General features: G+C 66.2%; 54 protein-coding genes and 2 tRNA genes (2 of these 56 only partly in view). 27 read left to right on the top strand and 29 right to left on the bottom strand.

The window, feature by feature from the left end; translation table 11 throughout:
* The 10 genes from rplF to ASE69_RS12265 form a co-directional block, all read left to right on the top strand.
* On the top strand, positions 1-433 hold the 3' portion of the coding sequence (gene rplF, locus ASE69_RS12310) for a 50S ribosomal protein L6 (RefSeq protein ID WP_056486875.1). Its footprint begins 101 nt before the window's first position; 433 of the gene's 534 nt are visible here — the last part of the coding sequence; its start codon lies beyond the left edge, outside the window; the stop codon is at positions 431-433.
* Positions 433-789: a 50S ribosomal protein L18 gene (gene rplR / locus ASE69_RS12305; protein WP_031393749.1), complete on the top strand. Its 357-nt coding sequence runs from the start codon at positions 433-435 to the stop codon at positions 787-789. Before rplF ends, rplR begins: the two co-directional genes overlap by 1 nt.
* A gap of 3 nt (positions 790-792) precedes the next feature.
* On the top strand, positions 793-1,587 hold the full coding sequence (gene rpsE, locus ASE69_RS12300) for a 30S ribosomal protein S5 (RefSeq protein WP_082453085.1): 795 nt from the start codon (positions 793-795) through the stop codon (positions 1,585-1,587).
* Positions 1,588-1,593: 6 nt separating this feature from the next.
* A complete protein-coding gene (rpmD, locus tag ASE69_RS12295; protein WP_055872633.1) occupies positions 1,594-1,770 on the top strand; it encodes a 50S ribosomal protein L30 in 177 nt (58 codons plus the stop codon).
* A 120-nt stretch (positions 1,771-1,890) separates the two neighbouring features.
* Positions 1,891-2,433 carry a 50S ribosomal protein L15 gene (gene rplO, locus ASE69_RS12290; RefSeq protein WP_056486872.1) on the top strand — a complete coding sequence of 181 codons (543 nt, stop codon included), beginning with the start codon at positions 1,891-1,893 and terminating at the stop codon, positions 2,431-2,433.
* A gap of 396 nt (positions 2,434-2,829) precedes the next feature.
* Complete coding sequence (gene secY, locus ASE69_RS12285; protein ID WP_056486869.1) at positions 2,830-4,194, top strand: preprotein translocase subunit SecY; 1,365 nt, start codon at positions 2,830-2,832, stop codon at positions 4,192-4,194.
* 52 nt (positions 4,195-4,246) lie between these two features.
* Positions 4,247-4,897, top strand: a complete 651-nt coding sequence (locus ASE69_RS12280) for an adenylate kinase (protein WP_056487096.1) — start codon at positions 4,247-4,249, stop codon at positions 4,895-4,897.
* A gap of 403 nt (positions 4,898-5,300) precedes the next feature.
* A complete protein-coding gene (locus tag ASE69_RS12275) occupies positions 5,301-5,993 on the top strand; it encodes a response regulator transcription factor (RefSeq protein ID WP_056050249.1) in 693 nt (230 codons plus the stop codon).
* Complete coding sequence (locus ASE69_RS12270; RefSeq protein ID WP_056486867.1) at positions 5,990-7,336, top strand: sensor histidine kinase; 1,347 nt, start codon at positions 5,990-5,992, stop codon at positions 7,334-7,336. Before ASE69_RS12275 ends, ASE69_RS12270 begins: the two co-directional genes overlap by 4 nt.
* A 172-nt stretch (positions 7,337-7,508) precedes the next feature.
* Entirely contained in the window at positions 7,509-8,768 is a 1,260-nt protein-coding gene (locus ASE69_RS12265; protein WP_056486864.1) for an MFS transporter, read from the top strand.
* Between the two features lie 33 nt (positions 8,769-8,801).
* On the opposite strand, the gene rsmD is transcribed toward ASE69_RS12265, so the two are convergent.
* Both rsmD and ASE69_RS22115 read right to left on the bottom strand, forming a co-directional pair.
* A complete protein-coding gene (rsmD, locus tag ASE69_RS12260; RefSeq protein WP_056486861.1) occupies positions 8,802-9,344 on the bottom strand; it encodes a 16S rRNA (guanine(966)-N(2))-methyltransferase RsmD in 543 nt (180 codons plus the stop codon).
* Positions 9,344-10,924: a pseudouridine synthase gene (locus tag ASE69_RS22115; protein ID WP_235518603.1), complete on the bottom strand. Its 1,581-nt coding sequence runs from the start codon at positions 10,922-10,924 to the stop codon at positions 9,344-9,346. The genes rsmD and ASE69_RS22115 overlap by 1 nt, the downstream gene beginning before the upstream one ends.
* 120 nt (positions 10,925-11,044) lie before the next feature.
* Here ASE69_RS22115 and ASE69_RS12250 point away from each other — a divergent pair, with 120 nt between their 5' ends.
* Positions 11,045-11,476 carry a response regulator gene (locus tag ASE69_RS12250; protein ID WP_056060487.1) on the top strand — a complete coding sequence of 144 codons (432 nt, stop codon included), beginning with the start codon at positions 11,045-11,047 and terminating at the stop codon, positions 11,474-11,476.
* A gap of 52 nt (positions 11,477-11,528) precedes the next feature.
* On the top strand, positions 11,529-12,899 hold the full coding sequence (locus ASE69_RS12245) for an AmpG family muropeptide MFS transporter (RefSeq protein WP_056486856.1): 1,371 nt from the start codon (positions 11,529-11,531) through the stop codon (positions 12,897-12,899).
* Here the strand turns inward: ASE69_RS12245 and ASE69_RS12240 are convergent.
* The 10 genes from ASE69_RS12240 to ASE69_RS12195 all read right to left on the bottom strand — a co-directional run bounded on the left by ASE69_RS12240 (position 12,889) and on the right by ASE69_RS12195 (position 23,058).
* Positions 12,889-13,365, bottom strand: coding sequence for a DUF6628 family protein (locus ASE69_RS12240; RefSeq protein ID WP_056486853.1), 477 nt, complete (start codon positions 13,363-13,365; stop codon positions 12,889-12,891). The two genes, ASE69_RS12245 and ASE69_RS12240, sit on opposite strands and share 11 nt — an antisense overlap.
* Positions 13,366-13,433: 68 nt before the next feature.
* Complete coding sequence (locus ASE69_RS12235) at positions 13,434-14,753, bottom strand: bifunctional folylpolyglutamate synthase/dihydrofolate synthase (RefSeq protein WP_056486850.1); 1,320 nt, start codon at positions 14,751-14,753, stop codon at positions 13,434-13,436.
* A 118-nt stretch (positions 14,754-14,871) separates the two neighbouring features.
* Positions 14,872-15,723 carry an acetyl-CoA carboxylase, carboxyltransferase subunit beta gene (accD, locus tag ASE69_RS12230; RefSeq protein WP_056486848.1) on the bottom strand — a complete coding sequence of 284 codons (852 nt, stop codon included), beginning with the start codon at positions 15,721-15,723 and terminating at the stop codon, positions 14,872-14,874.
* Complete coding sequence (gene trpA / locus ASE69_RS12225; protein ID WP_056486845.1) at positions 15,720-16,532, bottom strand: tryptophan synthase subunit alpha; 813 nt, start codon at positions 16,530-16,532, stop codon at positions 15,720-15,722. The genes accD and trpA overlap by 4 nt, the downstream gene beginning before the upstream one ends.
* 124 nt (positions 16,533-16,656) lie before the next feature.
* Entirely contained in the window at positions 16,657-17,898 is a 1,242-nt protein-coding gene (gene trpB / locus ASE69_RS12220; protein ID WP_056486842.1) for a tryptophan synthase subunit beta, read from the bottom strand.
* A 162-nt stretch (positions 17,899-18,060) separates the two neighbouring features.
* Positions 18,061-18,696 (bottom strand): phosphoribosylanthranilate isomerase, encoded by a 636-nt coding sequence (locus tag ASE69_RS12215; RefSeq protein ID WP_056486838.1) that lies wholly within the window; start codon positions 18,694-18,696, stop codon positions 18,061-18,063.
* Between the two features lie 175 nt (positions 18,697-18,871).
* Complete coding sequence (gene pyrF / locus ASE69_RS12210; RefSeq protein ID WP_056486835.1) at positions 18,872-19,546, bottom strand: orotidine-5'-phosphate decarboxylase; 675 nt, start codon at positions 19,544-19,546, stop codon at positions 18,872-18,874.
* Complete coding sequence (locus ASE69_RS12205; protein WP_056486832.1) at positions 19,543-19,890, bottom strand: lipopolysaccharide assembly protein LapA domain-containing protein; 348 nt, start codon at positions 19,888-19,890, stop codon at positions 19,543-19,545. Before ASE69_RS12205 ends, pyrF begins: the two co-directional genes overlap by 4 nt.
* 104 nt (positions 19,891-19,994) lie before the next feature.
* The gene (locus ASE69_RS12200; protein ID WP_056486830.1) at positions 19,995-22,283 is read right to left on the bottom strand and encodes a patatin-like protein; all 2,289 of its coding nucleotides are present in this window, start codon (positions 22,281-22,283) and stop codon (positions 19,995-19,997) included.
* Positions 22,284-22,332: 49 nt separating this feature from the next.
* Positions 22,333-23,058 carry an endonuclease/exonuclease/phosphatase family protein gene (locus ASE69_RS12195; protein ID WP_056486827.1) on the bottom strand — a complete coding sequence of 242 codons (726 nt, stop codon included), beginning with the start codon at positions 23,056-23,058 and terminating at the stop codon, positions 22,333-22,335.
* Positions 23,059-23,228: 170 nt separating this feature from the next.
* Between ASE69_RS12195 and ASE69_RS12190 the strand changes: the two genes are divergently transcribed.
* The gene (locus ASE69_RS12190) at positions 23,229-24,683 is read left to right on the top strand and encodes a L,D-transpeptidase family protein (protein WP_235518602.1); all 1,455 of its coding nucleotides are present in this window, start codon (positions 23,229-23,231) and stop codon (positions 24,681-24,683) included.
* Between the two features lie 132 nt (positions 24,684-24,815).
* Here ASE69_RS12190 and ASE69_RS12185 read toward each other — a convergent pair whose 3' ends face one another.
* The 5 genes from ASE69_RS12185 to ASE69_RS12165 form a co-directional block, all read right to left on the bottom strand.
* Positions 24,816-25,241, bottom strand: a complete 426-nt coding sequence (locus ASE69_RS12185; RefSeq protein ID WP_056486824.1) for a DUF4112 domain-containing protein — start codon at positions 25,239-25,241, stop codon at positions 24,816-24,818.
* Between the two features lie 5 nt (positions 25,242-25,246).
* Positions 25,247-26,824, bottom strand: coding sequence for an ABC transporter substrate-binding protein (locus ASE69_RS12180; protein ID WP_082453084.1), 1,578 nt, complete (start codon positions 26,822-26,824; stop codon positions 25,247-25,249).
* Positions 26,825-26,902: 78 nt separating this feature from the next.
* Positions 26,903-27,295 carry a hypothetical protein gene (locus tag ASE69_RS12175; protein WP_056486817.1) on the bottom strand — a complete coding sequence of 131 codons (393 nt, stop codon included), beginning with the start codon at positions 27,293-27,295 and terminating at the stop codon, positions 26,903-26,905.
* Positions 27,288-27,578 carry an I78 family peptidase inhibitor gene (locus tag ASE69_RS22430; RefSeq protein WP_056486814.1) on the bottom strand — a complete coding sequence of 97 codons (291 nt, stop codon included), beginning with the start codon at positions 27,576-27,578 and terminating at the stop codon, positions 27,288-27,290. Before ASE69_RS22430 ends, ASE69_RS12175 begins: the two co-directional genes overlap by 8 nt.
* 169 nt (positions 27,579-27,747) lie before the next feature.
* Positions 27,748-29,184 (bottom strand): NAD-dependent succinate-semialdehyde dehydrogenase, encoded by a 1,437-nt coding sequence (locus tag ASE69_RS12165; protein WP_056487090.1) that lies wholly within the window; start codon positions 29,182-29,184, stop codon positions 27,748-27,750.
* Between the two features lie 349 nt (positions 29,185-29,533).
* Between ASE69_RS12165 and ASE69_RS12160 the strand changes: the two genes are divergently transcribed.
* Positions 29,534-31,633: a phosphocholine-specific phospholipase C gene (locus ASE69_RS12160; protein WP_056486812.1), complete on the top strand. Its 2,100-nt coding sequence runs from the start codon at positions 29,534-29,536 to the stop codon at positions 31,631-31,633.
* Positions 31,634-31,681: 48 nt separating this feature from the next.
* Here the strand turns inward: ASE69_RS12160 and ASE69_RS12155 are convergent, their stop codons facing one another.
* From ASE69_RS12155 to ASE69_RS12140, 4 genes are all read right to left on the bottom strand, one after another.
* Positions 31,682-31,933, bottom strand: a complete 252-nt coding sequence (locus ASE69_RS12155) for a hypothetical protein (RefSeq protein WP_056486809.1) — start codon at positions 31,931-31,933, stop codon at positions 31,682-31,684.
* 74 nt (positions 31,934-32,007) lie between these two features.
* Complete coding sequence (locus ASE69_RS12150) at positions 32,008-32,517, bottom strand: ferritin-like domain-containing protein (RefSeq protein WP_056486806.1); 510 nt, start codon at positions 32,515-32,517, stop codon at positions 32,008-32,010.
* An 83-nt stretch (positions 32,518-32,600) separates the two neighbouring features.
* A complete protein-coding gene (locus ASE69_RS22585) occupies positions 32,601-33,065 on the bottom strand; it encodes a hypothetical protein (RefSeq protein ID WP_200924164.1) in 465 nt (154 codons plus the stop codon).
* A 77-nt stretch (positions 33,066-33,142) separates the two neighbouring features.
* Positions 33,143-34,315: a zinc-dependent alcohol dehydrogenase gene (locus tag ASE69_RS12140; RefSeq protein ID WP_056486803.1), complete on the bottom strand. Its 1,173-nt coding sequence runs from the start codon at positions 34,313-34,315 to the stop codon at positions 33,143-33,145.
* A 548-nt stretch (positions 34,316-34,863) separates the two neighbouring features.
* Between ASE69_RS12140 and ASE69_RS12135 the strand changes: the two genes are divergently transcribed.
* Genes ASE69_RS12135 through ASE69_RS12125 form a run of 3 tightly spaced genes read left to right on the top strand, consistent with a single transcriptional unit; the run spans position 34,864 to position 37,597 of the window.
* Entirely contained in the window at positions 34,864-35,529 is a 666-nt protein-coding gene (locus ASE69_RS12135; RefSeq protein WP_162236881.1) for an HAD family hydrolase, read from the top strand.
* 5 nt (positions 35,530-35,534) lie between these two features.
* Complete coding sequence (locus tag ASE69_RS12130; protein WP_056486796.1) at positions 35,535-36,548, top strand: SDR family oxidoreductase; 1,014 nt, start codon at positions 35,535-35,537, stop codon at positions 36,546-36,548.
* Positions 36,545-37,597: a patatin-like phospholipase family protein gene (locus ASE69_RS12125; protein WP_056486793.1), complete on the top strand. Its 1,053-nt coding sequence runs from the start codon at positions 36,545-36,547 to the stop codon at positions 37,595-37,597. Before ASE69_RS12130 ends, ASE69_RS12125 begins: the two co-directional genes overlap by 4 nt.
* A 33-nt stretch (positions 37,598-37,630) precedes the next feature.
* Here ASE69_RS12125 and ASE69_RS12120 read toward each other — a convergent pair.
* The 3 genes from ASE69_RS12120 to rpsA form a co-directional block, all read right to left on the bottom strand.
* A tRNA-Leu gene (locus ASE69_RS12120) sits at positions 37,631-37,714 on the bottom strand.
* Positions 37,715-37,814: 100 nt separating this feature from the next.
* Positions 37,815-38,093 carry an integration host factor subunit beta gene (locus tag ASE69_RS12115; RefSeq protein WP_056060417.1) on the bottom strand — a complete coding sequence of 93 codons (279 nt, stop codon included), beginning with the start codon at positions 38,091-38,093 and terminating at the stop codon, positions 37,815-37,817.
* 175 nt (positions 38,094-38,268) lie between these two features.
* Positions 38,269-39,987: a 30S ribosomal protein S1 gene (gene rpsA / locus ASE69_RS12110; RefSeq protein WP_056060414.1), complete on the bottom strand. Its 1,719-nt coding sequence runs from the start codon at positions 39,985-39,987 to the stop codon at positions 38,269-38,271.
* Between the two features lie 277 nt (positions 39,988-40,264).
* On the opposite strand from rpsA, the gene ASE69_RS12105 reads away from it, so the two are divergent.
* Positions 40,265-40,522 (top strand): SemiSWEET family transporter, encoded by a 258-nt coding sequence (locus tag ASE69_RS12105; RefSeq protein ID WP_056486791.1) that lies wholly within the window; start codon positions 40,265-40,267, stop codon positions 40,520-40,522.
* Positions 40,523-40,833: 311 nt separating this feature from the next.
* Here ASE69_RS12105 and cmk read toward each other — a convergent pair whose 3' ends face one another.
* Positions 40,834-41,469, bottom strand: coding sequence for a (d)CMP kinase (cmk, locus tag ASE69_RS12100; protein ID WP_056486788.1), 636 nt, complete (start codon positions 41,467-41,469; stop codon positions 40,834-40,836).
* Between the two features lies 1 nt (position 41,470).
* Positions 41,471-42,805, bottom strand: coding sequence for a 3-phosphoshikimate 1-carboxyvinyltransferase (gene aroA, locus ASE69_RS12095; protein WP_056486787.1), 1,335 nt, complete (start codon positions 42,803-42,805; stop codon positions 41,471-41,473).
* Positions 42,806-42,904: 99 nt separating this feature from the next.
* Between aroA and ASE69_RS12090 the strand changes: the two genes are divergently transcribed.
* Positions 42,905-43,231: a TIGR02300 family protein gene (locus tag ASE69_RS12090; RefSeq protein ID WP_031395784.1), complete on the top strand. Its 327-nt coding sequence runs from the start codon at positions 42,905-42,907 to the stop codon at positions 43,229-43,231.
* A 96-nt stretch (positions 43,232-43,327) separates the two neighbouring features.
* A tRNA-Ala gene (locus ASE69_RS12085) sits at positions 43,328-43,403 on the top strand.
* Between the two features lie 43 nt (positions 43,404-43,446).
* Here the strand turns inward: ASE69_RS12085 and ASE69_RS12080 are convergent.
* Positions 43,447-44,340, bottom strand: coding sequence for a LysR family transcriptional regulator (locus tag ASE69_RS12080; protein ID WP_056486784.1), 894 nt, complete (start codon positions 44,338-44,340; stop codon positions 43,447-43,449).
* Between the two features lie 108 nt (positions 44,341-44,448).
* Here ASE69_RS12080 and ASE69_RS12075 point away from each other — a divergent pair, with 108 nt between their 5' ends.
* The 5 genes from ASE69_RS12075 to ASE69_RS12055 all read left to right on the top strand — a co-directional run bounded on the left by ASE69_RS12075 (position 44,449) and on the right by ASE69_RS12055 (position 50,311).
* Positions 44,449-45,615 carry an isovaleryl-CoA dehydrogenase gene (locus ASE69_RS12075; RefSeq protein WP_056486781.1) on the top strand — a complete coding sequence of 389 codons (1,167 nt, stop codon included), beginning with the start codon at positions 44,449-44,451 and terminating at the stop codon, positions 45,613-45,615.
* Positions 45,616-45,763: 148 nt separating this feature from the next.
* Positions 45,764-47,365 carry a carboxyl transferase domain-containing protein gene (locus ASE69_RS12070; protein ID WP_056486778.1) on the top strand — a complete coding sequence of 534 codons (1,602 nt, stop codon included), beginning with the start codon at positions 45,764-45,766 and terminating at the stop codon, positions 47,363-47,365.
* 4 nt (positions 47,366-47,369) lie between these two features.
* Positions 47,370-47,852 carry a nuclear transport factor 2 family protein gene (locus ASE69_RS12065; protein ID WP_056486775.1) on the top strand — a complete coding sequence of 161 codons (483 nt, stop codon included), beginning with the start codon at positions 47,370-47,372 and terminating at the stop codon, positions 47,850-47,852.
* Between the two features lie 159 nt (positions 47,853-48,011).
* Positions 48,012-49,850 (top strand): acetyl/propionyl/methylcrotonyl-CoA carboxylase subunit alpha, encoded by a 1,839-nt coding sequence (locus ASE69_RS12060; RefSeq protein ID WP_056486772.1) that lies wholly within the window; start codon positions 48,012-48,014, stop codon positions 49,848-49,850.
* A complete protein-coding gene (locus ASE69_RS12055; protein WP_056486770.1) occupies positions 49,850-50,311 on the top strand; it encodes a MaoC family dehydratase in 462 nt (153 codons plus the stop codon). Before ASE69_RS12060 ends, ASE69_RS12055 begins: the two co-directional genes overlap by 1 nt.
* Here the strand turns inward: ASE69_RS12055 and ASE69_RS12050 are convergent.
* Together ASE69_RS12050 and ASE69_RS12045 are read right to left on the bottom strand one after the other, a co-directional pair.
* Positions 50,305-52,095, bottom strand: coding sequence for an IlvD/Edd family dehydratase (locus ASE69_RS12050; protein WP_056486765.1), 1,791 nt, complete (start codon positions 52,093-52,095; stop codon positions 50,305-50,307). The two genes, ASE69_RS12055 and ASE69_RS12050, sit on opposite strands and share 7 nt — an antisense overlap.
* A gap of 24 nt (positions 52,096-52,119) precedes the next feature.
* Positions 52,120-53,265, bottom strand: a complete 1,146-nt coding sequence (locus tag ASE69_RS12045) for an aldose epimerase family protein (protein WP_056486763.1) — start codon at positions 53,263-53,265, stop codon at positions 52,120-52,122.
* Between the two features lie 136 nt (positions 53,266-53,401).
* Between ASE69_RS12045 and ASE69_RS12040 the strand changes: the two genes are divergently transcribed.
* Entirely contained in the window at positions 53,402-54,724 is a 1,323-nt protein-coding gene (locus ASE69_RS12040) for a sugar MFS transporter (protein ID WP_056486760.1), read from the top strand.
* Positions 54,725-54,887: 163 nt separating this feature from the next.
* Positions 54,888-55,602: the 5' portion of an AraD1 family protein gene (araD1, locus tag ASE69_RS12035; RefSeq protein ID WP_056486757.1), read on the top strand. The gene runs 281 nt beyond the window's last position; only the first 715 of its 996 coding nucleotides appear in the window; its start codon is at positions 54,888-54,890; its stop codon lies off the right edge, out of view.

The following is a 55,602-nucleotide window of genomic DNA, read 5'->3' as shown; positions in this document are numbered from 1 at the left end:
GATGCCGCTTCGCGACGAGATCAGCTACACGATCAAAGACGGCGGCATTTCGGTGCAGCCGGCCAACGACACCAAGCGCGCTCGCGCGTTCTGGGGCATGCAGCGGACCATGGTGCAGAACCTGGTCACCGGCGTGTCGGAAGGCTTCACCAAGAAGCTGCTGATCACCGGCGTCGGCTATCGTGCCGCGGCGCAGGGTCGCAACCTCAAGCTGCAGCTCGGCTACAGCCATGACGTCAACATCGACGTTCCGGAGGGGATCGAAGTCAAGACCCCCGACAACACGACGATCGAGATCTCGGGTTCGGACAAGCAGATGGTCGGTCAGCTGGCCGCGGAAATTCGTCAGTGGCGCAAGCCCGAGCCTTACAAGGGCAAGGGTATCAAGTACGACGGCGAGTTCATCTTCCGCAAGGAAGGGAAGAAGAAGTAATGACCAAGGGACTTTCTCTTTTCGCCAAGCGGCGTCGCCGCAACCGTACTGCGCTCCGCGCACGTGCAGGCACCCGTCCTCGGTTGTCGGTGCATCGCTCGGGCAAGCACATCTACGCTCAGGTGATCGACGATGCCGCCGGCACGACGGTCGCATCGGCCTCGACGCTGGAGAAGGACGTGCGCGGCACGTCCGGCGCCAACATCGACGCGGCGACTTCGGTCGGCAAGCGCGTCGCCGAGGCTGCCAAGGCAGCGGGCGTGACCCAGGTCGTGTTCGATCGCGGCGGCTTCCTCTACCACGGTCGCGTGAAGGCTCTTGCCGATGCCGCGCGCGAAGCCGGATTGGAGTTCTAAGACATGGCTGACGAAAACAACACGCCGGCAGTAATCGCTCCCGAGACGACCGCACAGGACGTCACGGGTCAGAATGTTCCGCAGAGCACTGGCTACCAGGGCAACAACGGTGGCGGTCGCGGTCGCGGCGGTCCCGGTGGCGGCGGCGGCGGTGGTCGTGGTGGTCCCGGCGGCAACCGCAGCGGTGGCCCAGGCGGCAACCGCGGTGGTCGCGACGGCGGTCGCGGTCGCGACAATCGTGGCGGTCGTCCGGGTGCGGACGATGGCGGCGAAGAGCTGATCGAGAAGCTGGTGCACATCAACCGCGTCTCGAAGACGGTCAAGGGCGGTAAGCGCTTCGGTTTCGCAGCGCTGGTCGTCGTCGGCGACGGCAAGGGTCGTGCAGGCTTTGGTCACGGCAAGGCACGCGAAGTGCCGGAAGCCATCTCGAAGGCGACGGCTGCTGCCAAGAAGAAGATGGTTCGCGTTCCGTTGAAGGACGGTCGCACGCTGCATCATGACGGCAACGGTCACTTCGGTGCCGGCAAGGTCACGCTGCGGTCGGCACCTCAGGGTACGGGCATCATCGCCGGTGGCCCGATGCGCGCAGTCTTCGAATCGCTGGGCGTTGCGGACGTTGTGACCAAGTCGGTCGGCACGTCGAACCCCTACAACATGATCCGCGCCACGTTCGAGGCCCTTGGCGAGCAGACCTCGCCCAAGGCCGTCGCACAGCGTCGCGGCAAGAAGATCGCCGACCTGCTCGGCCATGGTGGTTCGAAGACCGCCGAGGCCGATGCAGCTGCGATCACGGAGTAAGCGATCATGGCAACCATCAAGATCACGCAGACCGGTTCGCCGATCCGCCGCGAGAAGGATCAGCGCGCAACGCTGATCGGTCTCGGTCTCAACAAGATGCACAAGACCCGCGAGCTGGAAGACAGCCCAGAGGTCCGCGGCATGATCCGCAAGGTGCAGCACATGGTGTCGGTCGAAGGCTGAGCCTTCACGCTACCTAGTGACAAATACCGGGAAGGGGGCTAACGGCCCCCTTCCTTATTTCCGGATTCGAACCCGGCGATTTCAAACCAGCGCGTAACAAGCGAAAGCGAGTGCATTACCATGAAGCTCAACGAACTCCGCGATAACGAAGGTGCCCGTAAGTCCAAGATGCGCGTCGGACGCGGCATCGGCTCGGGCAAGGGCAAGACCGCAGGCCGCGGCCAGAAGGGCCAGAAGAGCCGCGAGGGCGTGTCCATCGCCGGCTTCGAAGGCGGCCAGATGCCACTGCACATGCGTCTGCCTAAGCGCGGCTTCAACAACATCTTCCGCAAGGACTTCGCAGAGGTCAACATCGGCGCGATCCAGCTCGCGGTCGATGCCGGCAAGATCGAAGCCAATGCAACGCTCGACCACGACGCGCTGAAGGCCGCTGGCCTGGCACGCGGCGGCAAGGACGGCGTCCGCCTCCTCGCCAAGGGCGAGCTCACCACGGTCCTCTCGTTCACCGTCGACGGCGCGTCCAAGGGCGCGATCGAAGCGGTCGAGAAGATCGGCGGCAAGGTCGAGGTGATCCACTTCGTGCCCGCAGCCGAGAAGGCTGCCGCCAAAAAGGGCGTGAAGTACAAGGAGCGTGCGGCGCACAAGGCGTCGTTCAAGGCCTGACCTTGATGGGGGAGGGGGTGCCGAGTGCGCTCCCTCCCTTTTTTGTTAAGTCCCTCTTAGTCGCTCCGCCGCGGCAACCTATACGATCTCTCCCCCATCCCGTTCGTGCCGAGTAGAGGTCGAGCGCAGTCGAGAACTCGTATCGAGGTACAAGACCCAAGCGGGTCAGTCCTTCGATACGCCGTCTCGACAAGCTCGACGGCTACTCGGGACGAACGGAATGGGTTAATTGGTCCGGGTGCGACCGATGTGGCAGGGTAAATCAATTGACGAGGTGGTCCCGCCACCTATCCATATCCGCCTTAGCCATTAGACAAGCGCGCCCGTGCGCCTATATGAGCGGCGGGGGCGGTCACAACGCATCCCGCCTTCTTTGTTTCCAGGACGATCACACGCATGGCATCCGCAGCCGACCAGATGGCGCAAAGCATCAGCCTTTCGAAATTCGCGAAGGCGACCGACCTCAAGAAGCGGTTGTGGTTCACGATCGGTGCGCTGATCATTTTCCGCCTGCTCAGCTATGTCCCCCTGCCGGGTGTCGACCCGACCGCGCTCGGCCTGCTCTCGCAGCAGACGCAGGGCGGCGTGCTCGATTTCTTCAACACCTTCTCGGGTGGCTCGCTCAGCCGCATGTCGCTGATCGCGCTCGGCGTGATGCCCTACATCACCGCCTCGATCGTGGTGCAGCTCGCGACCTCGCTGTCGCCGACGCTCGCCGCCATCAAGAAGGACGGCGAATCGGGTCGCAAGCGCCTGAACCAGTACACGCGCTACGGCACCGTCGGGCTGACCGCGGTGCAGGGCTATTTCATCGCCGTCGGCCTTGAGACGCTTGGTGCAGCACAAGGCATCCAGGCGGTCATCGAGCCCGGCATGATGTTCCGCGTCGCCGCGGTCATCTCGCTGATCGGCGGTACGATGTTCCTGATGTGGCTCGGCGAGCAGATCACCAGCCGCGGTATCGGCAACGGCGTCTCGCTGATCATCATGGCCGGCATCGTCGCGCATCTCCCCGTCACGCTCGTCAACCTGCTCGAAGGCGGCCGTTCGGGCTCGCTCGATCCGATCAAGCTGATCGGCATCGTCGTCGCGGTGGTCGTGCTGATCCTCTTCATCTGCTTCATGGAGCGCGCGCAGCGCCGCATCCTGATCCAGTATCCCAAGCGCCAGACGCAGCGCGGCATGCAGGCCGATCGCAGCCACCTGCCGCTGAAGATCAACACCGCCGGCGTCATCCCGCCGATCTTCGCGTCGTCGCTGCTGCTGATGCCGCTGACGATCTCGCAGTTCGCCGGTCAGCGTGTCGCAGGTGAATCGAAGTGGGGTGATTTCGTCATCACCCTCAACCAGTACCTTCAGCATGGTTCGCCCGTGTACATGCTGCTCTACGGCGCCGGCATCATCTTCTTCTCGTTCTTCTACACCGCGGTCGTCTTCAACCCCGAGGAAACCGCCGACAACCTGAAGCGCAATGGCGGGTTCATTCCCGGCATCCGCCCGGGCAAGAACACCGAAAACTATTTCGATTACGTGCTGACGCGCATCACCGTGATCGGTGCGGCGTATCTGACGATCATCTGCCTGTTGCCGGAATATCTGGTGACCGCGTTGCAGATCCCGTTCTACCTTGGTGGCACGAGCCTGCTGATCGTCGTCAACGTGACGATGGACACGGTGACCCAGATCCAGTCGCACCTGCTGGCGCACCAATATGGCGACCTGATCAAGAAGGCGAAGCTCAAGGGCAATCGACTTCGTTAAGCTGCGGGTCTAACGCCGTAAAAATCCTGCACGAACGAGGGGAGTGCGTTTCGTGAATATCATCCTTCTTGGACCGCCCGGCGCGGGCAAGGGCACGCAAGCCGCCACGCTAGTCAGCGAGCGCGGCATGGTGCAGCTTTCGACCGGCGACATGCTGCGTGCAGCGGTCGCCGCCGGAACGCCGGTCGGCCTCCAGGCGAAGTCCGTGATGGAGTCCGGCGGTCTGGTGTCTGACGAGATCGTGTCGGGCATCATCGGTGAGCGTCTCGATCAGCCGGACACGGCGAACGGCGTCATTTTCGACGGCTATCCGCGTACGGCCGCACAGGCCGAGGCGCTCGACGGTTTGCTCGCGGATCGTGGCCGGACGCTCGACTACGTCATCGAACTCGGCGTCGACGAGGCCGCGTTGATCGACCGCGTCGTCGGCCGCTACACCTGCGCCAAATGCGGCACGGGCTATCACGATCGCTACAAGAAGCCGGTCGTCGCCGGCGTCTGCGACGTCTGCGGCTCGACCGAGTTCAAGCGCCGTCCCGACGACAACGCGGAAACGGTTCACAACCGCATGGCCGAATACCGCGCGAAGACGGCACCGATCCTGCCGATCTACGACGCACGAGGCCTGGTCCACCGTGTCGACGGCATGGCCGACATCGCGCACGTCGGCTCGGCGATCGCTGCGATTCTAGACAAAAAGTAAGCGCGTTCCGCCCCCCTCTCCGTCATCCCGGCGAACGCCGGGACCCACGGATACGGCGGACCATGTGATGGCGCACGACCACTACCCACTCCGCAACCATGGGTCCCGGCGTTCGCCGGGATGACGGGGTAGGGTTTGGGTAGATTTCCCGGACGGTTTCGTATCGCGCCCCACAACAACATCAACATGACGAAATTGTCACCCCTCGGTCATCGCCCTGACCCCCGCCCGATCCTAGAACGACCACGTGGCCAGCAACGGCCGCATGAGTTTCCAGAGATCGGTGCCCGTCACTCCCGGGGGTACCGTGGGGGCCGGCGGGAAGGGTTCTTTCCGCCGGCCTTTCCGTTTATAAGGGCAGGAGATGGTGACCGAAATCGGTGGCAGGGAAGGTGATACCGCGTTGAGCCGCAAGATCCTGATCGTCGAGGACGACGCCTCGACATCCGCCTATCTTGCCAAGGGCCTGGCTGAGGCCGGCCATGCAATCGAAGCCTGTGCAGACGGCCGCGACGGCCTGTTCCTGGCCAGCGAAGGCATCTTCGACCTCATTATCGCGGACCGCATGTTGCCGGGCCTCGACGGCTTGTCGATGGTCAGCGCGATTCGTGCTGCCGGTATCGCCACGCCCGTCCTGATCCTGTCCGCACTCGCCGCCGTCGACGATCGCGTCGATGGGCTCAAGGCCGGTGCCGACGATTATCTGTGCAAGCCCTTCTCATTCGCCGAGCTCTCCGCGCGGATCGAGGCCATGCTCCGCCGCTCCGATCGCGCCGCGACCGAACCGCAAAAGACCAAGCTCTCCGTCGGCGACCTGGAGATCGACCTGCTCGCCCGCGCCGTTTCACGCGCCGGTCGCTCGATCCCGCTTGGCGCCCGCGAGTTCAACCTTCTCGAATTTCTCGCGCGCCATGCTGGTCAGGTCGTGACGCGCACGATGATGCTCGAGAAGATCTGGAACTACCATTTCGACCCAGGCTCGAACGTGGTCGACGTCCATATCGGCCGTCTCCGCCGCAAGCTCGAGGAAGGATTCCCGACGCCGATCCTCCACACGGTCCGCGGCGCAGGCTATCGGCTCGCCGTCGAAGGGTGATTCGCCTTTCGGTAACAGCGCGAATTGCGCTGCTCTCGATCGCACTCGCGCTGATTTCCAATCTTGCGCTGGTCGGCTTCGTCTGGAAAACGACCAGCGCGGACGCGATCGATGCGATCCGGCGCGAGACCACCGAACAATCGGAAGCCCTGCGTGCGGTCTGGCGTAACGGCGGCCTCCCCGCGATCCGTCAGGCGATCGACAGCGCTGTCGTCCCCGGCGACGTCTCGCTCGTCCTCGCAGTCGTCGATCCGAAGGGTAGGGCCGTCGTCGGCATTGCACCCGAACGCCTCGCAGTCCCGCTTCGCATCACGCAGTTTCGCATCGCACGACTCGGCGCCGATGAACTCTGGTCCGCACGCGAGACGGGGTACGCGCTCCATCCGCTCGGCAGCTACTGGCTCCTGACCGGCCGCAATCTCGACCTGATCGCCGCGGAGGAACGCGCGATCGAACGTGCGCTCGCGGTTGCTGTGTTCCTGTCGCTCGCGCTCGGCGTGGTCGGGGGGCTGGTCCTGACGCGCTACGTCAGCCGCCGTCTCGACGGCATCGCGAAGGCGATCGAGGCGGCTGGCGAGGGCGATCTGTCGCGCCGCGTCGATATGATCGCGGGGGGCGGCGATGCGTTCGACCGCCTTGCCGCCCGCCTCAACGTCATGCTGGGCAAGCTCGAAGGCGTGATGGCCGAACTGCGAATCGTCACCGACAGCCTTGCACACGACCTCCGCTCCCCGCTCGCACGCCTACGCACCAAGACCGAGCAGGCGGTCCTGATCGCCGACCCCGACGCTCGGGAAGCGGCGCTGGGTGGCCTGCTGGTCGAGACCGACCTCGTGATGCGGATGCTGACGATGGTAATCGAGATCAGCCGCTCGGGCTCGGTATCGCGCGATCGCTTCATCGAGGTCTCGCCGGCGAACCTGCTGGAGGAGATCGGCGAACTCTACGCGCCCGTCGCGGAGGACGCTGGCCTCGTCTTCACGATCGCGATCGACGACCGCCCGCCGCCGATGAAGCTCCACCGCGAACTCATCAGCCAGGCGATCACCAACCTGATCGACAACGCGCTCCGCCACGGCGCCGGCGGTGGCGAAGTCACCCTGCGGATCGTCCACCGCACCGACGGCGTCGCGATCCAGGTCGAGGACCGCGGCCCCGGCATCGCCGCCTCCGACCGCGCGCAGGCGCTGAAGCGCTTCGGCCGCCTCGACAGCGCACGATCGACGCCCGGTGCGGGGCTCGGCATGGCGCTGATCGAAGCGGTCGCGCGACTGCACGACGGCCATTTCGAGCTCGCCGACAACGCGCCGGGCCTCGTCGCACGCATCGTCCTCCCAGTCTGATCCGCAACCGCAAGGGGGAGGTGGCTGGCGGTTGCCAGACGGAGGGGGAGGAAAGGGTAACCTCGGTTGCGTGTCCTCCCCCTCCGTCGCTACGCGCCACCTCCCCCTAGCGGGGGAGGATTGTAAGCCGCAATCGGTTGACCGGAACCGCCTCCCCGGCGAGACCGTGCCCATGACGACGCTAGCCTCCCACCGCCGTATCCTCGCCGCCAGCCTGGTCGGCACTGCGGTCGAGTTCTACGATTTCTACATCTACGCGACCGCCGCGGCACTGGTGTTCGGTCCGCTGTTCTTCTCGGGCCAGTCTGCCTCGGCGCAGTTGCTGCTGAGCTATGCGACGTTCGGCCTGGCCTTCGTGGCCCGCCCGGTCGGCGCGATCGTGTTCGGGCATTTCGGCGATCGGATCGGGCGCAAGTCCACCCTCGTCGCATCGCTGTTGCTGATGGGCGGATCGACCGTCGGGATCGCCTTCCTGCCGACCTATGCGCAAGTCGGCTGGATCGCTCCGGCGCTGCTGTGCCTGATGCGGCTTGGTCAGGGGCTTGGGCTTGGCGGCGAATGGGGCGGGGCGGCGTTGCTCGCGGTCGAGAACGCGCCGCCGCACCGTAAGAACACCTGGGGCATGTTCCCGCCGCTCGGTGCTCCGGTGGGTTTCCTTGCCGCGAACGGGCTGTTCCTGATCATCGGGTTGGTGCTCGACGAGGCGCAGTTCATCGCCTGGGGCTGGCGCATCCCGTTCCTGCTCAGCGCGATCCTGGTCGGGCTTGGCCTGTGGGTGCGGCTCAAGCTGACCGAGACGCCAGCGTTCCTCGAAGCGGAGGCAACCGAGGCGCTCCCCAAGGTGCCGATCGCGACACTTCTCACACAGCACCTCCGCGCGACCTTGGCTGGCACGTTCGGAGTCATCGCATGCTTCGCGCTATTCTATCTCGCGACCGCGTTCGCGCTGGGTTACGGCACCAAGACGCTCGGCTATTCGCGCGAGGCGTTCCTCGGCGTCGAACTCGTCGCGATCTGGTTCCTCGCGGGCGGCGTGATCGTCGCGAGCGTGCTGGCGGACCGGCATTCAGCAGCACGGATGCTCGCAATCGGGTTTGCCGGCTGCATCGGCGTCGGCGCACTGATGGGGCCGATGCTGGGCTCGGGATCGCTGTTCACGGTGTGGCTGTGGTTGTCGGGCGCGCTGTTCGTGATGGGGTTCGCGTACGGGCCGCTGGGCGGTTGGCTGCCGAGCCTGTTTCCGGCGGGGGTGCGCTACACCGGCGTGTCGATGACGTTCAACCTAGGCGGCGTGCTGGGTGGTGCGCTGGCGCCGATCGTCGCTGAGGCGTTGGCCCCGCATGGGTTGTGGCTGGTCGGCGGGTATCTGATGGCGGCCGGGGTGCTGAGCCTTGGGGGGCTGCTGAGCCTCGGCCGCACGACCGACAAATAGAATGCTCTCCCGCTTTTGCGGGAGAGCATTCTTTTACGCCGACACTGGCCGCAAGAGCGTCAGCCGCGCCTTGCCGTGCACGCGTGTGGCGTCGACCTCGAAGCCCGCCAGTTCGACGATCTCGGCCTTCGCCGTCTCCAGGCTGATCCACGTCGCCAATCCGACCCAACCCAGCCGCGACAGCTTGTCGAGCGCGACCAATCCGGCGCCGGTGTTGTAGGGCGGATCCATCAGGATCACGTCGAGCGGCGCCGGCGCAGGCCCGAGCGCCATCACCGACGTCGCGCGGACATCACCGCGGATTTCCAGCTTGGCGAGGTTCGCCTTCAGCGCGTCGACCGCCAGCTTGTCCGATTCGACGAACATGCACGTCGCCGCACCCCGCGAGAGTGCCTCGATCCCCAGCGCGCCCGAGCCGGCGAACAGATCGGCGACCGCCAACCCTTCGAAGCTGCCGACGCGACTGGTCAGCATCGAGAACAACGTCTCGCGCATCCGGTCGGCGGTGGGACGGGTGGTGTCACCCTTGGGCGCGGCGATCTGACGGCCGCGGTACAGTCCTGCGATGATCCGCATCAGTGCTTCCCTCCACGTGGTGCACGGGGCGGATGACCGCGCCCTCCCGACGGACCCTTGCCAGGCGCTGCGGGACGACTGCCTCGTTCAGGCCGCGCCGGACCCTCCGATCGCACGGGCCGTGGCTCGGCACCCGGACGCCCGCTGGCACTCCGCGCCGCGCGCTTGTCGAGAGAACTGCGTCCCCGCGTATCGTCGGCCTGCGGACGGAAGCCCCGCGGTTGCTCCTGACGCTGCACCGTAGCGCCCGCACCGACTCGCGACGGCGCAGCGCGCTCCCGCGGTGGCTTGGCGGCGCGGAAATGCTTGATCTTGGGGTTCGTGCTCAGCTCCTCGCCGCGGTCCGCACGCTCCTGCCGCACATAGGGCTTGGACGTCTCGCCACTCGTCGGCCGCGCATGATGCGTTCCCGTCGGCCGCGCGGCGTTGCGCGTATCGGGCCGCGCCCAGGGATCGTTGACGTCGCCGCGCTGCATCGCCGCGGTCGGCCGGATCCGCTCCGGACGCGCCGGTCGCGAAGGCCGATCGGTCGGTACCGCGCCGCTCGAAAAGCCCGAGCTTGCAGGCGCCGCATACGGACTGCGAACCGGCGTACGCGCACCAACAGCAGGCCGCGCACCCGAAACCGGACGCGCACCCGGCGCCGGCCGTGCCGTCGGCGCAGGTCGCGGTGCATTGCTGCCACGCTGGCTAGACCGCGCACCGATTCCGGCCCCCGCACCGGCACTCGCGCTGATCCCGATGTTCGCGCGCGCACCCGGACCCTCGGGCTTGCCCTTCGCCAGCTCCTTCTGGAACGCGACGACGTCGTGCTGCAGCACCTCGCCGATCTGCCCCGGTGCGAGATCGCCCAGTACGAACGGGCCGTAGCGCGTGCGGATCAGCCGCGAGACCTGCAACCCGAGATGCTCCAGCACGCGGCGGACTTCGCGGTTCTTGCCCTCGGTCAGGATCATTTCGATCCAGACGTTCGCGCCAGTGCGACGCTCGATATTCGCGTTGATCGAGCCGTAGCGGACGCCTTCGATCTCGATACCCTCGATCAGTTCCTCGAGTTGCGGCTGCGTGATGTTGCCATAGGCACGCGCACGATAGGCACGCTCGACACCCGTCGCGGGCAGTTCGAGTTGGCGCTTGAGGCCGCCATCGGTGGTCATCAGCAACAGCCCCTCGGTGTTGAGATCGAGGCGGCCAACCGGCACAAGCCGCGGGAGTTCGCGCGGCAGGCGGTCGTAGATCGTCGTGCGGCCGGCAGGATCGCGCTCCGTGACCAGCAGCCCGGTCGGCTTGTGATACAGGAACAGCCGAGCCGAACTGGGTGCCTCGACCGGGTCACCATCGACCGTAACGCCGTTGAGATTGCGCAGGATGGTCGCGGGCGTGTCGAGAATGCTGCCGTTGAGCGCGACGCGGCCCTCGGCGATCATCCGCTCGATATCGCGGCGCGAGGCGATCCCGGCGCGCGCGAGCAGCTTGGCGATGCGGTCGCCCTTGATTGGTGCGGTCGGCGTTTCGGGGGAGGTTGCGGGCGCGTCGTTCGACGGGCTGGCAGTCGGGTTATCGTCTTTTGAAGTCGTCATGGCGCGGCTGATACTATGGATCGGCGTCCAGCGCGAAAATATTTGCGACCGTTCGTGCGGCGGTGCGTTAGAACTCGCGAGCGTAACGACCTTTCGTTCGCGTCCGGGGGCCTGTCGGCAATGTTGTTCGGGAAGAAGAAGCGGCAGATTGTCCGGCTTTTGGTGGTCGAAGACGAACCGCTGGTCGCGTTCGACACCGAATATTTCCTGACCGACGCGAAGTTCACGATCGTCGCGACGATCGACCGGGTCGCGGAAGCCTTGCCGATCCTTGCGAGCGATACGGTGATCGATCTGGTGCTGGTCGACGTGAACCTCGCGGACGGTTCCGGGATCGACGTAGCGCGCGCGGCGCAGGCGCGCGGCGTGCCAGTGATGTTCGTGACGGGGAGCTGCCCTGTGGAGGCGACGACGCTCGCCGCCGGCTGCATGGCCAAGCCGTACATGCCTCGCGACCTGATCGCTGCGATCGAGGCTATCGAGGCTATGCTCGGTGGTGGTAAGCCGACGCGCGTGCCGTCGGGGTTCACGTTGTTTCCGCGGACGGCGTGACGGTGGTCGGCTAACGTCTTCCCTCGCTCGGACAGCGCGCTATGGTTGGCGCATGTCCATCGATACCGTCGCACCCGATCCCGTCGAACGCCGTTCCGTTCTAGCAACGCTCGCGCCGTACCTTCGGCCTAGGCCGATCGCCGCGTTGCTACTCGGCATATCGAGCGGCTTTCCGCTGGCCTTGTTGCTCGGGACGATGGGCTATTGGCTGTCGAAGGTCGGTATCGACAAGAAGACGATCGGGTTCGCGATCGGCCTGACCACGCCGTACACGCTGAAGTTCCTGTGGGCGCCGTTCATCGACCGGTTCGAAATCCCAGTGCTGACCCGCCTGGTCGGACAGCGCCGCGCATGGCTGTTCGTGGTCCAGGCGCTGTTGTTCGGATCGGTCTGGATGCTCGGGTTCAGTGCGCCCCAGGAGCATCTCGGCGTCTTCGCGTTCTGGGCGATCGTCACCGCGTTCCTCGGCGCGACCCAGGACATCGTCATCGACGCGTACCGCATCGAGATCCTGCCTGAGGACGAACTCCCGCACGGCACCGCCAACAACCAGTTCGGCTACCGCCTCGGCAACCTGGCCGCAGGCGTCGGCACGATCGCGATCGCCTCGTCCGAAGGCCTGGGGCTGGGCTGGGCGCTGGGCTACGGCCTGACCGCATTCTGCGTCATTCCCGGCGCGCTCGCCGCTCTATGGGCTGGGCGAGGCCTTCACGATCGCGTGCTGGCCAAGCAGCCGCATGAGACCGGCGGGCGCTGGCTCGAAGATACCATCATCGGCCCGTTCCGCGAATTCTTCCAGCGGCGCGGTGCGGTGCTGATCCTGCTGTTCGTGTTGATTTACAAGCTCGGCGACGCGATGGGGCAGGGGATGCTCAACCCGATGATCGTCGAGCTCGGGTTCAGCGACACCGAGTTCATCGCTATCAACAAGCTCGTCGGCTTCTGGGGGCTGATCGTCGGCACCGCGCTCGGAGCACCGTTCATGGCGTGGCTCGGCCTCGGCCGCGCGCTGTTCGTGTCGGGCGTGCTGATGATGCTGAGCAACTTCACCTTCGTGATCCTCGCCTGGCATGGCCATTCGAACACGTGGCTGACGATCGCGGTGGCGACGGAGCAGGTGACCAGCGGGATTGGCCTGACCGTGTTCGTGACGTATCTCTCGGGTCTGTCGAACCTGGCCTACACAGCGACCCAGTTCGCGCTGCTGTCCTCGTTCGCCGCGGTCGGGCGGACGTGGCTGGCGGCCCCTGCCGGCTATGCGGCTACCGCGCTCGGGTGGCCGGGGTTCTGGATGCTGACGATGGTCGTCGCGATCCCCGGCCTAGTGCTGCTGTGGATCTTGTGGCGGCAAGGGTTCGTGGTCGAGAGCGTCCGGCGGGCGCGGGCGGACGAAACCCCGGACGCTTCCACCGCTACACCGTGATCGGGCGACCCTCGTCGGCGAAGGCTGCGGCGACCGCGGCGGCGCTGGCGAGGACGCCGTCTATGCGGCGGACGCCGAGCAGGTCTGCCATCAGATAGCGTGCGATCTCGGGCGCGGTCTCGACGCGCGCGAGTACCGACAGCATCGCCGATTCCGCCGGCGTCATCCGTGCGCAGCAGCACGGGGCGATCGCGATCGTACCTGCCGATGTGCCGGCAAGGTCCGCCATCAGCGCTCTGAGCAGCACCAGCGGGCGACGGAACCCTTGCCCGAACGCAGTGAACATCGTGTGCGAAGCGCGGGCGTCGGCAAGTCCGTGTGCGCCCATCCGCCGCATCGCGAACAAGGCGATCCGCGCGTTTTCACAGGGCGGTAGCGCGTGGGGCAGCAGCGAGGTCGCGCTGGAGATGGTCTGTGTCGAGGCGGCCGTCGAGTTGGTCGTCGAATTGGGGCGGGTATCGGTCATTCACGCGACTCCGTGGTGGTGCCCACAAAGTCGCCTGTTGGTTATTGATAGTCAATAGCAATAAGGACTCAGTCCGGCGGTTGGTCGTTTGCGGCGAGCACTTCACCGGCCAGGTAGAGCGATCCGGCGATCAGCACGAGTTGGGGCTGGTCGGTTTGTGCGGCGATCGAGCCTAGCGCTTCACTGGGCGTGGCGGCTGTTCCAGCGGTCTTTCCGAACGATCGGGCGAGCGTCGCAAGTTCCTCGGGCGCGTGATGGGCGTGGCCGGGGACGGGGATGGCGATGACGTGGCCGACCGACGGCGACAGGATGCGGATCACGGCGTCCGCATCCTTGTTCGCGAGCATGCCTAGGATCAGCGTCACCGGGCGGCCCTTGGCGAGCGTCCGCAGAGAGCGCGCGACCGGTTGCGCGGCGTTGGGATTATGTGCGCCGTCGAGCCACAGCTCGCTGCCCTCGGGCAATCGCGCGAGCAGCGGGCCATCCGACAATCGCTGCATCCGCGCAGGCCAGTGCGCCCAGTCCGCGGCGGCGCGCATCGCCGCTTGGGGAATGTGCAGCGCGCCCTGGTGACGGAGCATCGCGATCGCGAGCGCAAGGTTGCGCGACTGGTGCGCGCCGACGAGGCGGGGGCGGTTGGTGACGACCGAAAAGCCGGTATCCTCGTAGCGGACGGTCGAGCGTGCGGTTTCGCTCGTCCAGGCTGTGCCGCGGGCGAACACCGGCGCGCCGGCGGCATCGGCGACCGCAGCGATCTTCGCGCGGAGGGCCTTGGGATAGTCCATCGTGACCAGCGGCACACCGGGCTTGGCGATGCCTGCCTTCTCGCCGGCGATCTCCAGCAGCGTGTCGCCGAGGAACGACTGGTGGTCGATGCCGAGCGCGGCGATGCCGGTGACGACCGGATTGGGTATGACGTTGGTCGCGTCGAGCCGCCCGCCGAGACCGACCTCGACGATCGTTGCTGCCGCTGGCGTGCGGGCGAAAGCGAGGAATGCGGCGGCGGTGGTGACTTCGAAGAAGCTGGCTTGCAGATCTAAGGCTTGGTCGAGCACTTCCGACAGCAAGGCGGCGAGCAGGTCGTCTTCGATCAGCTTGCCCGCGAGGCGGATGCGTTCGTTGAAGCGGACGAGGTGGGGCGAGGAATAGACGTGAACGCTGTGCCCGGCAGCCTCGATCGCGGCGCGCAGGAACGCGCAGGTCGAGCCCTTGCCGTTGGTGCCGGCGACATGGAACACCGGGGGGAGATCGAGGTGCGGGTCGCCGAGGCGGCTCAGGAGCGCGGTGATGCGCTCGAGGCCGAGGATGTCGGCGCCGGGTGACAGCGCGGTCAGCCGGTCGAGCTGTGCTTGCACTGCGGGGAACGAGGACGTCGCGTGGTCGGGCATTCTTCTAGGCTCCCTCTCCCCTCCGGGGAGAGGGCTGGGGTGAGGGGCAGTTCCGGGGCGCGGCGCTGCTGGGCTGCCCCTCACCCCGACCCTCTCCCCGGAGGGGAGAGGGAGTGCGTTACGCGGCCTCGCGCGCGCTGAGATACCCGATGACCGTGCCGAGCTGCTCGCGCAGGTCCTTCCGGTGGACCACCATGTCGATCATCCCGTGCTCGAGATAATATTCGCTAGTCTGGAAATCCTCGGGCAGCTTCTCCCGAATCGTGCTTTCGATCACGCGGCGACCGGTAAACGCCAGCGTCGCCTTCGGCTCCGCAATCTGGACGTCGCCGAGCATAGCATAGGCCGCCATCACGCCGCCCGACGTCGGGTCAGTCAGCACGACGATATACGGCAGGCCGGCATCGTGCAGCATCTGGATCGCGACCGTGCTGCGCGGCATCTGCATCAGGCTGAGGATACCCTCCTGCATGCGCGCGCCACCGCTCGCGGTGAAGATCACGTAGGGCACGCGGTCCTCGATCGCGGCCTCGACGCCGCGGACGAAGGCTTCGCCGACCGCCAGGCCCATCGAGCCGCCCATGAAGCCGAAATCCTGCACGCCGACGACGACGCGGTGGCCGTCGATCGCGCCGCGTGCGTTGATCAGCGCGTCCTGCTCACTGTTGTCGGTCCGCGCGGCCTTGAGGCGATCGGTGTAGCGCTTCTGGTCGCGGAATTTCAGCGGGTCTTCGGGCACTTTGGGTGCGGGGAGTTCGCTGCAGCTGCCCTCGTCGAACAGCTGGGCGAAGCGGATTTTCGGCCCGATGCGATCGTGATGATCGCATTTCGGGCAGACGTACAGATTGTCCTCGAGCTCCTTGGTGAAGACCATCTGCCCGCAGCCCTTGCACTTGTGCCAGAGATTCTCGGGCGTCTCGCGCTTCGCAACGAAGGGCAGGACGTTGCGGACGCTGTTGAGCCAGCTCATGCGGGGACCTTTCGGGCCGAGGCGACGGCATCGGCGAGAGACTTGATATAGGCGCGGACCGGTTCGGCGGCAGCTGCACCGTGCTGCGCGACCAGCTCGACGATCGCCGAGCCGACGACGACGCCGTCCGCAACGCGGGCGACGTTGGCCGCCTGCTCAGGGGTGCGGATGCCGAAGCCGACCGCGATCGGGATGTCGGTCTGTGCCTTAAGGCGGGCGACTGCGTCCTCGATCGAGGATTGCTGCGCCTGTTGGAGCCCGGTGATGCCGGCGACGGATACGTAATAGAGGAACCCGCTCGCACCATCGAGCACGGTCGGCAGCCGCGCGGCGTCGGTTGTGGGGGTGGCGAGGCGAATCAGGTCGATCCCGGCGGCACGCAACTGCGGGCCGAGCGCATCGTCCTCCTCAGGCGGTACGTCGACGCAGATCACGCCGTCGACACCGGCGGCAACGGCGGCTTTGGCGAACCAGTCCGCGCCGCGCCGGAGCATCGGGTTGCCATAGCCCATCAGCACCAGCGGCACGTCCGGATGCCGCGCGCGGAACGCGGTGGCGGTCGCGAGGATATCCGCGGTGCGCGTACCTTGCGCGAGGCTGCGGATGTTGGCGGCCTGGATAGCGGGGCCGTCGGCCATCGGATCGGTGAACGGCATGCCGAGTTCGATCGCATCCGCCCCGCCCGCGACGAGCGCGTCGAGGATCGGGCCGGTCGCCTCGGTGGTCGGATCACCGGCGGTGACGAACGCGACGAGCGCGGCGCGACCGGCGGCGGCGGTGCGTGCGAAGGTGGCGGCGAGCCGGCTCACAGCTCCCCTCCCGCTTGCGGGAGGGGTTGGGGGAGGGGCTGACATAGCCGCACATCCAAGGTCTGAGGAGCGAACAGGCCCTCCCCCGACCCGTCCCGCAGGCGGGAGGGGAGCAGAAGTGCGATCATATCGCCACCCCGAGCGCTTCGGCGACCGTGAAGATGTCCTTGTCGCCGCGGCCGCACAGGTTGGCGAGGATGATCTGGTCCTGCCGCATCTCGCGCGCCTTCTTGGTCACCGTCGCGATCGCGTGCGATGGTTCGAGCGCGGGGATGATGCCCTCGGTCCGGCACAGCAGCTGGAACGCGTCGAGCGCCTCGGTGTCGGTGGCGCTGTCATACTGGACGCGGCCGATATCGCGCAGCCAAGCATGCTCGGGGCCGATGCCCGGATAATCCAAGCCGGCCGAGATCGAATGCGCCTCGGTGATCTGGCCGTCCTCGTCCTGCAACAGGTACGTCTTGTTGCCGTGGAGCACGCCCGGGAAACCGCCCGCAAGGCTCGCCGCGTGCTGCTTGTCGAGGCCATGGCCCGCGGCCTCGACCCCCAGCATCTGCACGTCGGCATCGTCGAGGAACGGGTGGAACAGCCCGATCGCGTTCGAGCCGCCACCGATCGCCGCGACCAGCATGTCGGGCAGGCGACCGACCCGCTCCAGCATCTGCGCACGCGCCTCGGTGCCGATCACGCTCTGGAAATCGCGGACCATCTCGGGATACGGATGCGGGCCGGCGGCGGTGCCGATGATGTAGAAGGTGTCGTGGACGTTCGCGACCCAGTCGCGCATGCCCTCGTTCATCGCGTCCTTCAGCGTGTGTGCGCCGCTGGTCACGGGGCGGACTTCGGCGCCGAGCAGCTTCATGCGGAACACGTTGGGCGCCTGCCGTTCGACGTCCTTGGCGCCCATGTAGATCACGCAGGGCAGGCCGAACCGCGCGCAGACCGTGGCGGTCGCGACGCCGTGCTGGCCCGCGCCGGTCTCGGCGATGATCCGCGTCTTGCCCATCCGCATCGCGAGCAGGATCTGGCCGATGCAGTTGTTGATCTTGTGCGCGCCGGTGTGGTTCAGCTCGTCGCGCTTGAACCAGACCTGCGCACCCATGCCTTCGGGCGCGGACTCGCGCAGCGCTTCTGTCAGCCGTTCGGCGTAATAAAGCGGGCTCGGGCGGCCTACATAATGTTCGAGCAAATCGTCGAACTGCGCCTTGAACGCAGGGTCGGCCTTGGCGGCGCGGTACGCCTCGTCGAGTTCGAGGACGAGCGGCATCAGCGTCTCGGCGACATAGCGGCCGCCGAAGTCGCCGAAATGGCCGCGCTCGTCGGGCTGGGCGCGGTAGGAGTTGGGGGCGAGGGTGGGAGCGTTCATGACTGGGCGTTTAGCACTTCGTAAATCGCTGTCACCCCTTCCGTTTCCGCTAAAGACCACCCCGGCGAAGGCCGGGGCCCAATTCGGAAAGGCTTTTTGGCGAGCCGGATACTCCGTTACCTCGACCTTTCCAGTTGGGCCCCGGCCTTCGCCGGGGTGGTGCTAGCGCGTGGCAACCGCCTTCAGAAACGCCGCGATTTTAGCTTCGTCCTTGGTGCCCGGTTCGCTTTCCACGCCCGAAGACACGTCGACCAGTTCCGCCCCTGTCCGACGAATGGCCTCTGCCACGTTCGCAGGATCGAGCCCGCCCGATAGCGCCCAGGGCAGCGGATGCCGGAACCCGTCGAGCAAGTCCCAGTCAAACCGCAAGCCCATTCCGCCGGGCAGCGCCGCCGAGTCCGGCGTCTTTGCATCGTAGAGGATGCGATCGGCGACTCCGACGAAGCCATGCGCCGCATCGAGATCGCCGCGCGTACGAACCGCGACCGCGACCCAGGTCTCGATCCGGAACTTCGCGCGGATCGCGGCGGCGCGCGCTGGAGCCACCTTGTGGAGTTGCAGCACGTCGAGCGCGGCCGAGCTAACCGCCTGTTCGAGCATGTCGTCCTCGGGATCGACGAACACGCCGACCTTCGCAACGTGCCGCGGTACGCGTGCGGCGAGTTCGGCGGCTTTCGCGAACGTCACGTGGCGCGGCGAGGCGGGGAAGAACACGAACCCGACATGGCTCGCCCCGTGCTTGATCGCTGCGTCGAGCGTGGCGGGAGTGGATAGGCCACAGATCTTGGCGGTGGTCATGGGGTTTCCTAAACGGATCGCGGAGGTCCAACGATCCTCCCCCGCAAGGGGGAGGTGGCAGGCGCAGCCTGACGGAGGGGGCGGGAAGGGATGACCGACGTTCCGTTTCCTCCCCCTCCGTCGCCTTCGGCGCCACCTCCCCCTGGCGGGTGAGGATCGTGAATTACGCGTGCAGCTAAAGCGTCGCGCCGATCGCGCGGGCGGCGATGTCGGGGTCTTCGGCCTGCGTGATCGGGCGACCGACGACCAGGATCGAGGCGCCGGCGTCCATCGCCTGGCGCGGAGTTACGACGCGCTTCTGGTCGCCGATCTGGCCGTCGGGCAGGCGCACGCCGGGCACCACGAAGAACCCCTTGGGCCAGATTGCCTTGGCCGCCGCGACCTCCGCGCCGGAACACACGATGCCGTCTACTCCCGCCTCGCAGGCGAGTTCGGTGAGCCGCGAAACCTGGTCGTGCGCGCTGCCGATGACCCCGGTCGCGGCGAGATCGGTCGCGTCGAGGCTGGTCAGCATCGTCACCGCGATCACCTTCGTGCCGAGCGGGGCGGCAGCCTTCGCGTCCTCCAGCATCGCCCGCCCGCCACTCGCATGCACGGTCAGGATCGCCGGCTTCAGCGCGCCCAACGCCTGCACCGCCTTGGCTACCGTGTTAGGAATGTCGTGGAGCTTGAGGTCGAGGAAGATCGGCAGGCCGAGTTCCGCCATCGCATGCACGCCGGACTGGCCGTGCGCGCAGAAGAATTCGAGCCCCAGCTTGATCCCGCCGACATGGTGGCGGACGCGCGTCGCCATCGCCTTGGCGCGGGCGAGGTCGGGGGTGTCGAGTGCGACGTAGATCCGGTTGCTCACGGGAGCGACCCCGGCGGCGTAGCGGTCGGCACAACACTCGGTGCGATCGTTGCGGAAGTCTCTGCAGGCACGAACGCCACCGGTTCCGGCCGCGGCGTGCGCAGGTCCAGCAACTCGCGCTCGCACGTCGACAGCCGCTGGCGCAGCCGCCACCGGATCGCATGGTTGTAGAGCATCGTCGGCACGAACCCGATCAGGAACGTCACGAAGAGCAGCAGCGGCAGGTTCACGTCCGCGATCAGCCCGCCCCAGAGCTGGATCTGGACGGCGTTCCAGTTGCTGATGGTGAAGACCGCGGCGATGAACGCCAGCAGGCACCAGAACAGGATTTTCAGGAACTGCATGCGGCGACCCTTTATCATACCCCATCGCGTCGAAACGCGGTTGGAAACGCAGAGCTACCGCCACATCCGCCTTTTGGCCAGTCTTCTACCTAGCGAGAGGGGCTTTAGCCGATTTCCGTCCGCAACTGCGCGATCAGCGGCAGGATCGCGGTCAGCCGTGGCTCCTCCTCATCGAGGATCGCAAGGAACGCGGCGCGCTTGATCGCCGCGACGCGACCCGGCTTCATTCGGACGGTCGACGGCAGCGTCGAGACGGTGATGTCGATCATCCGCTCCGACCCGTGCAGCCGTCCCCAAAGGTAGTCGTTCTCGCGGTAGGCACGGCTGAAGAACGCGCCGAACGTGCCGAACTGGATCCCCTTCAACGTCGCCTCGGCGCCGCCGGAGCGGATCGAGGTCGCATCGTCGGGTGCGATCCGGTCGACCTTGATCGGATCGAATTCGTCGAGCCCTTCGCCCTGCAACAGCGGCAAGGTCGCGGTATCGAAATACGGAAAGCCGAGATACGCCAGCAACAGCGTCCGCCGCGTCGGCTTGGCGAGTGCGGCGAACGCCTCCGCCAGCCGCTGGTCGGTTTCCGCATCGAGGCGCTCCAGGTCGAACGTCCGGCCGAGCGTTTCCAGCACCGCGGTCGCGTCGCCGCGCATCGCCCGCACCGCATCGTGCAGCCCGGCGTGCATCTCGGCGCGCAACCGGTCGAGATACGGCGACAATGATTCGTAGATCGCGTCGCGCATCGGCCCCAGTTCGGGCTCGTCGGCGGCGGTCTCAACCTCCGACAGGCGCCGTGCCATCAGCCGCAGCCGGCGGATGCGGAAGCCGATGTCGAAGGTCCGCAGGAACGCGATCGACGCGGCGCTGGCTCCGCCCGCCTGCCCCGAGCCAAGCAGGTCGGCGCCCGACGCGGCGACATGCGCGACGATCGCCGCCCGGATCTGTGCCAGCCGCCGCGGCCGGTGGTGCTCTCCGGCATCGAACAACAGCAACGCCAGCGTCTCGATTACCGCGCTGCGCTTGAGATGGCCGTACGCGACGAAGCCATAGCCCGAGCTCGCCGCCGCCGCCTTTTGCGCGCGCCGCCGCCACGCGATCAGCCGCGGTGCGGTCGGCCGGTCGAGGAACAATGTGTGGCCGAACAGCGATTCGACGTCGGCCTCCACCTCGGGACGGATCGCGGTAAGAATGCCGCGCATCCGGTCGATCCGCGCCGAGCGTTCGGCGATCGCCTCCAGATTGTCACGGATCGGTTGCTGGCGGGGAATGTCGCTGATCGCGCCGATGATCGTCTGGAAGAAACCGGGCGTCCCGCCACCGCGATTGAGCCGCAGCTTGATGTCGGGCGAGGGGTCTATGTAGATGAACCGCCGGTCGATCTGGCGCCGCGCGGGCCGTTCCTTGAGCGCATCGAGCGCGGGCCGGAACGGCGCGTTGGCCAGTACCGACCCGTCGATCAGCACCGCGCTTTCCGCTGCGTTCGCGGCCGTATGACGGGGGAGGACGCGCGCGAGGAACGCGGGACGTTCCGGCCACTCGATCGCGCGATCCTTCAGCACGCCGTCCAGTTCGGCGACGGTGAACGGCGGGAACGCGCCGGGAAAGCTCGACGTCGCACGCGCCGCGAACGCCAGTTCCGCGGGCGGTGCGAGCGTATCGCACGCTCCGCCATTGTCGGTGAAGTCGACCACCAGGCGATGCTCGGTCTCGACCACTTCGGCCGGCGAATTGAGCTGCAACCTTTCCGGATGCCCGGAAAAGTCGGTGACCGTCACGAACAGGTCGAGCGGCTGGCCCGGCGGCAACAGGCGCGGCCCGCGTTCGCTCGCCGCCATCGCATCGAACGCATCGAGCAGGAGGTTGGTGAAGGTCTTCCCCCCGAACGGCGGCTCGAACCAGCGCGAGCGGATGAAATGCGACAGCTTGGTGCGCACCTCCTCCCGTGTGGGATCATCGAGCGCGTCGACTTTGTCGGTGCTGCGGCCCGCCGCCATCCACGCGAGCGGCATCGCCCACGCCTTCGAGAAGCGCGATTTGGGTGCCGCCTCGGTATCGATCAGCGCTTCGACATCCGCCGACGTCATCCACAGGTCGGTGAGCGGGTCGAGGCTTTGCCCGGTCGCGATCGCCTGCGCGAGGAAGATACCGTTGATCCCGCCCGCGCTGGCGCCCGCGATGATGTCGGCGAGGACGCGGACTCGGATCGCGCCGTGCGCCTCGATCTCCTGGAGCAGCGCGTGATACACGCCTTCGCTGCCGCCCTTCGGCGTGTCGCCGTCGTGGAAGGCCCGGCTGGCGCATACGAGGCGCCAGATCTCCTTGGTGATGCCGTGCATGTAGACCGCAAGGCTGATCCCGCCATAGCAGACGAGCGCCAGTCGCAGTTCCTTCTCGCGCATTCTACATCCTCATGCCGCCTCGATCGCTCGGGTGTGATCGCTCGGGGTTTTATCCGGTGGCGCCGGTTCGGTTCGTCGGTGTTGTCGGCTCCAGAATAGCCCAGATCGGCAGGTGATCCGAGGCTTTCCGCGCCGCCGGGCTCGCATGGACGCCACACTCGACCACGTTCAAGTCCGACGACACCATGATCCGGTCGAGCCGAGCGACCGCGCGGCGCGAATGGAAACTCGCGCCGGTCTCCGCGAACGCATAGTCACGGCCGAAATCGCGGAGGCACCCGGCGCCCGCGCTCCATTCGTTGAGATCGCCCATCATCACCGTCGGATGCGCCTGCGCACAGGTATCGACGTGGTTCATGATCGCGGCGGCCTGCTTGCGCCGCCACAAGCCGGACAGATCGAGATGCATGCCGAGCACGCGGAGCATGCCGCCCGCGAACTGGACGTCGGCCATTACAGCACCGCGCGGTTCGAGCGAGGGCAGGTGGAGCGGTTCGCTGTCGACCACGCGCGCCGATTTGCGGACGAGAATGACGTTGCCGTGCCATCCCATGCTGAGCGCGCGCAGGCCGAAGTCGACCGGCTTCCAGTCGCTATGCTCCTCCAGCAGGTGATGCGGCAGCACGCAGGCCTTGGCACCAAACCGCCGGTCCGCCTCCTGGAGCGCGATCACGTCCGCATCGATCTCGCGCAGGACCTCGACCACGCGTTCGGGATTGCGCCGACGGTCGAGCCCGATGCCCTTGTGGATATTGTAGCTGGCGACCTTGATCATGCGTGGGCCCTATAACGCGACGGGCGCGATCCGGGTTGCAGAATGACGGCGCGCGCCATGCAAAAGGCACGGGCTGACGATCTTGTGGAAGAATTACGTCTCCGCTCCTCCGTTGTGGAGCGGAGACCGACACCCGAGCGTTGTATGTCCAGATTGTGGGGGAATTGCTGGTGCGTCTAGGTTTGATCGGTGCATCGCTGCTGGCGATGACGTGTGCACTCTCGGCGTGCGAGGTGAAGACGACGACCGCCTCGAACACGCAGCAGCCCGCGGCGGCGGCGGCTCCGGCGGCTGCGTCGACCGGGTGGACCACGACCACCGCCGGGCAGTTGCGTAAGGCGATCGCGGCGCGCGGCGCTCACGGCCTCGACCGGATGAGCTTCGATGCGAGCGCGCAGCCCGGTGCCGGCGACGACGCGTTGACCAAGGCTGCGCTGGCATATGGCAAGGCGCTGTCGCAGGGCGCGACCGATCCGACCAAGTTGTTCGACGTCTACACCGTACCGCGCCCGCAGGTCGATCTCGGCCGTGGCCTCGCCGCGGCGCTCCAAGCGGGCGACATTGGCAAGTGGCTCGCCGGACTGGCACCGCAGGACGAGAATTACGCGCGCCTATCGAAGGCCTATCTCGCGACGCCGAAATGGGAGCAGACGCCGGCGTCCGCGATCCCCGACACGGGCAAGCCGATCACGCCGGGCGAAGCCGATCCGCGGGTCCCTGCGATCGCGCACCAGCTCGTTGTGTTCGATTATCTCGACAAGGGGGCCGCGCAAGGCGATCGCCTGACCCCGGCAATGATCCTCGCGATCAAGAAGATGCAGGCGGACTACGGGATCAAGCCCGACGGCATGATCGGCAGCGCGGCGCTCGGCATCCTCAACTTGTCCGACGCAGACCGGGCGCGCGCGATCGCGGTCAACATGGAGCGGCTCCGGTGGCTCGATCGCAACGCGCCGACGACGCGGATCGACGTCAATCTCGCGGCGGCACGGTTGAGCTATTGGCGCGACGGCAAGTTGGTCGACAGTCGCAAGGTCGTGGTCGGCGAACCCGACAAGGAAACGCCGCAGCTCGGGTCGCCGATTTTCCGCCTCGTCGCCAATCCGACCTGGACGGTGCCGCGCTCGGTCGAGAAGAAGGAGATGGCCGGCAAGGGCGCCGGGTATCTGCGCGCCAACAACCTCGCGTGGAAGAATGGCTGGCTGGTCCAGCAATCGGGGCCGAAGAACTCGCTCGGCCTCGTCAAGTTCGACATGTCCAACGAGCACGCGATCTACCTGCACGACACGCCTGCGAAACAGCTGTTCGCCGAGGTCCAGCGCCAGCGCAGTCATGGCTGCGTCCGCGTCGAGGATGCGCTCGGGTTCGCCGAACTGCTCGCGAAGGACGAGGGCGTGACCGATCAGTGGCACGCCGCTCGCGCGACCGGCAAGGAGACGTTCGTCAAATTGCCGAAGGAGATCCCGGTGCGTCTGTTGTACCAGACCGTGCTGTTCGACGACGCCGGCGAGCCTGTGATCCGCGCCGACCCCTATGGCTGGAACGACCGCGTCGCGGTCGCGCTGGGGCTTGGAACGAGTGCGAGCTACAAGCCGGCGGCACGCGATGCCGACGTCGGGCCGTAACGACTACTCTGAGTCGCTAAGTATCGTCATCCCCGCGCAGGCGGGGACCCATATTGGATGACATTCGAGATCATTGGAAAGGCTAGCCAGTATGGGTTCTCGCCTGCGCGGGAATGACTGTTTTGTAGCCGGTTACCCCTGAAGCGTCGTCGTCGATGGATAATGCTTGTCGAGGTGACGCTTGATGATCCGCAAATTGCGCGTGTTCGAGCGGAAGAAGAAATCGGGGATCGCGCCGACGAACGGGATCATACCGAACGCCCAGTCGATCCCGACATTGCCGAACATCCGCGCCATCTGGATCTTCGACATGCCGATGTTGCGCGCTTCCCATGCCATCCACGCGCCGACCGCCGCCGCGATCGTGCTGCCGGCGAACGGGATGAGGTCGAGCACGACGTCCATGCCGACCTTGCGGTTGGTGCCGGGGATGACGAACAACCCCTCCATCACGCGCTCCATCGCCTCGACGCGGCGGCGTACCGACAGCGCGTCCGTGCCGAACGGCAGCGTCTGGAAGATTTCGCCGGGGGCGATGCGGGTGGTGCGCGGGTTCATGGACCCTAGTTGGTATCGGCGCGCAACCGGTTCAACGGGTGCCACGCGCGGGTGTTCGCCTGCCACTGGCTGAGGCGTGGGGAGACCAGCGACCAACGCAAGGGCCGCGCCAGCGGGATGAACGCCACGTCCTCGTTCATCGCGGCATCGGCGGCGGCTATCCTGGCGCCGCGTTCGGCCAACGTCGGAGCCTCGCGCGCCGCCTCCAGTGCCGTCCGCGCCGCATCGCCACATGCGACGCAGGCCGCCGCCAGATACCAGCGCGCGCTGTCATAGGGCGCGACCGCATCGACCAGCTTCAGTTCCGCGGCGTCGTCGATCCCGACTCGCCGGGGGACGATCCCGATTGCCATCAGCGATGCCGCGACCTGCGCATATAGCAATGTCGCCCCCGGCCCGGTGGGCAGCGCGACCCGCAGTTCGATCGGACCCGGACTCTGCTGTTTCCAGCCTGCAACCCGCTGGCGCGCGGCAGCGCGACGTTCGTCCTGCGTCAGCAGTGTCCATGCCGGCACCTGCGGCAGCGAGGCGGAGTCGAGGATATCGGGCAGGATGCGGTCCGCCGCGTCCCAGTTCGGCGCGACCGCCCCCGTCACCGCCGACCGATCGATCGCCTGCGACACGGCGGCGCGGTTGGCGGCATCGGCCAGGAACCCGTCGCGCCGGACGATCGCCAGGCCGAACAGCCCCACCGCTGGATCGACGCGGATGTTCGCCGGCGCGATACTGGTCGCCGCCAGCAACGGCCAGTCGACGAAGCTGCCGCCGCTCACCAGATCGGAGTCGCGATTGGCGAACCGGGCGATCGCCCGCGCCGCACGCTCGCCGATCAGCCGGACGTCCTCCTGCGGCTTTGCCTCGCGCTGGTCGTCGGGATCGGCTTGGCCGGGATCGAACGCCGGGCGCAGCAACGGTGCACGACCGCGATGTGCCACGCGGAACGGCCCGGTCCCGCCGGTCGGACGCAGCCGCAGCAACGCGAGTTCGGGTTGCGCGAACAGCTTCAGCAGGTCGGGGCGGGGCCGCGACAGCCGCACCTCGATCACCTGCGGCGTCATCACGACGATCTCGTCGATCGCGGTCAGGAACGGCGCGAGCGGATTGCGCGCGCCCGCCGCTGCCCGTGCAGTATCGGGGCCGCCAATCTGTCGCCGGAGCATCGTCACCACCTGTTCGGCGGTCACCGGCGTACCATCGCCCCAGTCGCCCTCGCGCAGGCGGAAGATGTAGCTCATCCCGCCGTCGATCACGATCCAGCGCTCGGCGATCCCCGGCTCGATCTGTCCCGCGGCATCGAACCGCACCAGCCCCTGCGCGGTCGAATCCATCAGCAGGCGGGCAGGAGTGTCGAGTGCGACGCGGCTGGCATCGGCGACATGCGGGACCCCGCCGATCGCGCTGACCACCACCGCGCCGGTATCCGGCCGCCGATCGCACGCGGCCAGCACCGCGCACCCGGCGAATAGCGCGACGCTTGCCGTAAGCCGCGAGCGTCGTCTGCGTTCAGCACCTAGTCGCAAACCGGGTCGACCGCGTGAATCCGATCGCAGCACAAGAATCTGGTGGATCGTCGACGTCAGCATCGTCGACGGTGTAGGCCCGGACGTCCCGCGGGGCAACGCAGAGGGCACCGCGTACCACCCGATAAACGCCTCGCAACGTTACCGGCCGCCTCGAAATGCGAAGGTGAAGCGATAGGCTCTGTCGTTTGCGGGACGAGCATCCACTCGCCGCGCCGGACTGGCCGCGACCAGGGTCAGCGCGCCGTCCGCGACGTTGACGGGCATGCCGAGCGTCAGATCGATCTGCCTGGACCAGCCGCCGCCCATGACGGTCGCGCGTACCACGAGCCGCCCCGCCCAGACGCACTGCACACCGACGGGGCAGCGACTGTCTTCGATGACCCGGTCCGCGCGCACCTTCGGTCCGTCGACGAACGCGGTCTGCCCAAGCGCTATCGGACCTTCGACCGGGACATGCGCCGTACAACCCGTGATGAACGTCCCGGCTAATGCCAGGATTGCCGCCAGCAGCCAGGCTCCACGCTCAACCACAGGACGCGGAGACCACCCGGCCGTCCGCGACGATGACGGTCACGCGCTCCTGCCGGTAATCGCGCGTCATCGGATCGCCGGGTGCGAGCCGACGGACCACGGCGCTCCCCGTCCGGCGAAGAATATCCGTGTCGTCAGGCGCGGTCTGCCCGGCGAGCGCCGCGGCGGCATCGGGGCGGCATAGTCCCGTCCTCGCCCGGTCGTTCGTGCCGGTCGAGGCGCAGGCTCCGAGGCACGCCAGCCCAAGCATCGACACCAGCATGCTTCCCTTGATCGTCGTCATCGTCACCTCCCCGTCACCGTAAGCCGCGCCCTGATTAGCGCGCCGAACCTGAACGGTAGACGGTGCCGACGACGAATAGCCTTGATCGAACGGGCGGGGGGGCGTTTCCCGAAATCCAGTGCGACGGAGCGTAAGGCCGACCGTCCGCGGAAGGCCTTGCACCGCGTGGTCAGCTGATATGCACGGCCTTCGTGACCAGATGCGCGGCAATGCCCTCTGGACCGTCCTCGGAACCATGCCCGCTCTCCTTCACGCCGCCGAACGGGCTGTCGGGATAGCTCAGCCGGACGTTGTTGATCGCGATCATCCCCGCCTCGATCGCGTCGCCGAGCATGTTCTGGCGACGGCCATTCTCGGTGAAGCAATACGCCGCCAGCCCGAACGGCAGGCGGTTGGCTTCGGTCACCGCGTCCTCGTCCGTCGCGAACCGGCTGAGCAGGGCGACCGGGCCGAACGGCTCCTCGTTCATCGCGCGCGCCGACAGGGGGACGTCGGCCAGCACGGTCGGCTGGAAGAAGAAACCGCCCTGGCCGCCATAGTCGCCGCCCGCGAGCAGCTTGGCGCCGTGCCCCGTCGCGTCGCCGACCAGCTCGGCGATTGCATCGGGACGGCGGGCGTTGGCCATCGGGCCCATCTGGCTCGCCGCATCCATGCCGTCGCCGATCTTCAGCGCGCGCGTCCGCTCGGCAAAACCGGCGGCAAACCGGTCGTAGATGCCATCCTGTACGTGGAAGCGCGTCGGCGCGACGCAGACCTGGCCCGCGTTGCGAAACTTGTGCGCGACCAGCGTATCGAGCGTCTTCTCCAGATCGCAATCGTCGAACACCAGCACCGGGCCGTGTCCACCCAGCTCCATCGTCGTCCGCATCATCGTATCGGCGGCCAGCTTCATCAGCGCCTTGCCGACCGGCACCGACCCGGTGAAGCTCAGTTTCCGCGTGATCGGCGAGGCGAGCAGGTGGCGCGACACCATGTCGGGGACCCCGAACACGCACTGCGCGACGTCGCCGGGCAGTCCGGCGTCCTGGAAGCAGCGCATGACCTCGACCGCGCTACCCGCGGTCTCCTCGGACGGCTTGATGATGATCGAGCAGCCGGCCGCGACTGCCGGCGCGATCTTGCGCACGACGTTCATGATCGGGAAGTTCCACGCGCAGAACGCCGCCACCGGGCCGACCGGCTGGTGCAGGACCAGGCTCCGCGTACCCGATGGGCGGGGCAGCACGCGGCCATAGACGCGCAGGCCCTCGGCGGCGTGGAAATCGAGCAGCGCGGCGGCAAACGCGACCTCGCCCTTCGCCTCGGCCTGAATCTTGCCCTGCTCGAGCGTTGCGATACGCGCGATGTGATCGCCGCGTTCGCGCAGCAGCTGCGCGGTCCGGACCAGGATCGCGGCACGCTTTTCCGGCGGGGTCGCACGCCATGCGATAAAGCCGCGCTGCGCCGCCTCCAGCGCACGATCGAGGTCGGCGGCATTGGCGAGCGGCAACGCCGCCTGTCCCGCACCGGTCGCCGGGTTCAGCACGTCGCGAGTCTCGCGACCGTCGCCGCTCAGCCATTCGCCGGCGATGTAGAGCCCGAGCTTGGTGTCATAGGCGGTGGTCATAATCGTCTCCGTTGTTGGCGTCGCGTCCGGCTGAACCGTCATGTCGTCGTCGATCGTCGCCGCGGTAAGACCCAAGGCGCGATCGAGGGATCGTACGTGGCAATCGCCGGATCGATCGAGCGAAATGCCGGGGTCGCCCGGCACGGCGACCGCAGCATATGGCAGCGTGTCCGCAGGCTCAACCGGAGCGATGCGATCGTCGCGCCTATCATCGGTGCGGACGCCCCGCCCCGCGCGAGGCCTCGTGTCACGTACATGACACGCATCGGGCATACGGAGCAGGCCCGCAGTATCTTGTGCGATCCCACGCTTTTGCGGATCGTGCACGTTCATCATTCGGATCGTGGCCATGACAGAAGTTTCTCGTCGTACGCTGCTCGCCGCCGGCCTGTCCGGTGCGACGCTGTCCACGTTTCCCGCGGCGATCGCGCGGGCGGCGGCGATCGCACCCGACGTGAAGACGGGCTCGATCATGGACGTCGAGCACGTCGTCATACTGATGCAGGAAAATCGCGGCTTCGATCATTATTTCGGGTCGCTGCGCGGCGTCCGCGGGTTTGCGGACCGGTTGCCGATCCCCGTCCCGTCGGAGGCCGACGCGACGAAGCCGGCGCCGGTCTGGTACCAGAGCGATCGAACCGCCCCCGGCGGCGCTAGGACGGTCCTGCCGTTCCACCTCGCCACGCGGACGAATTTCGATTTGATGCGGATGGAGGGCACGCCGCATAGCTGGCCCGATGCGCAACGCGGCTGGGACGACGGGCGGATGGCGCACTGGCCCGAAGCCAAGAGCCAGCGCGCGATGGGGCATTATCGACGCGAGGACATCCCGTTCCAGTTCGCGCTCGCGGAGGCGTTCACCGTCTGCGACGCGTATCATTGCTCGGTCCAGACCGGGACCAACACAAACCGCCTGTTCCTGTGGAGCGGCACCAACGATCCCGGCGGCACGCTGGGCGGTCCTGCAATCGGCAATTCGCACGACAGTTTTCCCGCGGACGGCGGCGCTGCCGATCCGTATCGCTGGACGACGGTGGTCGAGCGGTTGCAAGCGAAGGGTGTCGACTGGCGCATCTACCAGGACATGGCCGATAATTTCACCGACAACCCGCTGGTCGGCTTCGCCGCGTTCCGCGATGCGCACCAGGGTGGTGGGGATGCCGCATTACGAGAGCGCGCGCTGACGACCCGCGGGCTCGACGTCTTGCGCACCGACGTTCTCGCCGGGCGACTGCCGCAAGTGTCGTACGTCATCGCCACCGCGAAAGGCTCCGAGCATCCCGGCCCATCGAGCCCCGCGCAAGGCGCCGCCTATATCGCCGACGTACTCGACGCGCTGACCGCCGACCCCAAGGTCTGGGCGCGAACCGTGCTGCTCGTGATGTTCGACGAGAATGACGGCTTCTTCGATCACGTCCCGCCGCCGGCGCCCCCCTCGCACGCCGCCGACGGCACGCTGCTCGGCGGCTCGACGGTCGATTGCGATGGCAGCTATCACCTCCACCCGAGCAAAAGCGATGCCGCGCTCGATCTTCCTGCCTATCGCGGCCGGGCGTATGGGCTGGGCCCGCGCGTGCCGATGTACGTCGTCTCGCCGTGGAGCCGGGGCGGGTGGGTCAACTCGCAGGTGTTCGATCACACCTCGGTGATCCGCTTCCTCGAACGCCGGTTCGACTTTCACGAACCCAACATCGCACCGTGGCGCCGCGCGGTCTGCGGCGACCTGACGTCCGCGTTCGACTTCACCGCCGCCGACCCTGCACCGTTCGCCGCGATGCCCGATCCACGGCCCGATGCCGTCCGGGCCGCGGCGATCCCCAAGCAGATAAGCCCCCAGGCGCCAGTCGGGTCGCTGCACCCATGGCAGGAACCCGGCATCCGCTGCGCTCGTCCGCTGCCCTATGCCTTGGCCGTAAGCGAGAGGATCGCCGATCGCGCGCTCCATCTACGCTTCACTGCGGAAGGGACGCAGGCGGCGGTGTTCCACGTTTACGACCGCACCGACCTGGCCCAAGCGCCGCGCCGCTTCACCGTCGAACCCGGACACGCGTTGGACGGGCGGTGGCCGTTCGACGACGCGGGCCTTTACGATCTGTGGGTGCTCGGCCCGAACGGCTTCCACCGCCATTTCGCCGGCAGCGGAAACGATCCAGCGCACCTGTACCGGATGCAGTGGATCACCACCGCGGACGATCTCGTTCTGCGACTGCCCGGCAGCCATCGCGATCATGGTCTGGTGGCGAGCGTTGCGGCGATCGGTATGCTGCCCAAGGTGATACCATTGGCCGAAACACGCTATCGCTGGCCTCTCCGCGACAGTTTCGGCTGGTACGACGTCACGGTGACCACGGCGACGGCTCCCCGATTTCGGCGTCGCGTGTCCGGCCGCGTCGATGCGCCGGGCCGGATCACGTGCAGCGATCCATTTCCGCCTGACGCGCACGTGTAGACCTGGTCGGTCCACCGAGGCCAATAAGACCGCACAGCCGCTAACGCGTCATCCGGCGACGGACTTCCGATCGGCGTCTTCCTCGCGAAGGAACTGGAGAAGCTCCTCGATCTCGTCCGATCCATAGCGCAGTGCCATGTCGTCCACCTCGATCTCGACCGTAGCGCGATCCTCCGACGACCAACCAGCGAGGATGTCGGCACAGTCGGCCAAGGACCCGCGCGCAACGCTCTTCCGCTCCCCACCTGATGTGTCGGTGCGGTAGATCGTGGCTGGCTCACTCAGCGGATAGGTCGTCATGGATCTCGTCTCTTCCGTCCGGCAATGTATGGGATGCGGATGCCCGCCGACTGCATGCCGGCGGGCATTCGACGTCATTCGTCTTCGTCTTCGGCGTCGATGTTGACGGTCGTCTCGGCGAGCTTCGTCATATATTCGTCGCCACCATAGATGTCCTTGGTGGCCGCGCTAAGCTTCTTGTGATCGTCCTTGAGACCCAGCGCCTTGGCGTACGCCGTCGCCGTGCCGAACCCGGCGATCCCGTAATGCGTCATCCGCTGATACTGCGCGATGATCATCACATCGAGTAGCGGACCCTTTTCGGGACCTTCCTCGAGGACGTGCTTGGTGGCTTCGGCGACCAGGCCTTCCATGCCCTTGCAATGCTCCTTCGAGCCCTTCTCGTCGTTCGACGCGATCAGGTCCTTGAGCAGGTCGGTATGCGTCTCGATGTCCGCCTGCGACTTGGTCAGCATGTCCTTCAGCGAAGCATCGCTCGCCTTCGACGTGATCTTCTTGAGGACCTTCTTCATCTGGTCGTTCGCGGACCACAGATCCTTCAGCTCGTCGGTGTAGATTTCCTGGAGATCTTCGGGTGCAGACATGGGATCATCCTTATGGGCTCACCGGCGGAATGCGCGGCGACTGGTTTTGAAACTTGGGAAACGCGGATCGAAGCGCGGCGACCTCAGCCGGCGCCGGGCTGCTTCTGCTCGTCCTCATAGTCCGCATCGGTGCCGATCTTGCCGTTGGCCTCGGCTTCGGCGATGCCTGACGTCTCGACGACCTCGATCGTGTGACCTTCGGCCGAGATCGCATGCGGTTCGCGGTCGGCATCCGGGTCGGCGGCGATCGTCGTGCGGTCACCGCCGTCCGAGCCTGCGACGCCGTTAGCCGCGCTGCCGCCGTCTTCGCCAGCCTGACCGCCGCCGTGATAGGCGATGTCGGTCTGGCCGCCATGCGCCATGAAACCGGTGTTCGTCTCGGTCTTGCCGGCATGCGGGTTGGGATAGGACCCGCCGCCACTTTCGCCGCCTTCGCTGCGACCGTGAACGTCGGCGCCGTCCTTGCCGTGGGGCGAGTCCGAAACGCCGTCCGGTGCGCCCTTGCTCGCTGGATTGCCGGGAACGGGGGTATGAACCTTGTCACTCATCGGTACGTCCTTCTGAATGTAGCGGATCAAAAACCGGCCCGGTCCGCTCATCGAGAGCGGACCGGGCCGGGAAGGGGTTACGGCCGAAGCACGACCTTGATGACGCCGTCCTGCTTGTCGCGGAACTTCTGGTACATTTCGGGCGCATCCTCGAGGCTGGCCGGGTGCGTGACGACGAAGCTCGGGTCGATGTCTCCCGCCTCGATCCGCGCGAGCAGCGGCTTGGTATAGGCCTGGACGTGGGTCTGGCCCGTCTTGATCGTCAGCCCCTTGTTCATCATTGCGCCGATCGGGATCTTGTCGCCCATCCCGACATAGACGCCGGGGATCGACACCGTGCCACCCATCCGGCAGCTCATGATCGCCTCACGCAACACGTGGACGCGGTCGGTGGCGAGGAACGTCGCCGCCTTCACCTTGTCGATCACCGCATCCATCGCGCCATGACCCGAAGCCTCGGCACCGACCGCGTCGATGCAGCTGTCGGGGCCACGGCCCTTGGTGCGGAACTGGAGCTCGTCATAAACGCTGTCGACCTCGGCGAAGTTGATCGTCTCGGCACCACCGGCCTCGGCCATCGCCAGACGCTCGGGCACCTCGTCGATCGCGATCACGCGGCCCGCGCCGAGCATCAGCGCCGAGCGGATCGCGAACTGGCCGACCGGACCGCAGCCCCAGATCGCGACGGTATCGCCTGGTTCGATCTGCGCGTTCTCGGCAGCCATGTAGCCGGTCGGGAAAATGTCGGACAGGAACAGCGCCTGCTCGTCGGTGACGCTGTCGGGCACCTTGATCGGACCGATATCGGCCATCGGCACCCGCAGATACTCGGCCTGGCCGCCGCAATAACCGCCCAGCATGTGGCTGAACCCGAACAGGCCAGCGGGCGAATGGCCCATCGCCTTGATCGCCATCTCGGCGTTCGGATTGGTCCGCTCGCACGCCGAGAACAGTCCCTTGCGACAGAAGAAGCAATCGCCGCAGCTGATCGTGAACGGCACCACGACGCGGTCGCCGATCTTCAGATTGGTGACTTCGGAGCCAAGTGCGACGACGACGCCCATGTTCTCATGACCCAGGATGTCGCCCGCCTGCATCGTCGGCTGGTATCCGTCGAGCAGATGAAGATCGGACCCACAGATCGCGCAGGCCGTAACCTTGATGATCGCATCGCGCGGATGCTTGATCTCGGGATCTGCAACAGTATCGACCCGAACATCGCCTTTTCCATGCCAAACAAGTGCGCGCATCAGAAGATCTCCGTCATAGAATTGCAGCCTAGTGCCCACGCACGACACGACATCGCGTCAGACATGACTCGGCGATGGCGAAAACGCCGCCTGATCATCATCAGCACTATGCAGTGTCGCCACGAAGTCTCGGCCGCGACGTTTCCGCGTCGCCGCCGTCAGCGTGAACATATCCTGGGGAGTATAGCGATCAAAGCGGCGTCATCGTTCCTGCGTCACGCCAATATCCGCAGTTAAAATTTCATGTTGATTGTGATCAATATCGAAGAACTTAAGCTAAATCGAGATGCCGCAATGAAAGTCCATAGATCGTAAGGACTTGTCGAGCTCGATCGCTCTGCGACATCGTTGCGGTTGCGACATTGATGCTGCGGCTTCCTCTGCGCGACGGCGATTGCCCTACCAAGTTTGCGGATGCCGGGGCCAATTCGGAATGTGGACCGTTAGGACGCTATCGCAGTCTGCCGACGCCGTTCGCCCGCCACGCCTTGCACGGCGCTGCGGCGTTCCGACGGGCGGGTGCACGATTTCAGATCCGGGATAGCCTCATGCAGATCAAAGCCATTCTCTTCGATATCGACGGCACGCTGGTCGACACCAACGACATGCACGTCCTCGCGTGGGAGGAGGCGTTCGCGACCGTCGGCGCGTCGTTCGACCGACAGGTGATTCACGACCAGATCGGCAAGGGGACCGACATGCTCGTGCCGACTCTGCTGCCCGACGCGGACGAGGATCGGCAGGAAAAGCTCGGCGACACGCACGGCGCGATCTTCAAGGCGAAATACCTGGAGACCGCCAAGCCGTTCGCGCATGCGCACGACCTGCTGGCGCACGCGCATGGTCTCGGGCAGCAGGTCGTACTGGCATCGTCCGCCTCCGAGGCAGAACTCGACCATTACATAGACCTGCTCGACGCACGCGACCTGATCGCCGCGACGACGAGCAGCGACGACGTCGAGAAGACCAAGCCCGCCCCCGACATCTTCGCGACAGCGCTGAAGAAGCTCCCGGGAATCGATCCCGCCGAGGTGATCGTCGTCGGCGACACGCCTTATGACATCGAGGCAGCGGCCAAATGTGGGATCGCCGCGGTCGCGGTCCGATCGGGCAAGTTCAAGGACGAGCAACTGCACGCGGCAGGCGCGATCGCGATCTACGACGACGTTGCGGCCTTGCTCGCCGGCTACGCAACCTCGCCACTGGGACGCTGATCGGCATGGCCATTACCCTGAAACCCCTCCGCGATCAGGTCATCGTCGTCACCGGCGCAACCAGCGGCAACGGTCTCGCCATAGTCGAGGAAGCCGTGCGCCGCGGTGCGGCCGTCGCCGCGACCGCGCGGAACGAAGTGGCGCTCGAGGCACTCCGCGATCGCCTGTCCGCCGATGGCGGACGCATCGCGATCTGCGCCGCGGACGTCAGCGACATGGCCGCGGTCGAGCGCGTCGCCGCCGTCGCGGTCGAAGCGTTCGGCGGGTTCGACAGCTGGGTCAACAACGCCGGCACCGGGACCTACGGCACGCTCGAGCAGGTCCCGGTCGCCGATCACCGCCGGGTATTCGACGTCAATTATTTCGGCGTGCTGCACGGCTCGCTCGTTGCCGCGCGACATCTGCGAGCGCGTGGCGGGGCGATAATCAACATCGGCTCGATCCTCAGCGACCGCGCGATCGTCGAGCAGGGCCCGTATTGCGCGACCAAGCATGCGGTGCAGGCGCTGACCGACACGCTGCGGATGGAATTGGAGCAGGAGGGGGCCGCGATCTCGGTGACGCTGATCAAGCCCGGCGCGATCGACACGCCATTCCCCGAGCATGCGCGCAACTTCATGGACCAGCCACCACGCCTGCCGCCGCCGCTCTACGCACCCTCGGTCGTCGCCGACGCGGTGTTGTTCGCCTGCGAGACCCCGCGACGCACACTGTATGCGGGGGGCGGGGGGCTGTTGTCCTCGCTCCTATCGCGCGCCGCGCCACGGTTGAGCGACAAGATCATGGAACTGCTCGGCACCGTCGCGCAGCAGAAGCCGGAAGATCCCGGCGACCCGACACGCCGCGACAACCTCTATGAGCCGCGCGTCGATGCATTGCGCGGAAGCCAGGACGTCCACGCGCGCAAGTCGAGCACCGTCTTGCCGGCCCAGAAACTCCATCCCGCCATTCTGTTGCTCGGTGTCGTCGGGGCCGGGATCGCGGTTGCCCTGAGCCGGCCGAAGGATACCAGCCGGTGACACCGGACGCCGAACGGGCAGGGGCCGCGCGTGATTTCGACGTCGTGCTCGTCCTCAGCGGCGGCAACGCGCTCGGCGCATTCGAAGCCGGCGTCTACGAGGCGCTGCACGCGCACGGCCTCCAGCCCGACTGGATTATCGGCGCCTCGATCGGCGCGATCAACGGAGCCTTGATCGCCGGCTCCGCTCCCGATCGCCGGATCGAGACGTTGCGAACGTTCTGGCGACCCGCACCGTCTGGCGCCGCGGCGCTCCCTTGGTTGAGTGCCCTCGAAACCAGCCGCCGGACGAACGCTGTCGGCTGGTCCGCAACGCTCGGTCGACCCGGCATCTTCGGCCCCATGCTCTCCGCCTTGGCACCATGGACCGACAGCCAGCCGTCGATCTTCGAAACCAACCAGCTCGCCACGACGCTGGAAACGCTGGTCGACTTCGAGCGCCTCAATGTGGGCCCGTGCCGCTACACCGCAACTGCGGTCGATCTCGAAACCGGAGACGACGTCGTCTTCGACAGCGCCGCGATGCAGGTCGGACCCGATCATGTCCGTGCCAGCGCCGCACTGCCGGTCGCGTTCCTCCCAGTGGAGATCGACGGCCGCTGGCTGGTCGACGGCGGCCTGTCCGCAAACCTGCCGCTCGACCCGGTCCTCAGCGATCCGCCACCGCGACCGACACTCTGCATCGCAGTCGACCTGTTGCCGCTCCACGGTCCCCGCCCGACGACATTGGGCGAGGCGACGAGCCGCATGCAGGACCTGATCTTCGCCGCGCAATCCCGCCGCACGATCGAACGGTGGCAAGCCGCGCACGCCGGCCGCCAGGACTTTGCGCTGTCTCTGGTCCGACTCGCCTATACCGAGCAGGCCGATGAAGTCGCCGGCAAGGCGCTCGACTTTTCAGGCCCCACGATCGAACAGCGCTGGTCGGCAGGCCGTCGCGCAGGGATGCTGGCCGTCGAGGGGGTAAAGGCCGGAACGTTGGCGATCGGCGTTCCTGGCTTCAACATCGCCACGCTCGATTGCCGGCAACCCGGCGGCGCCAGCCGTTGAGCGGTCAGGCAGGTTCGGTGAGATATACAGGATTGGTGCGGACGGCGGGACTCGAACCCGCACTCCTAGGGAGGGAGATTTTAAGTCTCCTGCGTCTACCGGTTTCGCCACGTCCGCACACGCGCCCAACAAGACGAGGTCGCGCGCAGCGTCAACCCATCTTGCCAGGCCGGCAGCATATTCTTCGACTGTCTACGGTCCCGCGCAGTGGTACCGCTCACACGTTCAGGCGTGAGCGCATTTCCTTGCCCGGCTTGAAATAGGGCACGCGCTTGGCCTCGACCTCGACGACTTCGCCGGTACGCGGGTTGCGGCCGGTCCGCGCATCGCGCGCACGCGTAGAGAATGCACCGAAACCGCGCAGTTCGACTCGACCGTCGGCGGCCAATCGCTTGGATATCTCGTCGAAGAAGGTGCTGACGATCAGCTCCACTTCGTTAGGCTGTAGGTCCGGATGCGCCTCGGCGATCTTAAGGACCAGTTCAGATCGGATCATTCGAGCCCCCGCCCATCTAAAAAAACGCGTACAGATTGATACAGGTCAACCTGCGAGGCATTAGCACTTATTACCGAACAGTCAAAAACCAAAGTGGATCTGACAATAAAAAGCCCGACATGTTCGAGACATGCCGGGCGTTTTCATCGATAAGCCGTTAGGCTTTTCTTAACACTTACTTCTTCTCGGCATCCGTGCGGGCCTTGAGAGCCTCGCCCAGGATGTTGCCCAGAGTCGCGCCCGAGTCCGACGAACCGTACTGAGCGACAGCCTGCTTCTCTTCCGAGATCTGCATGGCCTTGATCGAGAAGGTCGGCTTCTTCGAACGATCGAAGCCGGTGACCATCGCGTCGAACTTCTGGCCGACCTGGAAACGCTCCGGACGCTGCTCGTCGCGATCGCGACCCAGATCCGTGCGCTTGATGAAGCCGGTCGCGCCATCGTCGCCCTGCTGCACTTCGAGGCCCGCATCGCGGACTTCGAGAACGGTCACGGTAACGATCGCGTTCTTGTTCAGCTTGTCGCCTGCTGCTGCGATGCCGCCGGCCGATGGCCCGCCGCGCTCGAGCTGCTTCATGCCGAGCGAGATGCGCTCCTTCTCGGCGTCGATGTCGAGCACGACGGCCTCGACGGTCTCACCCTTGCGATGCAGGTTGAGCGCGTCCTCGCCCGAAACACCCCAGGCGATGTCGGACATGTGGACCATGCCGTCGACGTCGTTGTCGAGGCCGATGAACAGACCGAACTCGGTCGCGTTCTTGACTTCGCCTTCGACGGTCGAACCGATCGGATGAGCGGCAGCGAATGCCTCCCAAGGATTGGCCTGAGCCTGCTTGAGGCCGAGCGAGATGCGACGCTTCTCGGAATCGACTTCGAGGACCATGACGTCGACTTCCTGCGAGGTCGACACGATCTTGCCCGGATGGACGTTCTTCTTGGTCCAGGACATTTCCGACACGTGGACGAGGCCTTCGATGCCCGCTTCCAGCTCGACGAACGCACCATATTCGGTGATGTTCGTGACGCGGCCGGTGAGCTTCGCGCCGACCGGGTACTTGACCATCGCGCCATCCCAGGGATCGCTCTCCAGCTGCTTCATGCCGAGGCTGATGCGCTGGGTGTCCTTGTTGATGCGGATGATCTGCACCTTGACGGTGTCGCCGATGTTCAGGACTTCGCTCGGGTGACCGACGCGCTTGTAGCTGAGATCGGTAACGTGGAGCAGGCCATCAATGCCGCCGAGATCAACGAACGCACCGTAATCGGTGATGTTCTTGACGACGCCGTCGATGATCTGGCCCTCGGCCAGGCTGAGGATCAGGCCCGAACGCTGCTCTGCGCGCGTCTCTTCGAGAACGGCGCGACGCGACACGACGATGTTGCCGCGCTTGCGGTCCATCTTCAGGATCTGGAACGGCTGGGGGATGTCCATCAGCGGGGTGACATCGCGCACGGGGCGGATATCGACCTGCGAACCGGGCAGGAACGCGACGGCGCCGTTCAGGTCGACGGTGAAGCCACCCTTCACGCGGCCGAAGATCACGCCTTCGACGCGGGTCGTCTTGGAGAATTCGGTTTCCAGCTTGTCCCATGCGGCTTCGCGACGGGCGCGATCACGGCTGAGCATCGCTTCGCCGTGGACGTTCTCGACGCGGTCGACATAGACTTCGACTTCGTCGCCGACCTTGAGGTCAGCCTTCTGGCCCGGCGCTGCGAATTCGCGAAGCGGCACGCGGCCTTCCGACTTCAGACCGACGTCGATGACGGCCATGTCGTTCTCGATGCCGGTCACGGTGCCATGCACCACGCGGCCCTCGAAGCTGTCGGCGTCGCCGAGCGTTTCGTTCAGCATCGCCGCGAAATCGTCGCGGGTCGGCATTACCTGGGTTGCCATAGAATTCAGTAATCCTAGTCTGTTTCCGGCCAAGCGGTTGGGTCCGCTGGTCTTGGCCTTCGTTGCCGCGACGACCGAACGTCGAACGCGGCATCCGGACGACACGAGGCAGCGGAGGACGTAGACGCTGAATGCGAAAACGGCGCGTGAGACTCGAGGGTCTCCGCGCCTTCCTCCACGAGCATCGCTCGCCGGACGGTTCCGTATAGCCGAAACCCCGTCTCGGAGCAAGTTCGCCGCTGCTTCGTTAGGGGCCGCTCACAACAGGAGCGAAGATTTGAACGAACGCGGCATTCTCGTGCTGGGCTGGGTCGCCACCGTGACGGCGATCGTGATGTACCTGTCGTACATCGACCAGATCATGCTGAACCTTGCGGGTCAGAAAGGATCGGTGGTCCAGCCGTTCGCGACGATGGTGAATTGCGCGCTGTGGGTCGGGTATGGGTTTCTGAAGGACAAGCGGGACTGGCCGATCGTCGTGGCGAACTTTCCGGGGGTGGTGTTCGGGGCGGTTGCGCTGGTTACTGCGCTTTAGGTCCACTGATCCCCCTTGGAGGAGAGTGCCGCCAATCCCCCCTCCCTAGAAGGGAGGGCCAGGGGGTGGGTCGGCCTCCGCATAGACGATCTGGGGTGGCGCAAGCTGGCCGACCCACCCCCAACCCCTCCCTTCCAGGGAGGGGAGCGAGAAGAAGACGCGCTTCCGTTGCCAACAGAGCAACCACCCCGGCGAAGGCCGGGGCCCAATTGGGGGACGATGCCAACTGAGGACTGCGCTTCGTTACTGCTGACGTTCCAATTGGGCCCCGGCCTTCGCCGGGGTGGGGCCAACAGGAATGGGCGAAAGACCTAAACCGAAACCTTCTTCGCCCGCTGCGCCTCAACCAACGCAACCGCCCGCTGCACCGAAGCCTCGATCGACAAAAAGCTCGTATCCAGCAACGCAGCATCCGCCGCCATCACCAGCGGCGCGGTCGACCGCCCGCTATCCCGAGCATCCCGAGCCCGGATATCCGCCAGCACGCGATCCTTGCTCGCCGTCCCGCCGCGAGCCTGCAACTCCGCATGCCGCCGCTGCGCGCGGATATTCGGCGTAGCCTTCACGAACAGCTTCGCATCCGCATCCGGCGCGATCACCGTCCCGATGTCGCGCCCGTCGAGAATCGCGCCACCCTCCTGCGCCGCAAACCGCTTCTGCCGGTGCAGCAACGCCGCGCGGACCAGCGGATGCGCCGACACCACGGACGCCAGCGCGCCGATATCGTCATCACGCAACGCCGGATCGCTGAGCAGCGCATCGCTGAAATCGCACGCCGCGACCGCGTCGGCCTCCGTCTCCGGATCGAGCCCCATCCGCGCCACGCTCAACGCGACCGCGCGGTAGAGCAGCCCGGTATCGAGATACGGCAGCTTGTAATGCTTGGCCAAGGCGCGCGCGATCGTGCCCTTGCCCGATGCCGCCGGACCGTCGACTGCGATGATCATCTTAATTCCCCCGGCCGGTAAGCGCGTCGAGCGACCGGAAGAACACGGGATAGCTCGTCGCCACCGGCGATACATCATCGATCGTGACGGGCTCAAGCGCGCCAAGTCCAGCCACGACCATGCTCATTGCGATGCGGTGGTCGAGTTTCGAGGCGATCCGAGCGCCGCCGCGAATCGCCGCGCCGCCCGACCCGGTGATCGCCATGCCGTCTTCATACTCCTCGCAAGCCACGCCGCAGGCTTCGAGCGCGATCCGCATCGTCGTGATCCGGTCCGATTCCTTGACGCGCAACTCATGCGCGCCGCGCGCGACGGTCGTGCCGGTCGCGAAGGCGGCGGCGACGAACAGCACCGGATATTCGTCGATCATGCTCGGCGCGAGATCGGCCGGCACTTCGATCGCGGTCAGCGGGGCATGCCGGACGCGCAGGTCCGCGACCGGCTCGCCACCGACGATGCGCGGGTCCAGCTCGGTAATATCCGCGCCCATCATCCGCAAAGCCGTGACGATCCCGATCCGCGTCGGGTTCAGCCCGACATTGCGCACGACGATATCCGACCCCGGCACGATCGACGCGGCGACCAGCCAGAATGCCGACGACGACGGATCGCCCGGCACGACGATATCCTGCGGCTTGAGGTCCGCTTCGCCGGCGATCGAGATGATCCGCCCGGCCTCGGTTTCCTCGACGGTCAGCTTCGCGCCGAACCCGGTCAGCATCCGCTCGCTATGATCGCGCGTCGCGACCGGCTCGATGACCCGCGTGATCCCCGGCGTGTTGAGCCCCGCCAGCAGGATCGCCGACTTCACCTGCGCCGACGCGACCGGCAGCGTGTATTCGATCGGCACCGCCGGACACATCCCGCGCACCATCAACGGCAGCCGCCCGCCAGGAGAGGACGTAATGTCCGCCCCCATCTGCGACAGCGGCTCGATCACCCGTCCCATCGGCCGCCCCGACAGCGATGCGTCACCTGTAAAGGTGCAGGTGATCGGATGGCTCGACACCAGCCCCATCAGCAACCGCGTCGACGTCCCGGAATTGCCCATCTCCAGCGCCGTCTCGGGCTGAAGCAGTCCACCGACGCCCACGCCGTCCACGGTCCAGATACCATCTTCGCCGCGCTCGATCGTCGCGCCCATCGCCCGCATCGCCGCCGCGGTGGCAAGCACGTCCTCACCCTCCAGCAGCCCCTCGATCCGGCTGGTGCCGACAGCTAAGCTCGCGAACATCAACGCGCGGTGGCTGATCGACTTGTCGCCGGGGACCGCGATCGAACCGGTCAAAGGACCGCGTGCGACAACGTCCATCGAAGTGGGGAGGGGGTGTGCCATGGGGCCGGGCTTTTGACAGTGGCCTTGCGCTATGGCAAGGCGCGCCCACTTTGCGAGGGTATCCCCCCGCAATCCATTCATCCGAAAGGTTCTATCGGCATGATCAAGCCGGAATGGGGCACGAAGCGTTCGTGCCCGAAATGCGCGACGCGTTTCTACGACCTCGAAAAAGCCGACCCCGTGACCTGCATCGAATGCGGGTATGCGTGGGAGCCCGAGCCCATCTTGAAGTCGAAGCAGCCGCTGCCGTTCGAGGTCGCCAAGCCCGACACCAAGAAGCCCGACGCGGATCTCGAGGGTGACGAGGAAGAGGACATCGCCTCGATCACCGGCGAGGACGAAGAGCCGTCGGCGGACGACGAAGTCGATCTCGGCGGCGACGACGACCTCGGCGTCGAGACGCCGCAGGACGAGCACGAGCGCTGATCTACAAGCGACGCGTGGAATAAATTTGGCAGGCGGCATTTACGCCGCTTGCCAACCCGGGCGGGTCCGGTTAGTGACCCGCCTTCCAACGGGAATGGGGCCGTAGCTCAGCTGGGAGAGCGTTCGCATGGCATGCGAAAGGTCAGGGGTTCGATCCCCCTCGGCTCCACCATTTCCGTTGATGACCGGTCCGCCGGGACAGCTTTTACACAGCGTCAGATGAGATCGTCGGTACCGGTTGCGGCCGCGTGCAGGTCCCTGAACGTCTCCTCGATCGCCGCGACCACGGCGCTTCCCTCGATCCGCGAAGCGGAATCGTTCGCCACCAGCACGCCTACGCGCCGTGTCGGATCGAAGCCCGTCAACCGAATCATCGCGATGCCCTCGCTGGCAAAACTGAGCGGCATGACCGTCATCCCGAGCCCTGCACGAACATAGGTCAGTGCGCGGTCGTCGCTGACGGTGCGGGCGGCCATGAAGGGCCGCACGCTGCGGGCGGTGAAGAAGCGGCTTGTTTCGGCGAGCGCTTCGCAGTGGCGGCGGACGATCATCGTTTCCTCCGCGACGTCGGCGACCGCGAGCGTGGCGCGTCCGGCCAGTCGGTGGTCGCTCGCCACCGCGACCGCGAATCCTTCCTCGAACAGCACGCGACCGCGCGCATCGTCGCCGATCGCGCCGAGCATCACGTCGATCCGCCCGCGATCGAGCAGCGCGACGAGTTCGCTGCTCCGTCCCTCGACGACTTCTAGGCGTTCGGTGGTGGAGGCGCGTCGCGCTCGGTCCAACGAGGCTGCTATCCAGGACGGCGGCAACGTCGTCGCGATCCCGAGGCGGACGAGCTTGGTCGGAGCGGTGTCTTGCAAATCCCGCTCGGCGGCGGCGAACTCGGCTTCGATCCGGCGCGCATGCACCGCGAACCGCGTACCCGATGGGGTGAGTTCGATCCGCCGGTTGGTCCGCAGGAACAGCGTCTGCCCGAGCGACGCCTCCAGCTTGGCGATCCCGACCGACAGCGTTGGTTGCGAGATCCGGCACTGCGCGGCGGCGCGCGTGAAATTGCCCTGGTCGACGACCGCCAGGAAGTAGCGCAACACATAGCGTTCGATCATAGCGGTACGACCATAGACGGCGTCTATCGCATGTGTTCGGTCGTATCAATTTCTCATAGGGACCGCGACCGAGTATCATCGTCGCAACACAAGGTCTGGAGAGGCTGCATGATACCCGATTTCGATTTCGCGCTCGGCGAATCCGCAGACATGATCCGCGAGAGCACGCACCGCTTCGCCACCGACAAGATCGCGCCGCTGGCCGCGAAGATCGACGCCGACGACTGGTTCCCGCGCGAGCTGTGGCCGGCGATGGGCGAACTCGGGTTGCACGGGATCACCGTCGAGGAAGAATATGGCGGCCTCGGCCTCGGCTATCTCGAACACGTCGTCGCGGTCGAGGAAGTCTCTCGCGCATCCGCGTCGATCGGCTTGAGCTACGGCGCGCATTCGAACCTGTGCGTCAACCAGATCCGCCGCTGGGGCAGCCCTGAGCAGAAGGCGAAGTATCTGCCCAAGCTCGTGTCGGGCGAGCACGTCGGAAGCTTGGCCATGTCCGAGGCGGGCGCGGGCTCCGACGTCGTCTCGATGAAGCTCAAGGCGGTGAAGACCGACACCGGCTACGTCCTCAACGGCACGAAGTTCTGGATCACCAACGCGGCCTATGCCGACACTTTGGTCGTCTATGCGAAGACCGGCGAGGGCTCGCGCGGGATCACCGCGTTCCTGATCGAGAAGGACATGCCCGGCTTCGCGATCGGCCAGAAGATCGACAAGATGGGTATGCGTGGGTCTCCCACGGCGGAGCTCGTCTTCACTGATTGCGAGGTCCCGTTCGAAAACGTCATGGGCCCGGAGAATGGCGGCGTCGGCGTGCTGATGTCGGGCCTCGACTATGAGCGCGCGGTGCTGGCCGGGATTCAGCTCGGCATCATGCAGGCGTGCCTCGATGTCGTGATCCCCTATGTGCGCGAGCGGAAGCAGTTCGGGACGGCGATCGGCCAGTTCCAGCTGATCCAGGCCAAGGTCGCCGACATGTACGTCGCGCTGAGTTCGGCGCGCGCGTACGTCTATGCGGTGGCGAAGTCGTGCGATGCGGGCAAGACGACGCGGTTCGACGCGGCGGGCGCGATCCTGCTGGCGAGCGAGAGCGCGGTGAAGGTGTCGCTCGAATCGATCCAGGCGCTGGGTGGGGCAGGGTACACCAAGGACTGGCCGGTCGAGCGGTTCATGCGCGACGCGAAGTTGCTCGACATCGGCGCTGGGACGAACGAGATTCGCCGGATGTTGATCGGCAGAGAACTCATCGGGGCAGCTCCCAAGGTGGCACAGTAATGGCCACCGCAAATCCTCCCCGGAACGGGGAGGGGGACCGCGTAGCGGTGGAGGGGGCTCGCCCCGCACGCAACGCCGGCGGAAGCCCCCCTCCACCCTTCGCCCAAGCGGACGAACGGTCCCCCTCCCCGTGCCGGGGAGGATTGGCATGACCGCGCCCGTCCTGACCTCCGCGCTGTCCTCTGACAGCGAGACCTTCCGCGCCAACGCTGCACATAACGAAGAGCTTGCCGCCCGCCTGCGCTGCATCGTGGCGGATGCGGCTCAAGGTGGCTCGGCCAAGTCCCGCGAGCGCCACACGTCGCGCGGCAAGCTCCTCCCGCGCGACCGTGTCGAACGCCTGCTCGACCCCGGCTCGCCGTTCCTCGAAATCGGCCAGCTCGTCGCCAACGGCCTCTACGATAACGAAGTCCCCGGCGCCGGCCTGATCATCGGCATCGGCCGCGTGTCCGGTCGCCAGTGCATGATCGTCTGCAACGACGCGACCGTGAAGGGCGGCACCTACTACCCGCTCACCGTCAAGAAACACCTCCGCGCGCAGGAGATCGCGCAGGAAAACCGGCTCCCCTGCATCTACCTCGTCGATAGCGGGGGCGCGAACTTGCCGCATCAGGCGGAGGTGTTCCCCGACCGCGATCACTTCGGCCGCATCTTCTTCAACCAAGCGCAGATGTCGGCGCTCGGGATCCCGCAGATCGCCTGCGTCATGGGCAGCTGCACCGCCGGCGGCGCGTACGTCCCCGCAATGTCCGACGAGACGATCATCGTCCGCGGGCAGGGGACGATCTTCCTCGCCGGCCCACCCCTCGTAAAGGCCGCGACCGGCGAGGTCATCTCGGCCGAGGAACTGGGCGGTGCCGACACGCATGGCCGCCGCTCGGGCGTGGTCGATCACGTCGCCGAGAACGACGAACACGCGCTGACGATCGTCCGCGACATCGTCTCGACGCTGCAACCGCAGGCGCAGACCGCGGTGAACCTCCAGCAGCCCAGGCCGCCGAAGTTCGCGCCCGAAGACCTGTACGGCATCGTCCCCAGCGACGTCCGCGCGCCCTACGACGTCCACGAAGTCATCGCGCGCCTCGTCGACGGCAGCGAGTTCCACGAGTTCAAGGCGCTCTACGGCACGTCGCTCGTCTGCGGGTTCGCGCATATCTGGGGCATCCCGGTCGCGATCCTCGCCAATAACGGCGTGCTGTTCAGCGAGAGCGCGCAGAAGGGCGCGCACTTCATCGAGCTCGCCTGCCAGCGCCGTATCCCGCTGCTGTTCCTCCAGAACATCTCCGGCTTCATGGTCGGCGGCAAATACGAGGCGGAGGGCATCGCCAAGCACGGCGCCAAGCTCGTCACGGCCGTCGCCACCGCGACCGTCCCGAAGATCACCGTGCTGATCGGCGGCAGCTTCGGCGCGGGCAATTACGGGATGTGCGGCCGCGCCTATTCGCCACGCTTCCTGTTCACCTGGCCCAACAGCCGGATCAGCGTGATGGGCGGCGAACAGGCGGCATCCGTCCTCGCCACCGTCCACCGCGACGCGGAAAGCTGGACGCCCGAACAAGCCGAAGCCTTCAAGGCCCCGGTCCGGCAGAAATACGAGAACGAGGGCAACCCCTGGTACGCCACCGCGCGCCTCTGGGACGACGGCATCATCGATCCCGCCCAAACGCGAGACGTGCTGGGCCTGGCCTTCGCCGCGACGCTCAACGCTCCCATCCCCGAACGCCCCGCGTTCGGCGTGTTCAGGATGTAACCCGATGATCCTGCTGTCACTTCTCCTCGCCGCCGGACAGATCACCCCGGTCCAGCCGATCGTCAAAGGCACCGGCCTGCCGCCTGCGGCTATGACCGAAGAGGCGGGCGTCATGGTTCCGATCGATGCGCTCCTCGTCGCGCTCGCCGCCCGCGACGGCCAGGCGATCCTCGCCCAGGTCCGCCCCGACGGCAGCGCCACCGTCGCCGAGGAAAAGCCAGACGGGACGCGTTCGGTCCGCCGCACCAGCTGGCCCGACTTCGCCGCATCGATCAGGCCCGGCTCCGAACGCTACGTCGAGCGCCTCACCGATCCCGCGGTCGACATCGACGGCGACATCGCGATGGTCTGGTCGCCCTACGTCTTCACGATCGACGGCAAGGTCTCGCATTGCGGCACCGACCATTTCGACATGGTCCGCGAAGCCGGCCGCTGGAAGATCGCCAACCTGACTTGGTCGAAGCGCACCACCGGCTGCGTGAACTGACATGGCCTGTCCTACACCGCCCGCATCGGCTTATGCCGGGATGACCATGATGAACCAGTCGATCCTTTCTGCCGATCTTCCTGCCGTCGAGGGGCTTTCAAGCCCGATGTGCACATCGCTGGAGCGTCTGCACTTTGTGCACTTCCGCGGAGCGAATCGATGATCGAGTCCCTCCTGATCGCCAATCGCGGCGAGATCGCCTGCCGCATCATCCGCACCGCAAGGGCGCTCGGCATTCGCACGATCGCGGTCTATTCGGACGCCGACGCGAACGCACTCCACGTCCGCCAGGCCGACGAAGCGGTGCACATCGGCGCCTCCCCGGCGCGCGAGAGCTACCTCGTCGGCGACCGCATCATCGCCGCCGCGCTCGACACCGGGGCCGAGGCTATCCACCCCGGCTACGGCTTCCTGTCCGAGAATGCCGACTTCGCCCAAGCGGTGCTCGACGCTGGACTGATCTGGGTCGGTCCGAACCCCGACAGCATCCGCGCGATGGGCCTGAAGGACGCCGCGAAACAGCGCATGATCGCCGCCGGCGTACCAGTCACGCCCGGCTATCTCGGCGAGGACCAGTCCCCCGAGCGTCTGAAGACGGAGGCCGACGCGATCGGCTACCCCGTCCTGATCAAGGCAGTCGCAGGCGGCGGCGGCAAGGGCATGCGCCGCGTCGATACGGCCGCAGAGTTCGCCGACGCGCTCCTCTCGTGCCAGCGCGAGGCGGCCTCGTCGTTCGGCAACACCGACGTTCTGATCGAGAAATACATCCTCTCGCCGCGCCATATCGAGGTGCAGGTCTTCGGCGACGGCCACGGCAACGTCGTCCATTTGTTCGAACGCGACTGCTCGCTCCAGCGCCGCCACCAAAAGGTGATCGAGGAAGCCCCCGCACCCGGTATGGACGCCGCCACCCGCGAAGCGATCTGCGCCGCAGCGGTCAAGGCGGCCAAGGCGGTCGATTACGTCGGCGCCGGCACGATCGAGTTCATCGCCGACGCCAGCGAAGGCCTCCACGCCGACCGCATCTGGTTCATGGAAATGAACACCCGGCTCCAGGTCGAGCACCCGGTGACCGAAGAGATCACCGGCCAGGACCTCGTCGAATGGCAACTCCGCGTCGCGTCGGGCGAGCCCTTGCCCAAGCGGCAGGACGAACTGGCGATCGACGGCTGGGCGATGGAAGCGCGTTTATATGCGGAAGATCCCGCCAAGGGGTTCCTCCCGTCGATCGGAACGCTCGAACGTTTCGATCTCGGCACCACCGCCCGCGTCGATACCGGGGTAGAGGAGGGCGCTGAAATCTCGCCGTTCTACGACCCGATGATCGCCAAGGTCATCGCCTGTGGCGAAGACAGAGAGACTGCGCGCGAGGCCTTGGCATATGCGCTAGACGGTGCGGTCGTCTGGCCGGTACGCTCAAACGCGGGGTTCCTCGTCGAGGCGCTCGACCATCCCGACTTCGTGGCGGGCACGCTCGACACCGGTCTGATCGCCCGCGAAGGCGACGCGCTCATGCCGCCGACGCACCCGACCGAAGAGGCGTTGGCCGACGCCGCAGGCGCACTCGTCTCCACCGATCCGATCTCGGGCTTCCGTCTCAATGCCTTGTCGCGCCGTACTGCGACATTCCTGCTGGACGGCGAACCGGTCGAGGTCGATCTCGACGGACAGGCCGGAACTACGTCGGCGTTCGAAGACGTCCTGATCTCCGAAGCCGGCCAGACCTGGCAGCTCAAGCCTTGGCGAGCGTCTGGTGTCGCTGCGGGCGGAGCAGCGGACGGCGCGATCCTGTCACCGATGCCTGGTCGGATCATCGCGGTCGACGTGGCAGCGGGCGATACCGTCGCCAAGGGCCAGAAGCTCGTCACGCTCGAGGCGATGAAGATGGAGCACTCCCTGACGGCGCCGTTCGACGGCATTGTCGCGGACCTCAACGCCATCGAGGGCGGGCAGGTGACCGAGGGCACCATGCTCGTCCGCATCGAGAAGGATTCCTAATGGCCGGCCGCTATTTCGACGACTGGAGCATCGGCGACCGGATCGAGCACGAGATCCGCCGCACGGTGACGGAGACGGACAACCTCCTGTTCTCGACGATGACTCATAACCCGCAGCCGCTCCACCTCGACATCGAGGTGGCGAAGGCGAGTGAGTTCGGCCGGATCCTCGTCAACGGCACCTTCACCTTCGCGCTGATGGTCGGGCTGTCGGTCGGCGAGACGACGCTCGGCACGCTCGTCGCGAACCTCGGCTACGACAAGCTGGTGCATCCGAAGCCCGTGTTCATCGGCGACACGATGCGCTGCCAGACCGAAGTTACCGAGCTGAAGTCGAGCAAGTCGCGCCCCAACGCGGGCATCGTCACCTTCACGCACCGGCTGATCAACCAGCGCGACGAGATCGTCTGCCAATGCCTGCGCACCGCCCTGATCGAGCGGCGCGCAAGTCCTCCTCAGTGATTGTCGCGCGGTAGGCCCATCGTCTGCGCGATCCGCTGGTACTTCTCGGCACCTTCGAGAATCGCACCGGTCTCCATCTGGCCGACCGTGGCGCGCTGGATTTCCTGCCACGGCGTCTGCGAGCGGGGGAAGGCATAGCCACCCGACTCGGTCAGCGAACGACGACGTTCGGCAAGCTCCTCGTCGGAGATCAGCACGTTGGCGCTACCCTTGGCGAGATCGATGCGAACCCGGTCGCCGGTCCGGATCAGCGCAAGCCCACCCATCGCCGCCGCCTCAGGCGAGGCGTTGAGGATCGAGGGCGAGCCCGACGTCCCCGACTGCCGACCGTCGCCGATGCAGGGGAGGGCATGGACGCCCTCACGGATCAGATACGCCGGCGGCCGCATGTTGACGACCTCGGCCGCACCCGGATACCCGATCGGCCCCGCGCCACGCATGAACAGCAACGTGTCGGTGGTGATCCCGAGCGACGGATCGTCGATCCGGTGGTGATAATCCTCAGGCCCGTCGAACACGACCGCGGGGCCCTCGAATGCCTCGAGATCGTCCGGGTTGGACAGATACCGTTCGCGGAACTCTGGCGAGATCACGCTGGTCTTCATGATCGCCGAGTCGAACAAATTGCCGCGCAGCACGATGAACCCGGCATCCTCCAGCAGCGGCGTCGCGAACGGGCGGATGACGCGCTCGTCCTCGATCGTCGCGGTCCGGCAATTGTCGCCGATCGACTTGCCGTTCGCGGTCATGGCGTCCTCGTGGATCAGGCCCTGCTTCATCAGCTCGGCGACCACCGCAGGCACGCCGCCGGCATGATAATAATCCTCGCCGAGATATTCTCCGGCGGGCTGAAGATTGACCATCAGCGGCACCTTGTGGCCGTGCGTCTGCCAGTCGTCGATCGGCAGATCGACACCGATATGGCGCGCGATCGCGGCCAAGTGGATCGGTGCGTTGGTCGACCCGCCGATCGCCGAATTGACGACGATCGCGTTGTGGAACGCCTCCTTGGTCAGGATGTCCGACGGCTTCAGGTCTTCCGAAACCATGTCGACGATCCGCTTGCCGGTCTTGTACGCGACCTCCTGGCGGTCACGGTACGGCGCGGGGATCGCCGCCGAGCCGGGCAACTGCATGCCGAGCGCTTCGGCAAGGCTGTTCATCGTCGTCGCGGTGCCCATCGTGTTGCAATAGCCGGTCGAGGGCGCGGACGACGCGACGAGCTTGATGAAGCCTTCGTCGTCGATCGCGCCGGTCGCGAGCAGCTCGCGCGCCTTCCAGACGATCGTCCCCGAACCGGTCCGCTCGCCCTTGTGCCAACCGTTGAGCATTGGGCCCACGGATAGCGCGATCGCCGGGATGTTCACGGTCGCCGCCGCCATCAAACACGCTGGCGTGGTCTTGTCGCAGCCGATCGTCAGCACGACGCCGTCGAGCGGATAGCCGTACAGTACCTCGACCAGCGCCAGATAAGCGAGGTTGCGGTCGAGCCCGGCGGTCGGGCGCTTGCCGGTTTCCTGGATCGGATGGACCGGGAATTCGAGCGCGATCCCCCCGGCTTCGCGGATGCCCTCGCGCAGGCGTTCGGCGAGCACGAGATGGTGGCGATTGCACGGCGACAGGTCGCTGCCGGTCTGCGCGATGCCGATGATCGGCTTGCCCGAGCGCAGTTCCTCCAGGCTAAGCCCGAAGTTCAGATAGCGCTCCAGATAGAGCGCGGTCATGTCGATGTTCTCGGGGTTGTCGAACCACGCGCGCGAGCGGAGCTTAGGCATGTCGGTCATGAGGAGCTTTCTGGAGATCGAATATCAGCGGGCGACGGAAAGGCGGTAGATCATCGCGTGATGATACGGCTTGCCCGGATCGACACGCGCGGAAACGAAGTTCGGCTTGTTGGGCGCATCGGGGAATTTCTGTGGTTCGAGCGCGATGCCGTCGCCCATCCGGTACAGATGGCCCTTCTTGCCGATGAACGTGCCGTCCAGGAAATTGCCCGTATAGAACTGCACACCGGGCTCGGTCGTCAGGACTTCGAGCACGCGGCCCGAGACAGGATCCTCCAGCCGCGCGGCCAGTTCGGGCTTGGCGGTCAGACCCTTGTCGAGCGCGAAATTATGGTCATAGCCATGGCCGTAGCGGATCTGCTGGTCGCGACCATCGCGGATGCCCTCGCCGACGATGCGGCCGTTTCGGAAATCGAACACCGTGCCGGCGACGGGCTGGAGCGTACCGGTCGGGATCAGCTTGTCGTCGACCGGCGTGATCGCCTTGGCGGGGATCGTCAGCCGGTGGCCGTACGCGCCCATCGCCGAGCCTTCACCACCGAGATCGAAGATGCCGTGGTTGGTCATGTTGGCGATCGTCGGCTTGTCGGTCTTCGCGTCATACGCAATGCCGAGATTGCCGGCTTCGTCGAGCGTATAGGTGACGGTGACGTCGAGGTTGCCGGGATAGCCGGAATCGCCGTCCGGGCTGCGGTAGCCCAGCACGAGCGTCGCGGTCGGGCCGTTCGTCGCCGAGACGATCTTCCAGGCGACCTTGTCGAAGCCCTTGCCGCCGCCGTGCAGCGAATTGACCTTGTCGTTGAGCGGCAACTGGTACGCCTTGCCGTCCAGCGTGAAGCGGCCACCGGCGATGCGATTGGCGAAACGGCCGACCGTCACGCCAAAGAAATTGGGATGGTCGACGTAGGAGGCGAGATCGTCATAGCCGAGCATGACGTCGGCGATCTTTCCGTTGCGGTCCGGGCCCATCAGCGATTGCAGCGTCGCGCCGTACGACAGGATGCGCGCGGAGACGCCATGCGCGTTGCTGAGCGTTACGGCCTCGATCGCGGTACCGTCCTTGAGCGTACCGGCAGGCGTGCGCTTCGCCTCTGCCGCGTCGGCTGCGTGCGCCGAAAGCGCTGCCAGCAAGGTTGCCACGATGATCCCCGACTTTGTGATTGCGCGCATTCCGGTTCCCGTCCTTATTCGTCCGACGCCGTTGACGCGCCTTGTGTGGCTATATAGTCGGACAATATATTTCTGGGCAAGCCTTGCGGGAAAAGACTGTTGCAGTCACCGACAGGGCACGGAGGATGAAACGACTATGGCGATGCCGATACAGACGCAAAAGCCCGTTAACGCTGGAGTGGTGCATGCCGCGGGAGGCGCGCCGAGCTATCGATCCGCGCTCACGTTGCTCGCCAGCCTGTTCTTCATGTGGGGCTTCATCACGGTCATCAACAACACGCTGCTGCCGCATCTGCGCAGCGTGTTCGACCTCAGCTATACACAGACGACGCTGATCGAGAGCGTCTGGTTCATCGCCTATTTCTTCGCCTCGATCCCGTCCGCCAAGCTGATCGAGCGGGTCGGGTATCAGCGGGCGATGGTGTTCGGGCTTGGCCTGATGGCGGTCGGTGCGTTGATGATGGTGCCCGCCGCGCGGCTGCCCTCCTACGGCGTCACGCTGGTCGCGCTGTTCGTGATCGCGAGTGGCATCACGCTGCTGCAGGTTGCGGCGAATCCCTACGTCGCCGTCGTCGGTCCGCCTGAGACCGCGTCGTCGCGGCTGAACCTGGTGCAGGCGTTCAATTCGGCGGGTGCGACACTCGCGCCGCTGTTCGGTGGGTATCTGATCCTGGGTCGTTCGACCTCCGGCACGGCCGCCGCCGGTTCAACCGCGGTGCTGACGCAGGCCGAGCGGATTGCCGACGCGCAGTCAGTGGTGCTGCCCTATCTGATCGTCGCGGCCGTGCTGGTCGTGCTGGCGATCGTGATCGCGCGCTTCCCGCTGCCGGCGATGGGGTCTTCGACGCAGCGTTCGGCGAAGGCGGATCGCAAGGGCCAGTCGCTCTGGTCGCATCGCAACCTCGTGTTCGGCATCCCGGCGATCTTTATTTATCTGATAGCCGAGATCGGCGTCGCCAATCTGTTTATCAACTTCGTCAGCCAGCCGAACATCGGCAACCTGACGCACGAGGAGGCATCGCATTACCTGTTCATCCTGTGGGGCGGGATGATGGTCGGCCGGCTGATCGGCAGCGTCGTGATGCGTACGATCCCTGCCGAGCGCGTGCTGGCGTTTGCGAGCATTGGCGCCTGCGTCGTGATGCTCATTGCCACCTTCACCACCGGGCATGTCGCGATGTGGGCGCTGATCTCCGTCGGGCTGTTCCACTCGATCATGTTCCCGACGATCTTCACGCTCGGGATCAAGGGGCTTGGACCGTTGACCGAGGAAGGGTCAGGCCTGCTCATCATGGCGATCGCAGGCGGCGCGCTGGTCATCGTCCAGGGCTGGCTCGCCGATACCTACGGTCTCCAGAACTCGTTCCTGCTAACCGCGGCGTGCGAACTCTACGTGTTGTTCTACGCGGTGTGGGGATCGCGGACTACCAACGCGTTGCCGGAACAAGCGGCGCGCTAAAAGGTGAAAACTTTCGGATTATCGTGGTCTGACAATTAGCGGACCGGTTAGCGCCTCTTGCGTAGTTGAGCGAGGTCGAAAGTAGCACGATCGGCATCGCTAGCGCCTGTAATCAGTCCGAGTAATCGGGTATGTTCTTCGCTCGTTAGCAGGAGAAGTAGAAGTGAGCAGTTTGCGCCTATTGCAGCATCGCGCAGCGGACGGCACGCGGTCGGTGATCGCCGCTACCGACGAGGGTGCGAGCCTCGTCCTGGGCGTGGACAGCGTCCGCGAACTCGCAGCGCGCGCGATCGAAGCGGGCACCGATCTTGCGACGGCGGTTCGGGCGTGCGGGACCGGCGCGGCAGTCGACATCGCCGCCGAACTTGCCGCCGGCCGCCTGCTGTCGCCGATCGATCATGGCGATCCCGCACATCTCATCATGACCGGCACCGGACTGACGCATCTCGGCTCTGCGGAAGGGCGCGACAAGATGCACCGTGCTGCGGCCGCGGCCGAAACGCTGACGGATTCGATGCGCATGTTCCTCGACGGCGTTGCAGGCGGCAAACCCGCGCCGGGCAAGACGGGTCAGCAGCCCGAATGGTTCTACAAGGGCGACGGATCGGGTCTGGTCGGGCCCGGCGGCGCACTTACCAGCCCTGCGTTCGCGCAGGACGGTGGCGAGGAGCCCGAACTCGCCGGCATCTATCTGATCGGTCCGGACGGTACGCCGTTCCGCCTTGGCCTCTGTCTCGCCAACGAGTTCAGCGATCACGTGACCGAGCGGCACAATTACCTCTGGCTCGCGCATTCGAAGCTGCGGCCGGCGGCGTTGGGTCCGGAATTGCTGACCGGCCCAATTCCCGACCATGTCGAGGGCATGAGCCGCATCCACC

It is taken from the genome of Sphingomonas sp. Leaf208, from assembly GCF_001421415.1.
Taxonomy (GTDB): Bacteria; Pseudomonadota; Alphaproteobacteria; order Sphingomonadales; family Sphingomonadaceae; genus Sphingomonas.
The sequence above is the reverse complement of the archived record's forward strand: the minus strand, read 5'-3'. Positions and strand labels throughout refer to the sequence as shown.

Bases quoted from the DNA above. Each gene is read 5' to 3' on its own strand.
- rplR (WP_031393749.1), top strand. From the start codon at position 433: ATGACCAAGGGACTTTCTCTTTTCGCCAAGCGGCGTCGCCGCAACCGT.
- rpsE (WP_082453085.1), top strand. From the start codon at position 793: ATGGCTGACGAAAACAACACGCCGGCAGTAATCGCTCCCGAGACGACC.
- rpmD (WP_055872633.1), top strand. From the start codon at position 1,594: ATGGCAACCATCAAGATCACGCAGACCGGTTCGCCGATCCGCCGCGAG.
- rplO (WP_056486872.1), top strand. From the start codon at position 1,891: ATGAAGCTCAACGAACTCCGCGATAACGAAGGTGCCCGTAAGTCCAAG.
- secY (WP_056486869.1), top strand. From the start codon at position 2,830: ATGGCATCCGCAGCCGACCAGATGGCGCAAAGCATCAGCCTTTCGAAA.
- ASE69_RS12265 (WP_056486864.1), top strand. From the start codon at position 7,509: ATGACGACGCTAGCCTCCCACCGCCGTATCCTCGCCGCCAGCCTGGTC.
- rsmD (WP_056486861.1), bottom strand. From the start codon at position 9,344: ATGCGGATCATCGCAGGACTGTACCGCGGCCGTCAGATCGCCGCGCCC.
- ASE69_RS22115 (WP_235518603.1), bottom strand. From the start codon at position 10,924: ATGACGACTTCAAAAGACGATAACCCGACTGCCAGCCCGTCGAACGAC.
- ASE69_RS12250 (WP_056060487.1), top strand. From the start codon at position 11,045: ATGTTGTTCGGGAAGAAGAAGCGGCAGATTGTCCGGCTTTTGGTGGTC.
- ASE69_RS12245 (WP_056486856.1), top strand. From the start codon at position 11,529: ATGTCCATCGATACCGTCGCACCCGATCCCGTCGAACGCCGTTCCGTT.
- ASE69_RS12240 (WP_056486853.1), bottom strand. From the start codon at position 13,365: ATGACCGATACCCGCCCCAATTCGACGACCAACTCGACGGCCGCCTCG.
- ASE69_RS12235 (WP_056486850.1), bottom strand. From the start codon at position 14,753: ATGCCCGACCACGCGACGTCCTCGTTCCCCGCAGTGCAAGCACAGCTC.
- accD (WP_056486848.1), bottom strand. From the start codon at position 15,723: ATGAGCTGGCTCAACAGCGTCCGCAACGTCCTGCCCTTCGTTGCGAAG.
- trpB (WP_056486842.1), bottom strand. From the start codon at position 17,898: ATGAACGCTCCCACCCTCGCCCCCAACTCCTACCGCGCCCAGCCCGAC.
- ASE69_RS12215 (WP_056486838.1), bottom strand. From the start codon at position 18,696: ATGACCACCGCCAAGATCTGTGGCCTATCCACTCCCGCCACGCTCGAC.
- ASE69_RS12205 (WP_056486832.1), bottom strand. From the start codon at position 19,890: ATGCAGTTCCTGAAAATCCTGTTCTGGTGCCTGCTGGCGTTCATCGCC.
- ASE69_RS12200 (WP_056486830.1), bottom strand. From the start codon at position 22,283: ATGCGCGAGAAGGAACTGCGACTGGCGCTCGTCTGCTATGGCGGGATC.
- ASE69_RS12195 (WP_056486827.1), bottom strand. From the start codon at position 23,058: ATGATCAAGGTCGCCAGCTACAATATCCACAAGGGCATCGGGCTCGAC.
- ASE69_RS12185 (WP_056486824.1), bottom strand. From the start codon at position 25,241: ATGAACCCGCGCACCACCCGCATCGCCCCCGGCGAAATCTTCCAGACG.
- ASE69_RS12180 (WP_082453084.1), bottom strand. From the start codon at position 26,824: ATGCTGACGTCGACGATCCACCAGATTCTTGTGCTGCGATCGGATTCA.
- ASE69_RS22430 (WP_056486814.1), bottom strand. From the start codon at position 27,578: ATGACGACGATCAAGGGAAGCATGCTGGTGTCGATGCTTGGGCTGGCG.
- ASE69_RS12165 (WP_056487090.1), bottom strand. From the start codon at position 29,184: ATGACCACCGCCTATGACACCAAGCTCGGGCTCTACATCGCCGGCGAA.
- ASE69_RS12160 (WP_056486812.1), top strand. From the start codon at position 29,534: ATGACAGAAGTTTCTCGTCGTACGCTGCTCGCCGCCGGCCTGTCCGGT.
- ASE69_RS12155 (WP_056486809.1), bottom strand. From the start codon at position 31,933: ATGACGACCTATCCGCTGAGTGAGCCAGCCACGATCTACCGCACCGAC.
- ASE69_RS12150 (WP_056486806.1), bottom strand. From the start codon at position 32,517: ATGTCTGCACCCGAAGATCTCCAGGAAATCTACACCGACGAGCTGAAG.
- ASE69_RS22585 (WP_200924164.1), bottom strand. From the start codon at position 33,065: ATGAGTGACAAGGTTCATACCCCCGTTCCCGGCAATCCAGCGAGCAAG.
- ASE69_RS12140 (WP_056486803.1), bottom strand. From the start codon at position 34,315: ATGCGCGCACTTGTTTGGCATGGAAAAGGCGATGTTCGGGTCGATACT.
- ASE69_RS12135 (WP_162236881.1), top strand. From the start codon at position 34,864: ATGCAGATCAAAGCCATTCTCTTCGATATCGACGGCACGCTGGTCGAC.
- ASE69_RS12130 (WP_056486796.1), top strand. From the start codon at position 35,535: ATGGCCATTACCCTGAAACCCCTCCGCGATCAGGTCATCGTCGTCACC.
- ASE69_RS12115 (WP_056060417.1), bottom strand. From the start codon at position 38,093: ATGATCCGATCTGAACTGGTCCTTAAGATCGCCGAGGCGCATCCGGAC.
- rpsA (WP_056060414.1), bottom strand. From the start codon at position 39,987: ATGGCAACCCAGGTAATGCCGACCCGCGACGATTTCGCGGCGATGCTG.
- cmk (WP_056486788.1), bottom strand. From the start codon at position 41,469: ATGATCATCGCAGTCGACGGTCCGGCGGCATCGGGCAAGGGCACGATC.
- aroA (WP_056486787.1), bottom strand. From the start codon at position 42,805: ATGGCACACCCCCTCCCCACTTCGATGGACGTTGTCGCACGCGGTCCT.
- ASE69_RS12090 (WP_031395784.1), top strand. From the start codon at position 42,905: ATGATCAAGCCGGAATGGGGCACGAAGCGTTCGTGCCCGAAATGCGCG.
- ASE69_RS12080 (WP_056486784.1), bottom strand. From the start codon at position 44,340: ATGATCGAACGCTATGTGTTGCGCTACTTCCTGGCGGTCGTCGACCAG.
- ASE69_RS12075 (WP_056486781.1), top strand. From the start codon at position 44,449: ATGATACCCGATTTCGATTTCGCGCTCGGCGAATCCGCAGACATGATC.
- ASE69_RS12070 (WP_056486778.1), top strand. From the start codon at position 45,764: ATGACCGCGCCCGTCCTGACCTCCGCGCTGTCCTCTGACAGCGAGACC.
- ASE69_RS12065 (WP_056486775.1), top strand. From the start codon at position 47,370: ATGATCCTGCTGTCACTTCTCCTCGCCGCCGGACAGATCACCCCGGTC.
- ASE69_RS12060 (WP_056486772.1), top strand. From the start codon at position 48,012: ATGATCGAGTCCCTCCTGATCGCCAATCGCGGCGAGATCGCCTGCCGC.
- ASE69_RS12055 (WP_056486770.1), top strand. From the start codon at position 49,850: ATGGCCGGCCGCTATTTCGACGACTGGAGCATCGGCGACCGGATCGAG.
- ASE69_RS12050 (WP_056486765.1), bottom strand. From the start codon at position 52,095: ATGACCGACATGCCTAAGCTCCGCTCGCGCGCGTGGTTCGACAACCCC.
- ASE69_RS12045 (WP_056486763.1), bottom strand. From the start codon at position 53,265: ATGCGCGCAATCACAAAGTCGGGGATCATCGTGGCAACCTTGCTGGCA.
- ASE69_RS12040 (WP_056486760.1), top strand. From the start codon at position 53,402: ATGGCGATGCCGATACAGACGCAAAAGCCCGTTAACGCTGGAGTGGTG.